Raw genomic sequence first — 56689 nt, 5'->3', positions numbered from 1 at the left:
TGGCCCCACTCCTTGTCGCCCTCGAGCGCCTTGAGCGCCGAGACCTTGACGACCGGAAGGTCGTCGCCCGGGAACTCGTACTCGGAGAGGAGCTCACGGACCTCGAGCTCGACGAGCTCCAGGATCTCCTCGTCGTCCACCATGTCGGCCTTGTTCAGGGCGACGACGATGTAGGGAACGCCGACCTGGCGGGCCAGGAGCACGTGCTCCTTGGTCTGCGGCATCGGGCCGTCGGTGGCGGCAACCACGAGGATCGCGCCGTCCATCTGCGCGGCACCCGTGATCATGTTCTTGATGTAGTCCGCGTGACCGGGGCAGTCGACGTGGGCGTAGTGACGCGACTCGGTCTGGTACTCAACGTGAGCGATCGAGATCGTGATACCACGCTGGCGCTCTTCGGGAGCCTTGTCGATCTGGTCGAAGGCCGAGGCCTCGTTCAGGTCGGGGTACGCGTCGTGCAGCACCTTGGTAATGGCGGCCGTGAGGGTCGTCTTACCGTGGTCGATGTGACCGATGGTGCCGATGTTGACGTGCGGCTTAGTCCGCTCGAACTTTGCCTTCGCCACTGGGGTCCTCCTGAGTGGTTCTGTACGCCTTGCTTCATCGGCGCCAGGTGATCTTTGCTGGAATGCCGGTGCCGGGGGCATTCGCCGCAGTGCTTGCGCGCTGCGACGAATGCCCGGCCGGGCTCCGGTGACAAGCCTAAAGCGTTGACTCGGAAGAGTTACTCGCCCTTGGCCTTCGCGATGATCTCCTCGGCGACGTTCCGCGGAACCTCGGCGTAGGAGTCGAACTGCATCGAGTAGCTTGCGCGACCCGAGGTCTTGCTGCGGAGGTCTCCGACGTAGCCGAACATCTCCGAGAGGGGCACGAGGCCCTTCACGACGCGAGCGCCGCTGCGCTCCTCCATGGCCTGAATCTGGCCACGGCGGGAGTTGAGGTCGCCGATGACATCGCCCATGTAGTCCTCGGGCGTGGTGACCTCGACGGCCATCATCGGCTCGAGGAGCACGGGGGACGCCTTGCGGGCACCCTCCTTGAACGCCTGCGAACCGGCGATCTTGAAGGCGAGCTCCGAGGAGTCGACCTCGTGGTAACCACCGTCGAGAAGGGTGACGCGGACGCCGACCATCTCGTAACCGGCCAGGATGCCGAACTGCATGGCTTCCTGGGCACCCGCGTCCACCGAGGGAATGTACTCACGGGGGATGCGGCCACCGGTGACCTTGTTGACGAACTCGTAGGAGGCGTCGCCACCCTCGATGGGCTCGAGGGCGATCTGCACCTTCGCGAACTGGCCGGTACCACCAGTCTGCTTCTTGTGCGTGTAGTCGATGCGCTCGACGGTCTTGCGGATCGTCTCGCGGTACGCGACCTGGGGCTTGCCGACGTTCGCCTCGACGCGGAACTCGCGCTTCATGCGGTCGACGAGCACCTCGAGGTGAAGCTCGCCCATACCACCGATGATGGTCTGGCCGGTCTCCTCGTCGGAGTGCACCTGGAAGGAGGGGTCCTCCTCCGAGAGACGCTGGATGGCTACACCCAGCTTCTCCTGGTCACCCTTGGACTTGGGCTCGATGGCGACCTGAATGACCGGCGCCGGGAAGTCCATGGACTCCAGGATGACCGGGTTCTTGTCGTCACACAGCGTCTCACCGGTGGTGGTCTGCTTCAGGCCCATGACGGCGACGATGTCACCGGCGCCCACCGAGGGGATCTCCTCACGCTTGTTCGCGTGCATACGGTAGATCTTCCCGATGCGCTCCTTCTTGCCCTTGACCGAGTTCAGCACCGCGGTGCCGGCCTCGAGGCGACCGGAGTAGATCCGGACGAAGGTGAGCTTGCCCAGGTGCGGGTCGCTCGCGATCTTGAACGCCAGGCCGGAGAACGGCTCGTCGTCCGAAGGCTTCCGCTTGATGACCTGCTCCGGGTCCTTCACGTCGTGGCCTTCGATGGCCTCGACGTCCAGGGGGGAAGGCAGGTAGCGGACGACCGCGTCGAGCAGGGGCTGGACGCCCTTGTTCTTGAACGCGGTGCCACAGAACACCGGGGTCACGGTGACGGAGTCGGCCGTGCCCTTCGACGCGAGGGTGATCCGACGGATCGCCTCGTGCAGCTGCTCCTCGGTGGGCTCGACGCCCTCCAGGTACAGCTCCATCATCGCGTCGTCGTTCTCCGAGACGGCCTCGAGCAGCTTGCCGCGCCACTCCTCGGCTGCCTCGACGTGCGTGTCGGGGATGTCGACGGTGTCGTACATCTCGCCCTTGGCGGCCTCTTCCGACCAGACAAAGGCCTTCATCGACACGAGGTCGACGACGCCCTTGAAGTCGGCTTCGGCGCCGATGGGAAGCTGCATGACCAGCGGGACAGCACCGAGGCGCTCGATGATCATGTCGACGCAGCGGTGGAACTCGGCACCCGTGCGGTCGAGCTTGTTGACGAAGCAGATACGCGGCACGCCGTAGCGGTCCGCCTGACGCCAGACAGTCTCGGACTGGGGCTCGACGCCCGCCACACCGTCGAACACGGTGACGGCACCGTCGAGGACGCGGAGCGAACGCTCCACCTCGACGGTGAAGTCGACGTGACCCGGGGTGTCAATGATGTTGATCGTGTGATCAACCTCATTGAGCGGCCAGTGACAGGTCGTCGCGGCCGACGTGATCGTGATGCCGCGCTCCTGCTCCTGCTCCATCCAGTCCATCGTGGCTGCGCCGTCGTGGACTTCACCGATCTTGTACGAAACGCCGGTGTAGAAGAGGATCCGCTCGGTGGTGGTCGTCTTGCCCGCGTCGATGTGGGCCATGATCCCAATGTTGCGGACCTTGGCCAGGTCAAGCGAAGTGGTGGCCATAAGGCTCAATCTTCTCTCGGTCTCGATGGGGTAAGCGACTACCAGCGGTAGTGCGCGAAGGCCTTGTTCGACTCGGCCATCTTGTGGGTGTCCTCGCGCTTCTTGACAGCTGCGCCAAGACCGTTGGAGGCGTCGAGCAGCTCGTTCATGAGCCGCTCGGTCATCGTCTTCTCGCGACGGGCGCGGGAGTAACCCACGATCCAGCGCAGCGAGAGGGTGGCGGCACGACCGGGCTTGACCTCGATCGGCACCTGGTAGGTGGCGCCACCGACACGGCGGGACTTGACCTCGAGCGAGGGCTTGACGTTCTCAAGCGCGCGCTTCAGCGTGATGACCGGGTCAGCGCCGGTCTTCTCGCGGAGGCCTTCCATGGCGCCGTACACGATCCGCTCGGCGGTGGAACGCTTGCCGTCGAGGAGGATCTTGTTGATCAGCGAGGTGACAAGAGGAGAGCTGTAGACCGGGTCGATGATGACCGGGCGCTTCGGGGCGGGGCCCTTACGAGGCATTCTTACTTCTCCTTCTTGGCGCCGTAGCGGCTTCGGGCCTGCTTGCGGTTCTTGACACCCTGGGTGTCGAGCGAGCCGCGGATGATCTTGTAGCGAACACCCGGCAGGTCCTTCACACGGCCACCACGCACGAGCACGATGGAGTGCTCCTGCAGGTTGTGTCCCTCACCCGGGATGTAGGCCGTGACCTCGATACCGGAGGTCAGACGCACACGCGCGACCTTACGGAGCGCCGAGTTCGGCTTCTTCGGGGTGGTCGTGAACACACGCGTGCAGACGCCGCGACGCTGGGGCGAACCCTCGAGCGCGGGCGTCTTGTTCTTCTCGACCTTGTCCTGCCGGCCCTTCCGGACCAGCTGCTGGATCGTAGGCACTACTTCTCCGGTTTCTGTGTGCCGTTCGTTGAAACTAACCTGGAACACACCGACCCACGCGGTCGGGTGTGTCGAATACTGCAAGCTCCTGCCCTGAGGCAGAAGGAGCGCAGATTGCGGTGGCCACTTACGGACTCGCCATGCGGTTGAGGACACGCACCCGAGCCCAGGCACACCCCAGGCACAAGGCTTGAGCGTACCTACCTCACGGAGCTGGGTCAAAACAAATGCCCTGGAGCACGGCCCGTGCGGGCCCGAGCGACACCACGCCGGGATACCACGGGCCAAAACCGGCTTTCTCCCGGCAGGCGGTGCTCACTGCCAGTAGCTTGACCTGCCCGCTGCGTCGACGAGCGGGCAGGCGGAGCGGCCACCGCGACAGCGGAACGGGCTCTCGCGCCGGGGCGAAACAGTGAGCGCGTGATGCGCAGGGGGGCACGATGACCATGCTCGAACCGCCGGGGGGCCACGGGCTGGACGACCGCGTCCCCTTTCTCGCCAGGCTGGAGCGGGCGGACCGCGCCGCGCTCCTCGCCCTGGGCGGCGCTCTCCGCTTCGGGACGAGGTCGGCGCTCATCCACCAGCAGGAGCCGTCCTCCCACGTCCTGCTGATCACCGAGGGCTGGACCAAGGTCACCGCCTCCGCGGCCAACGGCTACGAGGCACTCCTCGCCCTACGCGGCCCCGGCGACATCGTCGGGGAGTCATCGGCCCTGACCGGCCGCGCGCGATCGGCCACCGTCACCGCGCTGGAGCCGGTGAAGGCCGTGGCCGTGGAGCACGACCTCTTCAGGGAGTACCTCGCCCGGTCCCCCGCCGCGGCCTTCACCCTGCTCGGGCTGACGTCCGACCGCACCAGGGCGGCCGACCGCCGCCGGCTGGAATTCGCCTCGCTGACCGTCCGGGAGCGGTTCGCCGTACTGCTGCTCGACCTGGCCCGCACCCACGGCGTCCGCACCCCGGAGGGCATCATGCTGACCGTGCCGCTGAGCAAGCAGGAGCTGGCCGGGTCCGTCGGGGCTTCCCGGGAGATGGTGCAGCGGCTGCTCAGGGACCTGCGGGCCCGGCAGGTGGTGTCGACCGGCCGGCGGACCCTGCTGATCCTGCGGCCGGACGTACTGCGCCGGATAGCCCGGGCCCAGGACCCGGAGGGGTGACCCGAGGGCTCTGCGCCGCCCAGGACCCCGAGGGCTCACCCGGGCTCTGCGTCCGGCCCCGCTCCTGACCGTATGTACACACGGTCACACTTTTAGTGGGTCATCTGCCCTCACCGGTCCTGGGCCGGCGGGCACAGGCTGCTGCCACTCGCAGATCACCGAGAGGCAGCCATGACCGACCCCGTGAGCCGCACCATCCTGCTGTTCGACATCGAGCGCTTCAGCGATCGTGACGACATCGAGCAGAACTACCTGCGGCGCATGCTGTACGACATCGCCGACCGCACGCTCACCGCGGCCGGGATCGGGGAGGACCGGCGGGTCCGCGCCGACCGGGGCGACGCGGTCATGGAGCTGATCGACGCGAACGCCTCGGTGGCCGCGCTGCTGCGGGCTCTGCTGACCGAGACCCCCGTACAACTGCACGGGGTCAACCGGATGGCGTCGAGCAGCGCCCAGATCCGGCTGCGGGCCGTACTCGCCACGGGATACGTCGCCGTCGACGAGCGGGACGGCTGGGTGGGCTCCGACCTGAACCACGCCTGCCGGCTGCTGGACGCCGACGTGCTGCGGGCCGCGCTGCGGGAGCGAACGGGCGATCTGGCGCTGTGCGTGTCCGAGGACGTGCACCACGGGATCGTCCGGCACGGCCATCCCGGCATCGTGCCGGAAGAGTTCCGTCCCGTCACCGTGAACGGCAAGAACGGCCCGATGAAGGCCTGGCTGCACGACACGGTGCAAGGGGTGGGAAAGGCCGCGACGGCGTACGGGGACGCCGCGGCCGACAGGGCGGAGGCGGCGCACGGGGGCGGCGCCTCCGCCGCGGGGGGAGCGGCGCGCGGGGGCGCCGCCGGCGGGTCGCCGGAGGGGACGGACGGGGGCTCCTCCGGCGACCCGGCGTCCGGGACTGCGGGCGGCGCCGTGTTCCACTTCCACGGCGGAGCGCCCTCCTTCGGCGGTGGTCTGGCCGGGCGGGACCTGCACGGGGTGAGCGGCGGACACGTCACAGGAGACGTCGTGCTCGGCGGTGCCGGCGACGGCCGGCCCGCGGAACCCACCGACGCGGACGGCCCCTCGGACGGCGGTGCCCTCCGATGAGCCAGGATCCGCCCGTGCCGTCCGGCCCTGGGGCCGACGGCGCCGCCGACACCTCCGGGGCAGCGTCCGCCGGCGCTCCCGAGGCTCCCGAGGCACCGAAGGCCGGGGACGACGCGCCCTCCCGTACCGACGCCCCGGAGGAGGAACCGGAACAGCCGCAGGACGCCTGGAGCGCGCGCCGTGACCTCTACGCGCACAGTCCGGGCATCATGGTCGGCGCCTCGGCCCGCTTCGAGGGCGGGCTGAGCGGTCGCGACCAGCACGGCGTCAGCGGCGGGCACGTCGTCGGCGACGTGATCATGGGCAGCAAGACCGAGATCTACCAGCTCGGGGTGTCCAGCGACTCGCACACCTCCGGCCCCGTCCCGCAGGACAGCCTGGACCGGACGGCGTCCCTCTTCGTGCCCGGCGGGGACGGATCGCTGTTCACCGGACTCGTGGAGCGGCTGCGGACGGTACGCGTCCTGGTGCTTTCCGGCCAGCACTTCACCGGCCGTCGCACGGCCGCCCTGATGCTCCTGAACCGGCTGGGCGCCACCCCCGTACGCTCCCTCGACCGCGACACCACCCCCGCCGCGCTGGCCGGTCTGCTCGACGGAGCCCGCGGCCATGTGCTTTGCGACCTCGCGCTCCGGCGTGACCTGCCCCTGCGCGACACGCACCTGCTGGCCCTGCGGGAGAGGCTCGTCGAGCAGGACGCCTACCTGGTGATCACCGTCGATCCGGCCGCGGCACTGGAGGACGTCCCCGTCGCGCACTGGCAGCCGCCGCAGTCGCGTGCCGTCCTGGAGGCCCATCTGGCGGCCCGGCCGGACGGCCCCGCCGGTCCCGGAGCGGATGCCGGGGCACTGCTGGAGCACCGTTCCGTCAAGGAGTTCCTCGACCGCGGCCACCAGTTGCGGGAGGTGGCCGCGTTCGCCCGGCTGCTGGCCCGCGTCGCGAGCGGCCGGGCCGCGGGGCACGAGCTGGAGCACTTCTCGCTCGCGGCTCTGGAGAGCCAGGTCGAGGAGTGGCTCGGCGATCCGTCGGCCTCCCTCCTGGACAAGGCCTTCCTCGTCGCGCTCGCCGCGTTCAACGAGGCGCCGTACGCCCTGACCGCCGAACTGAGCGACGTGCTGTTCGCGCTGCTCCAGAAGACCGAAGACCCCTCGAAGCCGCCCCTCGTACCCGTCTTCGGCAACGCGGCGGGCGGGCGGCTGAACCGGGCGCGCGCCGAGCGGTACGAGGAGAACGAGGTGACCGAGTGGGGTCCGGTCGCCCAGCGCAAGGCCCGGTACCGCGACGATCGCGCCGCCCTCGTCCTGCTGCGCGAGGTGTGGACCGGCCACCCGTCAGCCCGGCCGGCCCTGGTGGCCTGGCTGGACCGGCTCGCCGACGACGGACGCCCCCTCGTGCGCACCCGTGCCGCCTCGACCGCGGCCGTGCTCGCCGCGGCGGACCTGCCGTCGGCGATGGCTCTCGTCATCACCCGCTGGGCCACGTCGCGCCGTTACCGGCAGCGACTCGTCGCGGTCAACGCACTCACTCTGGCCCACTTCCTCGGAGCTCCCAACATCCTGCGGATTCTTGGCAGTTGGTGCACAGGCGACGATCGCCGGGAGCGCTGGACGGCGATCCGCGCCTATGCCCTGATCGGCCCCGCCCACCCGGCGGAAGCTCTGCACGCCCTGCGCTCCGCCGCCCGTACGTACTTCGCGGCGGGCGACGGACGCGGCGGCGACACCGACCGGCTCGCCGAGGAGATCGAAGAACTCTCCGCGTCCGTCGCCCTGTTGCTGCTCTCCCCGGCCGGCGGGCAGGTGCTGGCGGAGATGGGGAGCTGGCTGGGCGACGAACCCGCCCTGCGCGATCTCGCCCTGCGTTCCTTCCTGTACGCCTGCGCGCATCCCCAGGACGACGATCCGACCGGGTCCCCGGCCCCGCTGCTCGAGTGGTACGCCCAGGCAGCCGCCGTGCGCGCCCCGCAGGCCCGGGACCTCACGGATCTGTGGACGGCCGCCCTGCGCGACCGCCACCACACGGACGACGCCCTCGCGGTCCTGCGTACGTGGACATGGTCCGCGGACCACGCCCCCCGCACCGAGGCGGCCCTGGCCGCCCTGCTGTCCGGCCTCGTCGAGACCGACACCGACCGCAGACGACTCGCCCACCTGCTGCGCACGATGCCCGCCGAGGACGGCGGTACGACGCCGCCGGTCGCGGGCCGGCTGCTGGCCGTCGTCGATCACGGCTGAACCAGCCGCACCCGTCAAGGAGAAGAGTTCCGATGGCCGACTTCCGCCGTCCGCCCGAGTGGCAGCAGAACGCCGACCGCCACACACAGCTGACCGATCCGGTGCTGACCGTGCGGCAGCTGACGCGCTTCGAGTACGTGACCCGCAAGCCGGTCACCCAGGTCGATCACGCGCTGGTGTTCGTCACGTCGAGGGGTGAGTACGACACCTTCCTGCCGCCCCACCGCCCCGTACGCGCGGACATGGCGACCCGGCGCTACACAGCCGTCTACGAGGTGGACATGGGGATCCATCCGGTGCGCACCGAACTGGCCCTGCCCAGCGACAACGACGCGTTCGAGTTCGGGGTGGCGGTCGACCTGTCCTGGCAGGTGCTGGAGCCGGACGTGTTCGTCAGGAGCGGGCACCGCAACGTCCCCGAACTCCTGCTGGGCGAGTTGCAGCAGGCCGCGCGGCCGGTCACCCGGGCGTTCCCCGTCCATCGCAGCGCCGACGCCGAACAGGCGGTGCTGCGGGCGGTGGAGGCGCAGGGGCAGCTGGGGGCGGCGGCAGGGCTCCAGGTCACCTGGACCGTGCGGGTACGCCGGGACGACGACAACATCGCGCACGAAAAGCGCAAGCAGGCCATCGAGTACCAGAGCGTGGAGCAGGTACTCGTCGCCCAGCGCGGCATGGACATCGATCTGGAGGTCGACCGCCGCTCCCGGCAGCAGGACCAGCTCCTGGCGGGGAGGGCCTTCGAGCACCAGCGGCAGCAGCACGAACTGGCCATGCAGCAGCAGGCTCTCCAGCACCAGCACGCACTGCTCGCGGGCCGCCAGGACCTGGAACTCCAGGCCCTGCAGGCACAGAAGATCAACTTCTACGCCTACCACCTGCAGCACGGTGGGGTGCACGCCTGGGCGCTCCACCTCTCCGAACACCCGGAGGACTCCCGGCTGGTGATGCAGTCCATGCGCGACGACCAGCTGCGGCTGATCCAGCAGCAGAAGGAGCTGGTCTCGGAGCTGCTCGGGGGCAAGCACGCGGAGGCGTTCGAGCTCGACGGGCCGAAGGAGCTCGCGCTCAGGACGGTCACCGAGATCCTCGCGCAGCGGCTGCCCGGAGTGGCCGACACGGTGCCGAGCCCGGTCCCGCCGGCAGCGCTCGCACCGGCGGACGCCGTACCCGCGGCGCCCGTTCCCCCCGTGCCGCCGTCGCTGCCCGGGATCCTTCCCGGGCAGCCCGTCGCCGCACCACCGGCGGCCGGATTCCACCCCTCGGCCGACGGTGCCGTGAACCACGGGGCACCGCCGTTCGACGGGTACGTGCCGCCTCCGGCCTACGGGCCCTCGGCTTACGGGCCCCCGGTCACCGCCCCGCCCGGGCCTGCCGTGCCACCGCCGTACGGCTTCCCGCCCCCGCAGCCTCCCCTCGCACCCGCCGTGCCGACCGTCGTCCCACCCCCGATGCCCGCCATGCCGACCGTCGTCCCACCCTCGATGCCCGCGATGCCCTTCGCCGGCCCGCAGCAGGACACCGCGCCGCCGCGGAGCGCGGCACCCTCACAGGCCACCGGCCCGTGGCAGGGCTCGGCGCCGTCGCAGGGCGCCGCTGCCGAGCCCCAGGACGAACCCGCCGCCGAGGATCCGGAAGGCGGACCGTCGTGACCGCCAACCCGGCCCCCGCGCCCTCGGAAGTGGCCTCCCTGGAGGCTGCCGGGCGGCTGCTCACCGACGCCCGCGGCGAGATCGCGCGCGCCGACAGCAAGGCCGCGGTGCTCGCCGGGGCGCTCGGCGTCACGGTGGGGGTCCTCAGCGGGTTCCTCTCGGCCCGGCGCTGGCGCCCGTGGGACCTGAGCGGATTCGGCAGCGTGCTGTGGTGGGCCGGGGCCTGCTGCGTGGCGCTGGCCCTGCTGTCCCTCCTCATGGCGATCCTGCCGCGGTACCGGCCGAGCACCTGGGCACCGGGGCAGCCGCTCACCTACTTCGCGGACACCCGGCGGGCCTCCTCGCAGGGCCTGCTCGCACAGGCACTTGCCGACACGGCCCGCTCCCCGGCCGACGCCCTGCTCGTCTCGCTGGCGGAGACCAGCCGCATCGTCGCGGACAAGCACCGCTGGATACGGATCGGTCTGGCCGCCTTCTTCCTCAGCACCTTCTTCTTCCCGGTCGCGGGACTCCTGGGCTGAGCCGCCACAGGACCCGCGCCCGCCCGCACACCCCGAGGAGCCAGACCGATGACCCACCCGCCCGGCCACGACGCCCCACCGCCCGAGTACTCCGGCCCTCCGCCCGCGTACCCCGGCACCATGGCAGACGCCGCACCCGCGTACCCCGGACCAACCGCGGACGCCGCACCCGCGTACCCCAGCCCAACCACAGAGGCACCCGCGTACCCCGGCAGACCCACCGACACCCCACCGGCGTACCCCGGCACGACGGGGGGAGCCGCACCCTCGTACCCCAGCACATCCACCGACGGCGCACCCCCGTACCCCCACAGCCCGCTCCCTCCCCCGGCCTACCCCGAGGCGCTCGGCCCCGCACCGGCCCCGGCCCCGGTGCAGCCGGGGCGCCATCCTCACGAGATGGACTTCGAGCAGCGGCGCGTCCATCTGACCGCCCGCCAGCGGGGCGTGGACGCCACCGCACTGAGCCGGCTCCTCGTCCAGGTGCCCGCGTTCCTCTGCAGCCTCGCCGTGGTGACCGGCTTCGCGTCGGCGTTCTTCGGGTCGGCCGCCTGGCTTCCCGTCACCCTCTGGGTGCTCAGCGGCGCCCTGGTCTTCCACCGGCCCACCGAAGGCTTCCTCGCCCGGAGACTGCTGCGGCTGCGCGTTCCGACCCCTGCCGAACGGGCCCGGCTGGAACCGGTGTGGCGCGAGGTCACGGCACGTGCGGGCGTCGACCATCACCAGTACGAGCTGTGGATCGAGGAGAACGACGGCATCAACGCGTACGCCGCGGCCGGCCACATCGTCGGCGTCACCACCTTCTCCCTGAACCACCTGCCCAACGGCCAGCTGGCCGCCGCGCTCGCGCACGAACTCGGCCACCACACGGGCGGCCACGCCTGGGCCTCCCTGCTGGGCCACTGGTACGCGCAGCCGGCCGAGCTGACCTGGCGGGCGATACGTGCGATGTCACGCCTCGCACTGCGTGTGGCACGCGTCATCTCGCTGCCGGCGACGGGAATCCTGGTCCTGCTGTTCGGCTGCGGGCTGCTGGCCTTCGTCGCGGCGGCCTGGATGGTCGTCCTGCCGATGGCGGTCGCTCCGTACCTGCTGGCCCTGGTCAACAGGAGGTCCGAGCTCCGGGCCGACGCACACGCCGCGGGCCTGGGCTTCGCCCACCCCCTGGCCGGGGTCCTGCACACCATGCGGGCGCACGAGGAGGCTTCCTACCCGGCTGCCGGCCCCCAGGCCCGTACGGGCGGGCTCGCCAAGCTGCTGTCCTCGCACCCCGACTACGCGGACCGGCTGCAACACCTCCAGCCGTACCTGGAGGACCGTCCGTCCAGGTGACACAGGAACCGGACACGCCGAAGGGCGGCCACCCCGTACGAAACGGGGTGACCGCCCTTCGGTCGTATCAAGCGACTCGCTTACTGGTTGTACGGACCGTAGTCGTAGTCCTCCAGCGGAACGGCCTGGCCGGAGCCCGTGCCGAACGGCGAGTAGTCGATGTCGTCGTAGCCGACGGCCGAGTACATCGCGGCCTTGGCTTCCTCGGTCGGCTCGACCCGGATGTTGCGGTAGCGGGACAGACCCGTACCGGCCGGGATGAGCTTACCGATGATGACGTTCTCCTTGAGGCCGATCAGGGAGTCCGACTTGGCGTTGATCGCCGCGTCGGTCAGGACCCTGGTCGTCTCCTGGAAGGACGCCGCCGACAGCCACGACTCGGTGGCGAGCGAGGCCTTGGTGATACCCATCAGCTGCGGACGACCGGAGGCGGGGTGACCGCCCTCGGTGACCACACGACGGTTCTCGACCTCGAACTTCGACCGCTCGACGAGCTCGCCCGGCAGCAGCTCCGCGTCGCCGGACTCGATGATCGTCACTCGGCGCAGCATCTGCCGGATGATGATCTCGATGTGCTTGTCGTGGATCGACACGCCCTGCGAGTTGTAGACCTTCTGGACTTCGCCGACCAGGTGGACCTGGACCGCGCGCTGACCGAGGATCCGCAGCACGTCGTGCGGGTTCGTGGCACCGACGGTGAGCTTCTGGCCCACCTCGACCGCGTCGCCCTCGCCGACCAGCAGACGGGCACGCTTGGAGATCGGGAACGGCGTCTCCTCGCTGCCGTCGTCCGGCGTGACGACGAGCTTCTTGGTCTTCTCGGTCTCCTCGATCCGGACACGGCCCTTGGCCTCCGAGATCGGGGCGACACCCTTGGGTGTACGTGCCTCGAAGAGCTCGACGACTCGGGGCAGACCCTGCGTGATGTCGTCACCGGCCACACCACCGGTGTGGAAGGTACGCATCGTCAGCTGGGTACCGGGCTCACCGATGGACTGGGCGGCGATGATGCCGACCGCCTCACCGATGTCGACCAGCTTGCCGGTGGCGAGCGAGCGTCCGTAGCAGAAGGCACAGGTGCCGACCGCGGACTCACAGGTCAGGACCGAGCGGGTCTTGACCTCCTCGACTCCGGCGCCCACCAGGGCGTCGATCAGGACGTCACCGAGGTCGACGTTGGCAGGCGCGATGACCTTGCCGTCGACGACGACGTCCTCGGCCAGCATGCGGGCGTAGACCGAGGTCTCGACGTCCTCCGTCTTGCGGAGCACACCGTCCGCACCCTTGACGGCGATCTTCAGCTTGAGGCCGCGGTCGGTGCCGCAGTCCTCCTCGCGGATGATCACGTCCTGCGAGACGTCCACCAGACGACGGGTCAGGTAACCCGAGTCGGCGGTACGCAGGGCGGTGTCCGCCAGACCCTTACGGGCACCGTGCGTGGAGATGAAGTACTCCAGAACGGTGAGGCCCTCACGGAAGGAGGCCTTGATCGGACGCGGGATGGTCTCGTTCTTCGCGTTCGACACCAGACCACGCATACCCGCGATCTGACGCATCTGCATCATGTTTCCTCGGGCACCCGAGTCGACCATCATGAAGATGGGGTTCGTCTTCGGGAAGTTCGCGTTCATCGCCTCGGCAACCTCGTTGGTCGCCTTGGTCCAGATCGCGATGAGCTCCTGCGTGCGCTCGTCCTTGGTGATCAGACCGCGCTCGTACTGCTTCTGGACCTTCTCGTCCTGCTCCTCGTAGCCCTTGACGATGGCCTTCTTGGCCTCGGGGACGACGATGTCGGCAACAGAGACGGTGACCCCGGAACGGGTCGCCCAGTGGAAGCCGGCGGCCTTCAGGTTGTCGAGCGTCGCCGCCACGATGACCTTGGGGTAACGCTCGGCCAGGTCGTTGACGATCTCGGAGAGCTGCTTCTTGCCCACCGAGTAGTCGACGAACGGGTAGTCCTCGGGCAGCAGCTCGTTGAAGAGCGCGCGGCCCAGGCTCGTACGCAGCCGGAAGGTGTCACCCGGCTGGTACTCGGGCTCGCCCTCCTCGGCGACCGGCGGCACCCAGCCGCGCGGAGGCATGGTGCCCACCGGGAAGCGGATGTCCACCTGTGCCTGGAGCGAGAGCTCGCGGGCGTCGAAGGCCATGATCGCTTCAGCCGTCGAGCCGAACGCCCGGCCCTGACCGATGACCTTGCGCTCCTCCTCGTCCGTGGTGAGGAAGAAGAGGCCGAGCACCATGTCCTGGGTGGGCATGGTGACGGGACGGCCGTCGGCCGGCTTCAGGATGTTGTTCGAGGACAGCATCAGGATGCGGGCCTCGGCCTGCGCCTCCGCGGAGAGCGGAAGGTGCACGGCCATCTGGTCACCGTCGAAGTCCGCGTTGAACGCGGTGCAGACGAGCGGGTGGATCTGGATGGCCTTGCCCTCGACCAGCTGGGGCTCGAAGGCCTGGATGCCGAGGCGGTGCAGGGTGGGTGCACGGTTCAGCAGCACCGGGTGCTCGGCGATGACCTCTTCGAGGACGTCGTACACGACCGTGCGGCCACGCTCGACCATGCGCTTGGCCGACTTGATGTTCTGCGCGTGGTTCAGGTCCACCAGGCGCTTCATCACGAACGGCTTGAAGAGCTCCAGCGCCATCGCCTTCGGCAGACCGCACTGGTGCAGCTTGAGCTGCGGACCGACGACGATCACGGAACGCGCGGAGTAGTCCACACGCTTGCCGAGGAGGTTCTGACGGAAACGGCCCTGCTTGCCCTTCAGCATGTCGCTGAGGGACTTCAGGGGACGGTTACCGGGACCGGTGACCGGGCGACCGCGGCGGCCGTTGTCGAACAGTGCGTCGACGGCCTCCTGCAGCATCCGCTTCTCGTTGTTCACGATGATCTCGGGGGCACCGAGGTCAAGGAGACGCTTGAGGCGGTTGTTGCGGTTGATCACACGGCGGTACAGGTCGTTCAGGTCGGAGGTCGCGAAGCGGCCACCGTCCAGCTGCACCATCGGACGCAGGTCCGGCGGGATGACCGGCACGCAGTCGAGCACCATGCCCTTGGGCTTGTTGCTGGTCTGCAGGAACGCGGAGACGACCTTGAGGCGCTTGAGCGCACGGGTCTTCTTCTGGCCCTTGCCGGTACGGATGATCTCGCGGAGGCGCTCGGCCTCCTCGTCGAGGTCGAAGGACTCCAGGCGCTTCTGCAGGGCAGCAGCACCCATGCAGCCGTCGAAGTACGTGCCGAAACGGTCACGCAGCTCGCGGTAGAGCAGCTCGTCACCCTCGAGGTCCTGGACCTTGAGGTTCTTGAAGCGGCTCCACACCTCGTCGAGACGGTCGATCTCGCGCTGCGCACGGTCGCGCAGCTGCTTCATCTCACGCTCGGCACCTTCGCGCACCTTGCGGCGCACGTCGGCCTTGGCACCCTCGGCCTCGAGCTCGGCCAGGTCGGTCTCGAGCTTCTTGGCACGGTTCTCGAGGTCCGAGTCGCGACGGTTCTCGACCTGCTGGCGCTCGACGGAGACATGCGCCTCCAGCGACGGGAGGTCGCGCGTGCGGCGCTCCTCGTCGACGAACGTGATCATGTACGCGGCGAAGTAGATGACCTTCTCGAGGTCCTTCGGCGCGAGGTCCAGCAGGTAGCCCAGGCGCGACGGGACGCCCTTGAAGTACCAGATGTGGGTGACGGGAGCGGCAAGCTCGATGTGGCCCATGCGCTCACGGCGCACCTTGGCGCGCGTGACCTCGACGCCACAACGCTCACAGATGATGCCCTTGAAGCGGACACGCTTGTACTTGCCGCAGTAGCACTCCCAGTCCCGGGTCGGACCGAAGATCTTCTCGCAGAAGAGTCCGTCCTTTTCGGGCTTGAGCGTGCGGTAGTTGATGGTCTCCGGCTTCTTCACTTCGCCGTGGGACCAGGTCCGGATGTCGTCCGCGGTGGCAAGGCCGATCCGCAGCTCGTCGAAGAAGTTGACGTCGAGCACTTGTCGTCAATCCCTCTTTCGGGGGTTCGAGCCCCCTCGCCTGAGCGAGAAATCGGGGCACTTCAGCAATGGTCTGAACGGGTCCGGGGAGAGCCGGCCGGATCACTGGGATCCGGCCGGCCAACCCGTCAGACCTCTTCGACGCTGCTCGGCTCGCGCCGGGACAGGTCGATACCGAGCTCCTCCGCCGCGCGGAAGACGTCCTCGTCCGTGTCACGCATCTCGATGGACATACCGTCCGAGGACAGCACCTCCACGTTGAGGCAGAGCGACTGCATTTCCTTGATGAGCACCTTGAAGGACTCGGGAATGCCGGGCTCGGGGATGTTCTCGCCCTTGACGATCGCCTCGTAGACCTTCACGCGGCCGGTCACGTCGTCGGACTTGATCGTCAGCAGTTCCTGGAGGGCGTATGCGGCGCCGTAAGCCTCAAGGGCCCACACCTCCATCTCACCGAATCGCTGCCCACCGAACTGTGCCTTACCACCCAGCGGCTGCTGCGTGATCATGGAGTACGGTCCGGTCGAACGGGCGTGGAGCTTGTCGTCGACCAGGTGGTGCAGCTTGAGGATGTACATGTAGCCGACCGAGACCGGCTCGGGGAACGGCTCACCGGAGCGGCCGTCGAACAGGTTGGCCTTGCCCGAGGGCTGAACCAGCCGGTTGCCGTCGCGGTTCGGGATCGTGGCCTCGAAGAGGCCGGTGATCTCGTCCTCGCGGGCGCCGTCGAAGACCGGGGTCGCGACGTTGGTGCCGGGGGCGACCTGGTCGGCGCCGATGGACTGCAGGCGCTTGGCCCACTCGTCACCGAGGCCGGAGACGTCCCAGCCGCGGCTGGCGAGCCAGCCGAGGTGGATCTCCAGTACCTGTCCCGGGTTCATTCGGGACGGGACACCCAGCGGGTTGAGGATGATGTCGACCGGGGTGCCGTCCTCCAGGAACGGCATGTCCTCGATCGGCAGGATCTTCGAGATGACGCCCTTGTTGCCGTGACGGCCGGCGAGCTTGTCACCATCAGTGATCTTGCGCTTCTGCGCGACGTAGACGCGGACCAGCTGGTTCACGCCCGGCGGCAGCTCGTCGCCCTCTTCGCGGTCGAAGACGCGGACGCCGATGATCTTGCCGATCTCGCCGTGCGGGACCTTCAGCGAGGTGTCGCGCACCTCGCGCGCCTTCTCACCGAAGATCGCGCGGAGCAGACGCTCCTCCGGCGTCAGCTCGGTCTCGCCCTTGGGCGTGACCTTGCCGACGAGGATGTCACCGGCCGTGACCTCGGCACCGATACGGATGATGCCGCGCTCGTCGAGGTCCGCGAGGACCTCTTCGGAGACGTTCGGGATGTCCCGGGTGATCTCCTCCGGGCCGAGCTTGGTGTCACGGGCGTCGACCTCGTGCTCCTCGATGTGGATCGAGGAGAGGACGTCGTCCTGCACCAGACGCTGCGACAGGATGATCGCGTCTTCGTAGTTGTGACCCTCCCACGGCATGAACGCCACGAGGAGGTTCTTGCCGAGCGCCATCTCGCCCATCTCGGTGGCGGGACCGTCGGCCAGGACCTGGCCTTCGACCACGCGGGCGCCCTCTTCGACGACAACCTTCTGGTTGACCGAGGTGCCCTGGTTCGAGCGGGAGAACTTGGCGATGCGGTACGTGGTGTACGTGCCGTCGTCGTTGGTGACGGTGACGTAGTCCGCGGAAACCTCCTGGACCACACCGTCCTTCTCCGCCTTGATGACGTCACCGGCGTCGACCGCGCAGCGGTACTCCATGCCGGTGCCGACGAGCGGAGCCTCGGACGTGATCAGCGGCACGGCCTGACGCATCATGTTCGCGCCCATGAGGGCACGGTTGGCGTCGTCGTGCTCGAGGAACGGGATCATGGCGGTCGCGACCGACACCATCTGGCGCGGCGAGACATCCATGTAGTCGACGTCGTCGCCGGGGATGTAGTCGACCTCTCCGCCACGACGGCGGACCAGGACGCGCGGCTCGGTGAACCGCATGTCCTCGGACAGCGTCGCGTTCGCCTGGGCGATCACGAAGCGGTCTTCCTCGTCGGCGGTCAGGTAGTCGACGTCGTCGGTGACGACACCCTCGACGACCTTGCGGTACGGCGTCTCGACGAAACCGAACGCGTTGACGCGTCCGTACGAGGCGAGCGAACCGATCAGACCGATGTTCGGGCCTTCAGGGGTCTCGATCGGGCACATGCGTCCGTAGTGGGACGGGTGCACGTCTCGGACCTCGAAGCCGGCCCGCTCACGGGACAGACCACCCGGGCCAAGAGCCGACAGGCGGCGCTTGTGGGTGAGACCCGACAGCGGGTTGTTCTGGTCCATGAACTGCGACAGCTGGCTGGTGCCGAAGAACTCCTTGATGGAGGCGACGACCGGCCGGATGTTGATAAGGGTCTGCGGCGTGATCGCTTCGACGTCCTGGGTCGTCATGCGCTCACGCACGACGCGCTCCATACGAGCCAGACCCGTACGGACCTGGTTCTGGATGAGCTCGCCGACGTTGCGCAGACGACGGTTGCCGAAGTGGTCGATGTCGTCGGTCTCGACGACGATCTGGGTACCGCTCTCGCCGACCGTCTCGGTCTCCCCGGCGTGCAGCTTCACCAGGTACTTGATGGTCGCGATGATGTCGTCGCTGGTGAGGACACCGGCGTCGAGCGGCTCGTCGGCGCCGAGCTTCTTGTTCACCTTGTAGCGGCCGACCTTCGCGAGGTCGTAGCGCTTCGGGTTGAAGTAGAGGTTCTCGAGCAGCGTCTGAGCGGCCTCACGCGTGGGCGGCTCGCCCGGGCGCAGCTTGCGGTAGATGTCGAGCAGCGCGTCGTCCTGGCCCTGGGTGTGGTCCTTCTCCAGGGTGGCGCGCATCGACTCGTACTCGCCGAACTCCTCGAGGATCTGCTCGGTGGTCCAGCCGAGAGCCTTCAGAAGGACGGTGACGGACTGCTTGCGCTTGCGGTCGATGCGGACACCGACCATGTCGCGCTTGTCGATCTCCATCTCCAGCCAGGCACCCCGGGAAGGGATGATCTTGGCGGAGAAGATGTCCTTGTCGGACGTCTTGTCGATGGAGGAGTCGAAGTAGACACCCGGCGAGCGGACCAGCTGCGACACGACGACACGCTCGGTGCCGTTGATGACGAAGGTGCCCTTGTTGGTCATGAGCGGGAAGTCGCCCATGAAGACCGTCTGGGACTTGATCTCGCCGGTCTCGTTGTTGGTGAACTCGGCCGTGACGAAGAGCGGCGCGGCGAACGTGAAGTCGCGCTCCTTGCACTCGTCGATGGAGTTCTTCGGGGGCTCGAAGCGGTGGTCGCGGAACGTGAGCGACATCGACCCGGAGAAGTCCTCGATCGGCGAAATCTCCTCGAAGATCTCCTCCAGGCCGGACTTGGTGGGGACGTCTTGTCCGCTGTCCAGAGCAGCCTCGACGCGAGCCTTCCAGGCGGCGTTGCCGAGGAGCCAGTCAAAGCTCTCGGTCTGCAGCGCGAGGAGGTTCGGAACCTCGAGGGGCTCCCTGATCTTTGCAAAAGAGATGCGCAGCGGGGCGGTGCTGGCACCGTTGTTCGTATTCGAGGTCGAGGCGTTGCGCGAGGCGGCCAAGAGGGGGTCCTTCCGAGGGCTCGGACTCACTACGCGCGTACCGGCCCCAAGCCGCACACAGAGACAGAAATCCCAAGATCAGGGAAGAGTCGGTCATCGGTGCTAGGCGTGGGCATGCCCCTGGTGACGGGCAGGAGGCAGCTAACAGGCAGCGCAAAGGGTCAGTGTAGCCAAGCGGCACACTGATGTCCAGTCGGGGTTCTCAGAGACCCACGTTGCTCTCAACAGCTGTTCTCAACACCTATGAATAGCCCTCGCGCGGTGTGCGCTCTTCTTTACTGCCCTCTTCGTTCTCGATCCATGCCTCGGATGAGGATCGAGATGACGACGCGTCCTGAGAATTGCGCGCCGCGTGCGGTTCGTCAAGGCCCCCGAGCACCGGACGGACATTCTGCGATCTTCACCTGGGGCCCCAGGACGCCCGTTGACGCCCCCTGGGAGACGCACGGCGAAGATCACCCTACTCGCCGCCGACGGAAGATCAAGGCAGCGTCAGGGGGTACGCCAAAGGGCGACCACCCGATTGGGTGATCGCCCTTTGCGATGTGACATCCCTGCCTCGCGGCAGAGACGGTCCTGAGGAGTCAGATGACTCGCAGGGTCACTTGACCTCGACGGAGGCGCCGGCGCCCTTGAGGGACTCGGCAGCCTTCTCGGCGGCCTCCTTGGCGACCTTCTCGAGGACGGGCTTCGGGGCGCCGTCCACGAGGTCCTTGGCCTCCTTGAGGCCCAGGGAGGTCAGCTCACGCACGACCTTGATGACCTGGATCTTCTTCTCGCCGGCACCGGTGAGGATGACGTCGAACTCGTCCTGCTCCTCGACGGCCTCGGCAGCGCCGCCACCCTGGGCGGGGCCGGCAACGGCGACGGCCGCGGCGGCGGTGACGTCGAACTTCTCCTCGAACGCCTTAACGAACTCGGAGAGCTCGATGAGGGTGAGCTCCTCGAACTGAGCGAGCAGGTCTTCCTGGCTGAGCTTCGCCATGATGGCGTCCTTCCACTAATTCGGCAGGTGCCGGATGTATATGTAGGCGGGCGTACGGGCCCGCTTCGAGCCGTGGACGCGGAGTGTTACTCCGCCACCTCGGCGTCGGCGGGAGCCGGCGTACCGGCACCGCCCTGCTCGGCCCTCTTGGCGCGAAGCGCTTCCGCGGTGCGGACGAACTTCGACGGCAGTGCCTGGAAGAGCTGCGCAGCCTGAGTCTGCTTGCCCTTCATGGCGCCGGCCAGCTTGGCGAGCAGAACCTCGCGGGACTCGAGGTCCGCGAGCTTCTTGATCTCATCGGCGGACAGCGCCTTACCGTCAAGGACACCGCCCTTGATGATGAGGTTGGGGTTGTCCTTGGCGAAGTCACGAAGACCCTTCGCCGACTCCACCGGGTCACCGGTGATGAAGGCAACCGCCGTCGGACCTGCGAACAGGTCGTCCAGCGTGTCGATCCCGGCCTCGTTGGCCGCAATCTTGGTCAGCGTGTTCTTCACCACGGCGTACTGGGCGTTCTCACCGAGAGAACGACGCAGCTCCTTGAGCTGCGCCACGGTGAGACCCCGGTACTCGGTCAGCACAGCGGCGTTCGAGCTGCGGAACTGGTCCGTCAGCTCGGCTACCGCGGCAGCCTTGTCGGGCCTTGCCATGAGCGTCGGCCTCCTTCCGGGTGATGAGGACCGCTCAGAAGGGGCCGGGAAAGACGAAACGCCCCGGCGCAGGCGCCAGGGCGTAGCTCGACCGAATGAATCCGGGAGCTTTCCACAGTCACCTGCGCAGGTCGTCCGTTCTCGACGGATCCTTCGGTCACCGTCCCTCTTGCGAGAGCGCGGCAACGACCAGCGGTCTTTGGCTTCCTGAGGAGCGTACGCGACCGGATCGCGATCAGGCAAATCGGGTCAACGAGGTGAACCCCACGGGCACGGGCGGGTCAGGTGGTCGCGCCCTGTCCGAGCTCCTCCAGCATCTCCATCAGGTCGAAAGTCGCGCTCGCAGGCGGTGCGGTGACGGCGACGTCGGTGCCGTAGTCCGCATACTCGGCCACGATCGTGATCTCCCCCTGAGGGGTGTCCATACCGACGTCCATGCGCATCGGGTAGCCGTCCTCGTTGACCCAGACCTCGGTGTCGTAACCCTTGATCCCGGACTTCTCCACATTGGCCAGCAGAGATTTCCGGTCTTCGTCCGTGAGGACGTCGAGCGACTCGTTCGCGGCCAGCATCTCCTTGACCGAGAGCGAGCCCTTGTAGTGCTGCGTCTCGACGGCGCCGATCTTCTCGGCACCGACGTGCTTGAGGTTCGGGGACTCCAGGAGAAGGGCCAGCTGCTGGGCAGGGTCCTGGTTCATGCCCTCCATGCCGCGGGTCAACTGCTTCTGCGCGGCAGCATCACCGGACGCCTCCGCGATGGCGGCGAAGTCCATCTTCATCCAGCGCTTGCCGTCCATCCCGGCAGCGGCCTCTGAACCCATGTCCATGTACATGACGTCGTCCAGCATGACCATACGTATCTGCTCGGGTGCGTCCGGAGAGATCTGGAACGCCTCACCCTTCATGGTCATGTCCATCACCGCGGGGCCCCACCCCATCGTGCCGGACATCTCCATGGAGCCGCCGTCGGTGGCGACGGGCATCTCCATCGTCATGTGGACCTTGGCCGACTTGGCGGCCGCGGTCTTCTTGTACGCGGCCGTCAGCATCTGGGTCACCGCCGCCCCCGACCGGACCTCGGTCTCCGCCTTCGGCGCGTCCGCCGCCGGCTTCTTCTCCTCGCCCTGACACCCGGCGACACCTGCGATCACAGCCGCGACCGTCACCGCGACGCCCGCGCGCCTCCATGCCGACATACCCATGCCCCACCCCTTGCGTGTTGACGAATCCTTGGACCGTAACTCACACCACCGACAGTCGGCGCATGAAAAAAACCGTCCCTCGCCGCTCCGGAGAGCGGTGAGGGACGGTTTTCAGTCACGCGGTCCGCGACCAGCCGTCAGCTTCAGACGGCGGCCGGGTCCTCCTCGACGAGGAGGTTGCGCACGCGGTTGGAGTCCAGCGGGATGCCGGGGCCCATCGTCGTGCTCAGGGTCGCCTTCTTGATGAAGCGGCCCTTGGCGGCGGACGGCTTCAGGCGGAGGATCTCCTCGAGAGCCGCACCGTAGTTCTCGACCAGCTTCGTGTCATCGAAAGAGGTCTTTCCGATGATGAAGTGCAGGTTCGAGTGCTTGTCGACGCGGAACTCGATCTTGCCGCCCTTGATGTCGTTGACAGCCTTGACGACATCGGGGGTGACGGTGCCGGTCTTCGGGTTCGGCATCAGACCACGCGGACCGAGCACGCGGCCCAGGCGGCCGACCTTGCCCATGAGGTCCGGGGTCGCGACGACTGCGTCGAAGTCCAGACGGCCCTTCGCTACCTCGTCGATGAGCTCGTCGGCGCCGACGATGTCGGCGCCCGCGGCTTCCGCGGCCGCAGCACGGTCACCGGTCGCGAAGACCAGGACCCGGGCGGTCTTGCCGGTGCCGTGCGGGAGGTTCACGGTGCCACGGACCATCTGGTCGGCCTTGCGCGGGTCTACACCCAGGGCAAAGGCGACCTCGACGGTGCTGTCGAACTTCGTGGAGGCGGTGTCCTTGGCGATACGGACGGCCTCGAGCGGGGCGTACTGGCGCTCCCGGTCGATCTTCGCGTCCGCAGCGCGGAGGTTCTTGCTGCGCTTCACTTCTACTCCTGTGGTTATCAGAGTGTGGAGTCGTGGTGCGGACCAGCGCTTGGTCCTACCACTGAGGGCTTACGGGGCTGAATCAGCCTTCGACCGTGATGCCCATGGAACGGGCGGTGCCAGCGATGATCTTCGACGCGGCGTCGAGGTCGTTGGCGTTCAGGTCGGGGAGCTTCGTCGTGGCGATCTCGCGGACCTGGGCAGCCGTCAGCTTGGCAACCTTGGTCTTGTGCGGCTCGCCGGAGCCCTTCTCCACGCCCGCAGCCTTGAGGATCAGCTTGGCGGCCGGCGGAGTCTTCGTGATGAAGGTGAAGGAGCGGTCGTCGTAGACCGTGATCTCCACCGGCACGACCATGCCACGCTGCGACTCGGTCGCGGCGTTGTAGGCCTTGCAGAACTCCATGATGTTGACGCCGTGCTGGCCCAGTGCGGGGCCGACCGGCGGGGCCGGGTTGGCCGCACCGGCGTTGATCTGGAGCTTGATAAGCCCCGTGACCTTCTTCTTCTTGGGAGGCATTGCTCTCTCCGGGTCCTAGTGAGAGTGTTTCGCCGCCATTCCGGTCATCCGGATGGAGGCATACCGCACAACGATAACGGGTATAGCTGCGCGACCAAAAACCGAGCAGGTCAGACCGGCTGCGAAGCCGGTCTGACCTGCTCGGTAGGCATGTGTCCGGAAGCTGCGGAAACCGCTAGTTCTTCTGGATCTGGTCGAAGCTGAGCTCGACCGGGGTTTCGCGACCGAAGATCTCGACGAGGCCCTTGACCTTCTTCGAGTCGGCGTTGATCTCGTTGATCGTCGCCTGCAGCGTCGCGAACGGGCCGTCGGTGACGGTGACCGAGTCGCCGACCTCGAAGTCCAGCACCTGGACCTCGACCTTGCGGGCCGGAACCGGCTTGCCCTCGGCCTCTGCGGCCTCGCGGGCGGCCTTCTCCTCGGCCTCCGGGGCGAGCATCTTGACGATCTCGTCCAGGGTCAGCGGGTACGGGTCGTAGGCGTTGCCGACGAATCCGGTCACGCCGGGCGTGTTGCGGACGACGCCCCAGGACTCGTTCGTCAGGTCCATGCGCACCAGGACGTATCCCGGGAGCTTGTTCTGACGGACGTTCTTGCGCTCACCGTTCTTGATCTGGACGATCTCTTCCTCGGGCACTTCGGCCGAGTAGATGAAGTCCTCGACGTTGAGCGAGACGGCGCGCTGCTCCAGGTTGGCCTTCACGCGCTTCTCGTAGCCGGCGTACGTGTGGATGACGTACCACTCGCCGGGGAGAGCGCGCAGCTCTTCGCGCAGGGCGGCGACGGGGTCGACGGGGGCGGCCGGCTCGGCCTCTTCCTCCGCGTCCTCGTCGGACTCGGCGGCGTCCTCGTCAGCGGCGGCGTCCGTGTCGTCAGCGGCCTCGTCGGACTCGGCGGCCTCCTCGGCCTCCGCGTCCTCGTCGGACTCGACGTGCACGGCGTCCTGCTCGGCGGGCTCGCCCGCGGCGTCGTCAGCAGCTTCGACCTGGTCCGGGGCCACGGCGTCCGCCGCCTCGACGATGTCGAGCTCGTCCTCGGCGGACTCGACGGCGCTCGCCGTGGGCTCGGCGTCGTCGTTCAGGTTCGGGTCAGACACGATGGCTGCTTCTTCCTGGATACAAATGGGTGGAACATGCGAAAGGGGCGCCTGTGAGGCGCCCTCCGCGGGATCAGCCGAAGACGTACTTGATGACCCGCGCGAAACCGAAGTCAATCACGGTAACGAGGCCGATCATGACGACCACGAACACGATCACCACGGCCGTGTAGGTCGTCAGCTGGCTGCGAGTGGGCCAGACGACCTTGCGCAGCTCGGCAACGATCTGGCGGTAGAACAGCGCGAGCCGGCCCAGAGGGCCCTTCTTGCCGCGCTTGCCGCCCTTCCGGGTCTTCTTCTTCGACTCGGGGGCCTCATCATCGGCATCAGGCATGTCGATGGAGCCCACGGCGTCCGTCACGCTACTCACCTGATTCCGGGTCGTGGCCGTGCCGCGCCCGGTGGAGCCGCACGGCGATGCATTGAAGTACGTACATGCGCACACATCCTGGCGAAGGAGTGTGTAGCAGGGCCGGAGGGACTTGAACCCCCAACCGCTGGTTTTGGAGACCAGTGCTCTACCAATTGAGCTACGACCCTTTGTGGTTTCCACCAACCTACCGCATCCTCCCCGGTGGGCCGGGTGCAAAAACGGTGCGGCTGATGAAGGCCAACGACAGGTGAGTGTACGTGCTCAGGGGCGTCGCGTCGAACAGACAACTACCGACCGGTCCTGTCCGGATGCTGTCCGACTCCTGTCCGGTCCCTGAAACCCCTGTGCCGACGGCATTTCCGGTCTGCGAGCATGGGGGCATGAGCGCTGCAACTTCTCCGTCCGAGCGCCGGGTTTCGGCCCGCATCGGTGCGATCTCCGAGTCCGCCACCCTCGCCGTCGACGCCAAGGCCAAGGCCCTCAAGGCCGCTGGGCGTCCGGTGATCGGCTTCGGCGCCGGTGAGCCCGACTTCCCGACCCCCGGCTACATCGTCGACGCCGCGATCGAGGCCTGCTCCAACCCGAAGTACCACCGCTACACCCCGGCGGGCGGGCTCCCCGAGCTCAAGGCCGCCATCGCAGAGAAGACGCTGCGCGACTCCGGCTACGAGGTCGAGCCGTCCCAGGTCCTGGTGACCAACGGTGGCAAGCAGGCCATCTACGAGGCCTTCGCCGCGATCCTGGACCCGGGCGACGAGGTCATCGTGCCCGCCCCGTACTGGACGACCTACCCCGAGTCCATCCGTCTGGCGGGAGGCGTCCCCGTCGAGGTCGTGGCCGACGAGACCACCGGCTACCGGGTCTCCGTGGAGCAGCTCGAAGCGGCCCGCACCGAGCGCACGAAGGTCGTCCTGTTCGTCTCGCCGTCCAACCCGACGGGCGCCGTATACGACAGGGCCGACACCGAGGCGATCGGCCGCTGGGCCGTCGAGCACGGCCTGTGGGTGCTGACCGACGAGATCTACGAGCACCTGGTCTACGGCGACGCGGAGTTCACCTCGCTCCCCGCGCTCGTGCCCGAACTGCGCGACAAGTGCATCGTGGTCAACGGAGTCGCCAAGACCTACGCGATGACCGGCTGGCGGGTGGGCTGGATCGTCGGCCCGAAGGACGTCGTCAAGGCCGCGACCAACCTTCAGTCGCACGCCACGTCCAACGTCAGCAACGTCGCCCAGGTCGCCGCGCTGGCCGCGGTCTCCGGCCCGCTGGACGCGGTCGCCGAGATGCGGACCGCCTTCGACCGGCGCCGCCGGACGATCGTGCGCATGCTCAACGAGATCGACGGTGTGCTCTGCCCCGAGCCCGAGGGCGCGTTCTACGCGTACCCGTCGGTGAAGGGGCTGATCGGCAAGGAGATCCGGGGCAGGCGTCCGGCCGACTCGGCCGAGCTCGCCGCCCTCATCCTGGACGAGGCCGAGGTCGCCGTCGTACCGGGTGAGGCCTTCGGTACCCCGGGCTACCTGCGCCTGTCGTACGCGCTGGGCGACGACGACCTCGTCGAGGGCGTCTCGCGGCTCCAGAAGCTGCTGGGCGAGGCCCGCGACTGACCCGTGCACCCCTGAACGAAGACGTGGCCCCCGGTTCCGACCGGGGGCCACTTCTTTGTTCGAGCGGTAACTCAGGAGGGAATCCGGCTACCGCGACACCCCCCATGTGCGGCAAGATCCTTCAATGGAGCGTGACGTAAGGCTGTTGCCCAAGGCCCATCTGCACCTGCACTTCACCGGGTCGATGCGGCCGACGACCCTGCTCGAACTCGCGGACAAGTACGGGGTGCACCTCCCCGAGGCGCTCACCAGCGGCGAACCGCCCCGGCTGCGGGCGACCGACGAGCGCGGCTGGTTCCGCTTCCAGCGCCTGTACGACATCGCCCGGTCCTGCCTGCGCTCCCCCGAGGACATCCAGCGCCTCGTGCGCGAGGCAGCCATGGAGGACGTGGCGGACGGCTGCGGGTGGCTGGAGATCCAGGTCGACCCCACCTCGTACGCCCCACTGCTCGGCGGGCTCATCCCGGCCATCGAGATCATCCTGGACGCCGTGGACAGGGCGGCCCGCGATACCGGGCTCGGGATCCGGGTCGTGATCGCGGCGAACCGGATGAAGCACCCGCTGGACGCCCGGACGCTGGCCCGCCTCGCCGTGCGGTACGCGGACCGGGGCGTCGTCGGCTTCGGGCTCTCCAACGACGAGCGCCGCGGCATGGCTCGCGACTTCGACCGCGCGTTCGCCATCGCCCGTGAGGGCGGCCTCCTCGCTGCCCCGCACGGCGGCGAGCTCTCCGGGCCCTCCAGCGTCCGGGACTGCCTGGACGACCTCGACGCGTCCCGGATCGGGCACGGCGTGCGGGCGGCCGAGGATCCCCGGCTGCTGCGCAAGCTCGCGGAGCGCGGGGTGACCTGCGAGGTCTGCCCGGCCTCCAACGTGGCGCTGGGTGTCTACGAGAAGCCCGCGGACGTTCCCCTGCGCACTCTGTTCGACGCGGGGGTCCCGATGGCGCTCGGCGCGGACGACCCGCTGCTGTTCGGTTCGCGGCTGGCTGCCCAGTACGACCTCGTACGGCGCCACCACGCCTTCACCGACGAGGAGCTGGCCGAGCTGGCGCGGCAGTCCGTACGCGGGTCGGCGGCACCGGTCGACGTCCGGGAGAAGCTGCTGGCCGGAGTCGACGCGTGGCTCGTCAGCTGATTCCGGCGAGCAGGGTGCGGGCGATCGAGGCGGCGAACTCGTCCAGTGGCTGCGGGGGCCTGCCCTCGGGTGCCATCTCGTAGGCGAAGGCGCGCTGGGCGCAGGCGCCCAGCAGCAGGGACGCGGCGGCGTACGTGTCGGCGTCCGTCCGGATGCGGCCGGCCCGCTGTTCGGCGCGCAGGTAGGCGTCGAGTCCCTGGATCGGCTTGTGCGGTCCGGTGCCCATCTCGCGCATCGCCGCCCGGTGGCGGCGCTGGAGCTGCGGCTCCGCGTAGAGCGACGCGGCCATCGGGAAGGTCTGCTGGTAGAAGAGCGCGGCCCGGCGGGCGATCTCGGTGAGGTTCTGCTCGATGTCACCCTCCCCCGGCGCCAGATGACTCAGGAGCGCCCCGAGCCCGGGCAGCCGTTCGCTGAGCACGGTCACGAAGAGCTCTTCCTTGCTGGCGAAGTACTTGTACAGCGCCGCTTCGGAGCAGTCGGCCGCCTTCGCGATCTCCTTCGTCGTCGTCCGCGCGAGACCCAGGTCGAGCATGAGCTCATGGGCCGCGTCGACGATTCGGACGCGGGCCGGTTTCTGCTCCATGCGTGCTCCCGACAGCCTTGACGAGTGGGTGAGTGTCCACTCACTCTAGAGGTGAGTGAACACTCACCCACTCGGAGAGGGCGTGCACGATGAGGCTCACAGTGTTCGGTGCGACAGGAGCCGTCGGCCAGGAGATCGTGCAGCAGGCGCTCGGAGCGGGGCACGAGGTGACGGCGGTGGTCCGCGATCCCGCCCGGCTCCCGGAGGGGACCGCCCGGCCCGGTCTGCACGCGGTGGTGCGGCTCGGCGACGAGGAGGCCGTGCGCGCGGCGGTGGCGGGGCGGGACGCGGTGCTGTCCGGGCTCGGGTCGCGGGGGCGGAAGTCGGGCGACGTCGCGGAGCGGCTCACCGGGCAGGTCCTGCGCGCGATGGAGGCCACGGAGGTGCGCCGGCTCCTGGTGGTGAGCGCGGCCCCGGTCGGGCCGGAGGCGACGGACGAACCCCTGGCGGACCGTCTGATGCGCAAGGCGATCGGCGCGGTCCTCAAGGAGCTGTACGCGGATCTGACGCGGATGGAGGCCGCGCTGGCCCGCAGCGCCACGGACTGGACGTCCGTGCGGCCTCCGAAGCTGACGAACGGCGTCCGGACGGGTGTGTACCGGACGGTCGTCGGCGGCACTCCGCGCAGCGGCCGGTCCATCTCACGGGCCGATGTGGCGCATGCGATGCTCACCCTGATCAACGACCCGACGGCCGTGAAGCAGGGTGTGGGCGTCGCCTACTGAGGGCCCGGTCACGGGCTCCCCGGACTCCTGCCGCAAGCCGGCCCGGCCGGGCGGCCCCGGCTACAGGCTGACGCCGACCGTCACCGGTTCGTTGACGAGCGTGACGCCGAAGGCCTCGTGGACCCCGGCGACGACCTCGCGGGCCAGGGCCAGCAGGTCCTCGGTCGTCGCGCCGCCGCGGTTGGTGAGGGCGAGCGTGTGCTTGGTGGAGATACGGGCCGGGCCCGTGCCGTAGCCCTTGGCGAAGCCCGCCTTGTCGATGAGCCAGGCGGCGGAGGTCTTCACGCGGCCCTCGCCCGCGGGGAAGGCCGGAGGCGTGACGTCCGCACCCAGTCGCTCCTCGGCGCGGGCGAGGAAGGCGGCGTATTGCGCCTCGTCGAGGATCGGGTTGGTGAAGAATGACCCTGCCGACCAGGTGTCGTGGTCCTCCGGGTCGAGGACCATGCCCTTGCCCGCCCTCAGCTTCAGGACCGTTTCGCGGGCGGCCGCGGCGGGAACGCGATCACCCTGTTCGACGCCCATGGCACGGGCTGTCTCGGGGTAGCGCAGGGGCGCGGACTGTCCGCCCGCCTCCTCCAGCTCGAACCGGACACGGAGCACGACGAAGCGGTCGGGCTCGGCCTTGAAGCGGCTGTGCCGGTACGAGAAGGCGCATGCGGCGTTCGGGACGGTGACCGTCTCCTGGGTGGACCGGTCGTAGGCGACGACCTCGGTGATGACCGAGGACACCTCCTGCCCGTAGGCGCCGACGTTCTGGATCGGCGTCGCCCCGGCGGACCCGGGGATCCCGGCGAGGCACTCGATGCCTGCCAGGCCGGCCTCGACCGTGCGGGCCACGGCGTCGGTCCAGACCTCGCCGGCCGCCAGTTCCAGCTTCGTACCCGAAAGCTCGAAGCCCTTGGTCGCGATGCGCAGGGCGGTTCCGTCGAATCCCTTGTCGCCGATGACCAGGTTGGAGCCGCCGCCGATGACCAGGAGCGGGGTGCCGCTCCCGTCGGCCTCGCGCACGGCGGCGACCACCTCGGCGTCGGTGGTGGCCGTCAGAAGGCGGCTGGCGGGGCCGCCGAGCCGGAAGGTGGTCAGGGGGGCGAGGGGGGCATCGTGGAGTTCCTGCACGGGGACAAGAGTACGGTCCGCGGTCCCACCGCTCGGGCGGGGCCACGGACCGTACGCACAGGGCCGCAGGTCGGGCTGCGACGGGAGTCCGGCGCGCGCCGGACCCGTACCTCAGGCCAGCCGGACCACGGCGCGGGACATGCCCAGCACCTTCTTGCCGTCGCTCATCGCGGTGAGGTCCACCCGCACCAGGTTGTCGTCCAGCTTCGCGCCGACCTTGCCGCTGACCTCGACGGACGCACCCGTGTCGTCGTTCGGTACGACGACCGGCTTGGTGAACCGCACCCCGTACTCGACGACCGCGCCCGGGTCACCGGTCCAGTCCGTGACCACCCGGACCGCTTCGGCCATGGTGAACATGCCGTGCGCGATCACATCCGGGAGCCCGACCTCGCGCGCGAACTTCTCGTTCCAGTGGATCGGGTTGAAGTCACCCGACGCGCCCGCGTACTGCACGAGCATCGCCCGGGTCACCGGAAACGACTGCGCCGGCAGCTCCGTACCGACCTCGACCGCCTCGTACGCAATCCTCGCCGTCATCACGCCTCCTCGGCGGCACGCGCCACCAGCTTCGTCCACGCGGTCACGACGTGCTCACCGCTCTCGTCGTGCACCTCGCCGCGGATGTCCACGATGTCGTTGCCCGCCATCGACTTGACCGCCTCGATCGTCGAGGTGACCGTCAGCCGGTCCCCCGCCCGCACTGGGCGCACGTACGCGAACTTCTGGTCGCCGTGCACCACACGGCTGTAGTCCAGGCCGAGCTGCGGATCCTGGACCACCTGCCCGGCGGCCTTGAACGTGATCGAGAAGACGAACGTGGGCGGAGCGATCACATCCGAATGACCGAGGGCCTTTGCGGCCTCGGGATCCACGTACGCAGGATTGGTGTCACCCACCGCCTCTGCGAACTCCCGGATCTTCTCCCGGCCGACCTCGTACGCCGGGGTGGGCGGATAGGTCCGCCCCACGAAGGACTGGTCGAGCGCCATGAGCTCGCTACCTCCTGATGAAAGTCGAATTGGGCGAAGTGCAACCCATACAACGACACGAGGCCGCCCCCAATGGGGACGGCCTCGTGTACGAGCCTGTTTTCAGCGCGTTTCGCGGTGCGCAGTGTGCGAGTTGCAGCGCGGGCAGTGCTTCTTCATCTCAAGACGGTCCGGGTTGTTACGCCGGTTCTTCTTGGTGATGTAGTTCCGCTCCTTGCACTCCACGCAGGCCAGCGTGATCTTCGGGCGGACGTCGGTGGCAGCCACGTGAGTGCTCCTTGGACGGACGATGGACGGATGAACGCAAAAAAGAGTAGCCGATCGAAGGACCGACCCCACAATCGGCTACCGTTAGTAGCGGTGACCGGACTTGAACCGGTGACACAGCGATTATGAGCCGCTTGCTCTACCGACTGAGCTACACCGCTTTGATGACGAGTCCCCCCGCCGAAGCGGGGTTACCCGATCACCAGAGCCCCAATGCGGAATCGAACCGCAGACCTTCTCCTTACCATGGAGACGCTCTACCGACTGAGCTATTGGGGCGAGCGAGGAAGACATTACACGGTCCCTCGCCGATCGCCCAAATCCGTTTCGTCCGCCCTCCGCCGGACCGTGATCGGCCCCCTGGCCACCCCTTTGCCGGACCCCCTGATCAGGCCCTTGATCAGGGCCTGATCAGGGCCTGACGAGGGTTGACCGGCAACGGTCCGGGGGCTGCGTCACCGCCTCGCACCGGCCTGCGGCCCGCGTGAACCCACCCGCCCCGCGCGCGCCGCCGAGCCACAGCGGTACGACTATTCGGCTCCTCCTCGAAGCGCACCGCGCACCCCCATAGGCTCGGCCCACTCTGCGTGATCTTGTCTCCCCCTGGAGTGCGATGCCCCACAGTGAGCCGCACCGGCCGGACAGCGACGCGGCGGGCCCCGGAGCCACCCCCGGCGCAGCCGCGCTGCTCCTCAGCGGCGCCCGGCTCACCGACGGGCGCACAGTGGACGTGAGGATCCGTGGGCGCCACATCGAAGCCGTGTCCGCGGCAGGCACCCTCACCGCCCACGGAACGCGCCTGGACCTGCGCGGCTACCTCCTGCTCCCCGCCCCGGCCGAACCCCACGCACACAGCGACACGGCACTCACCGCCGACAGCCCCGGCCACCCACCGCACCCCGTCGAGGACATCCGGCGCCGCACCACCGAAGCCGCCCTGATCCAGCTCAGCCAGGGCGCCACCGCCCTGCGCAGCCACGTACGCATCGGGGACGGACACGGTCTCGCGCCCCTCGAAGCCGTCCTCCGAGCCCGCCGCTCCCTGCGGGGACTCACCGAGATCGTCGCCGTCGCCGTACCCGGGCTCCTCACGGGCACCGCGGGCGCCGACAACCTCGCCGTGCTCCGCGACGCCATGGACATGGGCGCAGGCGTCATCGGTGGCCGCCCAGGCCTGGACCCCGACCCGGACGGCTACACCGAAACGGTCCTGGACCTCGCCTCCGCACACGACCGACCCGTCGACCTCCACACCGACGCCGACGACCCCGACCGGCTGGCCCGCCTCGCCGCCATGGCCCAGGGACTGCGCCCGGGCGTCACCATCGGCCCCTGCGCGGCCCTCTCCCGGCTCCCCGTCGAAGCCGCGGCCCGCACCGCCGACCGGCTCGCCGCGACCGGCGTGACGGTGGTCTGCCTCCCCCAGGGCACCTGCTCGGGCGCCGCACACCGTGGAACCCCTCCTGTACCCCTGCTGCGCTCCGCCGGGGTACGTGTCGCCGCGGGCAGCGGGGCCCTGCGGGACGCCACGAACCCCGTCGGCCGCGGTGACCCCCTGGAGGCCGCCTATCTCCTCGCCTCGCAGAACGGCCTGAGCGCCGAGCACGCGTACGACGCCGTCTCCACCGCCGCCCGGGCGGCCATGGGCCTGCCGGGCGTGCGGATCGAAGCCGGCTACCCGGCCGAACTGCTCGCCGTACGCGGAGAACGGCTCTCCGGGGTGCTCTCCCTCGCGTACAGCCGGATCGTGGTGCACCGAGGGCGCGTTGTCGCGCGGACCAGCGCGGTCCGCGAGTACTGCGACTCCGAGACCACCCCCCTCGGCCTCCCTCGCCAGGGGCGCATCGATTCCGGCCCCGGCGGCGGACCTTGAGCGCGAACGCGCGCTCCGGCGTACGGTCGTGAGCATGCGCATTGTCATTGCAGGCGGACACGGTCAGATCGCGCTGCGGCTGGAGCGGCTGCTCGCTGCGCGCGGGGACGAAGCGGTGGGCGTCATCCGCAATCCGAAACAGATCGACGACCTCCGGGCCGCAGGGGCCGAACCCGTGGTCCTCGACCTCGAATCGGCCTCCGTCGAAGAGACCGCGGAGGTCCTGCGCGGGGCGGACGCGGTGGTCTTCGCCGCCGGTGCCGGCCCGAACAGCGGCAGCGAACGCAAGGACTCGGTGGACCGCGGTGCGGCGGTGCTCTTCGCGGACGCCGCGGAACGGGCGGGAGTACGCCGCTACGTCGTCGTCTCCTCCATGGGCGCCGACCCCGACCACCCCGGCAACGAGGTGTTCGACGTCTACCTGCGCGCCAAGGGCGCCGCGGACGCCGACGTACGTTCCAGGGCCGCACTCGACTGGACGATCCTGCGCCCCGGCATGCTGACGAACGACGCGGGTACCGGACAGGTGCTGCTCACCGCCTCGACGGGCCGCGGCCCGGTCCCGCGTGACGATGTGGCAGCGGCTCTGCTGGAGCTGCTGGACACGCCCGCGACCGCGGGGCTGACCCTGGAACTGATCTCCGGGGGCGTGCCGTTGACGGTCGCGGTGAAGGACATCGCCGGGAACTGATCGCCGGTCCCGTCCCGCATCGTCCGGCCGCGTCACGGCACGTGCACCCGTGTCGGCCGGGGCATCACCGGTCGCGGCCGCGTCCTGCGACGTAGCGCCCGGGTGGAACACCCAGGTGACGTCCGAAGTGCCGGTTCAGGTGTGCCTGGTCATGGAATCCGACGGCCGCGGAGACGTCCGCGAGCCGTTGTCCGGCAAGCAGCAGCCGCCGCGCCCGCTCCACCCGCCGCCCGGTGAGGTAGGTGTGCGGCGGCAGCCCGTACGCCTGCCGGAAGCAGCGGATCAGGTGGGTGGGGTGGGCGTGCAGGAGCACGGCCGCCTCATCGAGGGTCACCCCCGTACGGAGGCGGGAGTCCAGGAGTTCGCGCAGGGCGGCGGCGAGCCGCCCCGCCTCACGGCCGGGCGTCCCTGCCCGTGGTGATGCCCCGAGGTGGGACAGAAGGCGTTCGCGGACGAAGGCCAGCCGGGACTCGGCCTCGAACACGTCACCTGCGGCATCAAGTGCATTGTGCAAGCGGTGGAGGCGCCGGTGCAGCGCCGCGTCCGCATGGACCGGGACATCCACCGCGGCCCCGGCGAGACCGATGGGCAGCACCTGGGCATCGAGGTACAGCACCCGCTTGCGAAACCCCGAGGCGTTGACCGTCCTGCCGTCGTGGGGCACTCCGGGCGGCAGCAGGATGACGGAACCGGACCCGGCGGCGCCGTGCCGCCTGCGATCGACGGCGAAGTCCACGCAGCCTTCGTCGAGGATCATCAGGTCCCACGTGTCGTGGGTGTGCACCGGGTAGGCGTGGTCGGTGAAGCTGGCGTGGAAGACCTCGGTGATCCCGGCGACCGCAGGACGCCAGGCACTGATCCGGGTCTCGGCCCGCCGGCTCGCCGTGGCGCTGCTCATGCCAGGAACGTACAAGACCGGCCGCATCCCGCAGGGCACGCTCGTGGCATGACCGACACGAACCGGCCGACCGGGGCCATCAACCTGGCGCACAAACTCTCACTGTTCAGCGACCTGTGGACACAGAAGAAGATCGCTGACCTGAACGACTACGAGGTCAAACTCGCCAAACTGAAAGGGGAGTTCGTCTGGCACAGCCACGAGGAGACCGACGAGATGTTCCTCGTCGTCGGCGGGCGCCTCACCATCCGGCTCAGGGAGACCGACGACGTCGTGCTGGGGCCGGGCGATCTGTTCGTGGTGCCGCGCGGGGTCGAGCACTGCCCGGTGGCCGAGGAGGAGACAGCCATCCTGTTGATCGAACCGGCAGGGGTTCTGAACACCGGTGACGCGGGCGGGCCGCTGACCAAGCCGGCCGAAACCCTGGATTGACGTCCTCTCCCCTCGCGAACGAGGCCGCCCTGCTCGTGAACGAGGCCGCCCTGTCGCCTCATCACTCCATCAGTTCCCGGATCGCGCGCTCGGACCAGTGGCCTGCTGCCCCTCGCGACGAGGCGACGTAGGCAGCCACCGTTGCCGTGTCCCAGGCGCCCGCTTCCAGCAGACCGGAGACGAGGAAGCGCACATAGTCGCGGGACGGTGGCACCGGGGCCACGTCGTCGGCGCTCCACGGGGCCGTGAAGGTCAGTACCGGAAGGCCCTCCAGCCGGCCCGCGCAGATCAACGTCTCGTACCTCCCGCTCCCGATCCTGGCCACGCCTGCGGTGAGCACCTCGCTGAGGTCCAGGTCCTCCCCCGGTTCCCTGTACATCTCCTGGGCGGCGATGTCCGCGAACTGCGACGCGGAGACGAGGTGGGCGCGGGCGTGGAGTCGCCCTTCGCCTTCCGGGTCGTAGAAGGCCCGTCCGCCACCCCAGACCTGCGACTCGGTAGCGAAGTAGAGGGCTCCCGCCAGCTCCACGGGAACGGATCGACTGGGCAGCCGGCGGTCTCGACACCCCGGATACGCCCTGCCGGCCCCGGGAGGCCGACCGCCCTCGATGTAGCAGGCGAGCCGGTCCAGATGCATGTTGGAGCCGTAGGAGGCGTACCAGACGCGTTGCGGCGCGGACTCCCCCACGGCCGCCGGCTCGATCCGATGCGCGCCGACCACAGTGCCTCCCTCCGGCACACCCCGTTGTCACATTGGCACACGTGCAGAAGCCCCGCCCGACCTGTGGTCGAGCAGATCGGACGGGCGCGCGAACAGCGACCGTCGCGAGTCTGTACCGATGACCGGGACGTGAGACCGGAATAGAGTGGTAAAGACCGTAGAAGCGACATTCGGGAGGCCGTTGTGAAGGCTCTCCGCTTTGTAGTCCAACCGGACGAGGGCAAGTCGATCCGGCTCGGGGGCATCGGGGTCGACTTCAGGATTTCGGCCGAGGAGACCGGCAACCAGTTCTCGATCATCGAGCATCCGATCGATCCGGGCCGTCTCGTACCGCCGCATCTGCACAGCCGTGAGGACGAGTTCTCCTACGTCCTGCAGGGGCGGGTCGGTGCACGGGTGGGCGGCCAGGAGGCCACGGCAGGTCCGGGCTCGTACATCCTCAAGCCGCGCGGGATCCTGCACACCTTCTGGAACGCCGGACCGGAACCGGCCAGGATCCTGGAAATCCTCTCACCCGCAGGCTTTGAGCAGTTCTTCGCCGAGATGGGCACGATCGCCGATACCGCGGCCGGTCCCGCAGAGTTCCTCCAACTACGCGCCGAGCTGGGCAAACGGTACGGGCTCGAGTTCTCGGACGAGTGGGTCGCCGAACTGACCGACAGGTACCGGCTCAAACTGGTCGGCGAGTAACCGCTGCGTGCTCGGTCGGCCAGGAGCCGGAAATGCGTCGCCCGCCTCATGCCGACGGAAGACAATGCCGGGCATGGGGACAGACATTCACGGCTTCATCGAGTGCCGCTGGGATCGCTGGCTGGACGAGGACGATCGCGCGTGGAACCAGGTCATCGACCTCTCGCACCTCTACAACGGGCGCGACTATGTTGCCTTCGGGTCGCTGTTCGGTGTCCGCGACACCACCTCGTTCCGCCCACTTGCCGATGACCGAGGCCTCCCTCATGACGTATCGAAAGAGGTCCTCGCCGACTTCGAGCCCTGGAGTGATGAGCTGCACAGCGAGTCCTGGATCTCCTGGGCGGAGCTGACAGCCGCCGACTGGGACGAGGTCGCGCACGAGGTCGACGGCTGCGTTCACGAGTACCGCCGGAACCCTGACGGGAGCTGGAAGATGCACGGACGCAACTCCGGCCTCACCCGCTTCGCCGAACTCTCCGGCCTCACCGAGGCCCGGCAGCTGTACTCCGCGGGCAGCGTCTACCCCGAGAACACCGAGTGGCCGGACGGCGACCGGCTCTTCCGCATCGGCCGCCTACGGCGGAAGGACGCCGTGCCCGACAGCGAATGGGGTGCCGTCTGGTCGGTCATGCGGACGCTGGCGAGTCTGCACGGCGACGAGGGGGTCCGCCTGGTCGTCTGGTTCGACAACTGACTGCATCCTGTGTCGGCTCCGGACAGGTGCACGTCAGCGAACCGTCGACGTCAGCGAGGGCGGTATCTGACCCCTCCCACCTGCCGTTGCTCCTCACCCGGGCCCCTGGAGGGCTGACACAGGAAACGTCCGGCGGATTCAGCCTCACTCCGGTCGAGTACCAGGTGCGCAGAAGACGCAACGGCGGGCAGACGGCCGGTCGACGCGGCCCACTTGCCTTGCCCACATGCAGAAACCCCGCCCGACCTGGTGTTTAAGCAGGTCGGACGGGGTTTCCCGTCCTGTGGCGGCGCCAGGGTTCGAACCTGGGTAGGCTGAGCCGGCAGATTTACAGTCTGCTCCCTTTGGCCACTCGGGCACACCGCCTGGAACGACGCGTCGGAGCCCGTCTCGGGGCTCCTTGGCGACGACGTAAACGATACCCGATGACCAGGGGTGCTCCGCCACCTGATTGATCAGTGCTCGCGGCGTGCGGGGGTGGCTAGGCTTTGTGCCGTACCCACCGCATACGACGCAAGGAGCCACACGTCATGGCCGACTCCAGTTTCGACATCGTCTCGAAGGTCGAGCGGCAGGAGGTCGACAACGCCCTCAATCAGGCCGCCAAGGAGATCTCCCAGCGTTACGACTTCAAGGGCACGGGTGCCTCGATCTCGTGGTCCGGCGAGAAGATCCTGATGGAGGCGAACGGCGAGGAGCGGGTCAAGGCGATCCTCGACATCTTCCAGTCCAAGCTGATCAAGCGCGGAATCTCGCTGAAGTCGCTGGACGCGGGAGAGCCTCAGCTCTCCGGCAAGGAGTACAAGATCTTCGCCACCATCGAGGAAGGCATCTCCCAGGAGAACGCCAAGAAGGTGGCGAAGATCATCCGCGATGAGGGTCCGAAGGGCGTCAAGGCGCTCGTCCAGGGCGACGAGCTGCGGGTCAGCTCGAAGAGCCGGGACGACCTGCAGACCGTGCAGGCGCTGATCAAGGGCAAGGACCTCGACTTCGCGGTGCAGTTCGCCAACTACCGGTAGGCGGTTCGCGGCTGTGTGCCGCGGTTCACGTGCGGGGCGGGTCGTGCCGGTCGGTGCGGGTCGCCCCGCCGTCGTATGTGATGTCCGAATACCGCCGGTCGTGGAGCGGCGCGGGTCGCAGACTCGTGGGTACGGGATGTGATCGGGCCGCTTCCGCGGTCCGCCGGGCAGGGAGTGTGACGAGACATGGCAACGGTGTACGCGAGGGTCGGCAGCCCGTTGGGTGAGCTGCTGCTGGTCGGCGAGGAGCGGGCCGGTACGGCGGACGGTGTGGCGCTGGTGTCGCTGTCCCTGCCCGGCCAGAAAGGTGCCGCGGTCGTGGAGGACGGATGGCGGCATGCGCCGGAGCTGTTCGGTGGTGCCGCCGGGCAGTTGGCGGCCTACTTCGAGGGGCGGCTGACCCGGTTCGACATTCCGTACGCGGACGGTGCCGGTACGGAGTTCCAGCGGCGGGTGTGGAAGGCCCTGGATGCCATTCCGTACGGGGTGACGGTGTCGTACGGGCAGATCGCGGAGCAGGTGGGGTCCGCGGGGGCCGGGGTGCGGGCCGTCGGGACGGCCATCGGGCGCAATCCGCTGCTGGTCGTGCGGCCGTGTCACCGGGTGATCGGTGCGGACGGGGCCTTGCGGGGCTATGCGGGCGGTGTGGAGCGCAAGGAACAGCTGCTGGGGCTGGAGGGTGCCCTGGCGGTGGGGCGCTGAGGGCGGCGGGCCGGGTGGTGCCGGACGGTGTTCCGCCGTCGCAGGACGGACTGTTCCCGAGGCCGCGCAGGGAGGTAGCTCCGGGGGCGGTGCATGTTCCGGGGTGGTTGTCGCCCGAGCGGCAGCGGGAGTTGGTGGCGGCGTGCCGGGAGTGGGCGCGGGGGCCCGTGCCGTTGCGGCGCACGGTGCTGCCTGGTGGTGGCGTGATGTCGGTGCGGACGGTGTGCCTGGGGTGGCACTGGCAGCCGTACCGGTACGCGCGTACGGCGGACGACGTGAACGGGGCGCGGGTCGCGGCGTTCCCGCGGTGGCTGGTGGAGTTGGGGCGGGCGGCCGTGGCGGAGGCGTACGGGGATGCGGGGCGGGCCCTGGCGTACGCGCCGGATGCGGCGTTGGTCAATTTCTATGACGGCGCGGCAAGCATGGGGATGCATCAGGACAGGGAGGAGCGGTCCGACGCTCCTGTGGTGTCGCTGAGTCTCGGCGATTCGTGTGTGTTCCGCTTCGGGAACACGGAGGACCGGGGGCGTCCCTATACGGATGTGGAGCTGGTCTCGGGTGACCTGTTCGTGTTCGGTGGCCCGTCGCGCTACGCGTTCCACGGGGTGCCGCGGGTGTTCGAGCGGTCGGCCGGTCCCGCGTCGGGGATGCGGGCCGGCCGGCTCAATCTGACGTTGCGCGAGACCGGGTTGGGCGAGCGGCAGGCGACGTAGCTCAGCGGCGGTCGCGCGAGTTGCCGAACAGCAGCCGGTAGGCGATGAGCAGCACGAGGGACCCGGCGACGGCGGCGATCCATGTCGCGGTGTCGTAGAAGTCCGTGCTGATGGGGCGGTCCAGGAAGCGGGAGGAGAGCCAGCCGCCGAGGAACGCACCCACGATCCCTATGAGGGTGGTGCCGATGATGCCGCCGGGGTCCCGGCCGGGGAGCAGGAGCTTGGCTATGGCGCCGGCCAGGAGCCCGAGGATGATCCAACTGATGATGCTCATGTTCGCGAACCTACCCGTCACATCGTCGTACAAGCCAGGACGGATGTGGGGTGGGTGCGGTTGCGGCTCGGGGCGTCGGGCTACCTCGAGGCGAAGGGCTGGTCGGTACGGACGATCTCCTTGCCGAAGGGCATCAGGGACACCGGGATGAGCTTGAAGTTCGCGATGCCCAGGGGAATGCCGATGAGCGTGATGCACAGGGCGATGCCGGTGAAGATGTGGCCGAGCGCGAGCCACCAGCCGGCCAGAACGACCCAGAGGACGTTCCCGATCATCGAGCCGCCTCCGGCGTCGTGGCGGTCGACGACGGTGTAGCCGAAGGGCCAGAGGGCGTAGATGCCGATGCGGAACGCGGCCAGGCCGAAGGGGATGCCGATGATCGTGATGCAGAGCAGGAGTCCTGCGGCGATGTAGCCGAGGAACATCCAGAAGCCGCACAGGACCAGCCATATGACGTTCAGGATTGTGTTCACGGTCGATAACCTGCCATCTGCTCGAGTCGGGCGATGCGTTCCGCCATGGGCGGGTGGGTGGAGAACATCTTGGACGTGCCCTGGCCGGGTCGGAACGGGTTCGCGATCATCATGTGACTCGCCGTTTCGATCCTGGGTTCGGGCGGCAGCGGAAGCTGTTTGGTGCCGGCGTCGAGCTTGCGCAGGGCGCTGGCGAGGGCCAGTGGGTCGCCGGTGAGCTGGGCTCCGGAGGCGTCCGCCTCGTATTCACGGGAGCGGCTCACGGCGAGCTGGATGACGGTGGCGGCGAGCGGGCCGAGGATCATGATCAGGAGCATGCCGACGATGCCGGGGCCTTCGTCGTCGTTGGACCGGCCCACGGGGATCAGCCACGCGAAGTTGACCAGGAACATGACGACGGAGGCCAGGGCGCCCGCGACCGACGAGATGAGGATGTCGCGGTTGTAGACGTGGCTGAGTTCGTGGCCGAGGACGCCGCGCAGCTCGCGTTCGTCGAGGATCTGGAGGATGCCCTCGGTGCAGCAGACCGCGGCGTTGCGCGGGTTGCGGCCGGTGGCGAAGGCGTTGGGTGCCTGGGTCGGGGAGATGTAGAGCCGGGGCATGGGCTGCCGGGCGGCGGTCGAGAGCTCACGGACCGTGCGGTACAGCTGCGGTGCTTCGAACTCGCTGACGGGCCGGGCACGCATCGCCCGCAGCGCCAGCTTGTCGCTGTTCCAGTACGCGTAGGCGTTGGTGGCGAGCGCGACGAGGAGCGCCACGATCAGACCGATGCGTCCGAAGAGGCTGCCGATGACGATGATGAGTGCGGACAGGCCCCCGAGGAGTACGGCGGTCTTCAGCCCGTTGTGCCGGCGGTGCACGGTACGCCCTCCAAGTGGTGCAGCAGGGGAACCCTTGCTCGGTGGTGCTCCACTCCCCAGTGGAGCCTCCCGTACTGGTCAACGCGAGGCGAGGAAAGCTAGTTCCCTTGTGCGTGGGGCCACAGGCACAGGCCGAAGGGGCGGATCCTGGTGGATCCGCCCCTGGGCCGTACGGGTGGTGGCGGCCCGGCGGGTTGCCGAAGTGCTGCCACTGTGCTTCCGCTGCTGCCCTGCCTTGCGGAGGGCTCGGCGCGGGTCAGCGCTGTGCGGGGAGGCCGGCGAGTGCGCGTGCCTCGGAGTCCGGCTCGACGTCGCTCGTGCAGTGGGCGCAGCGGCTCGCGACGGCGGGGATCTCGGTGAAGCAGCGGGGACAGTCGCGGAGGGCGGCCTTGATGTCGGCTTTCGCTTCCACCGCCTTGGCCGTGAAGCGGTTCTGGACCTTGGCCATGGGGACGACGACGAGGAAGTAGAGGACTGCGGCGGTGATGAGGAAGGCGATGGCGGCGCTGATGAAGAGGCCGTAGGGGAACTCCGTGCCTTCGACGGTGAACACCGCCTTGCTGAAGTCACCGGTTCCGCGGGTGAAGAGCCCGATGAGCGGCAAGATGAAAGCGTTGCTGAAGCCCGTGACCACGGCGGTGAACGCGGCTCCGACGGCGAGGCCGATGGCCATGGAGATGACGTTCCCGCGCAGGATGAAGTCCTTGAACCCGTTCAGCACCGCTTTGGCTCCTCTTTGCTCTTTTCGTGGCGTTTGCAGCCAAGACCATGCCCTGTCCGGGGCTCCCCGGGCAAACCGATCTTGCGTGGGTCAGAAGAGGCTGACCGCGGCAAAGCGGAGGACGAGCTGGGGTGCCCCCGAGAGGGCGATGCCGGTCACTGCGGTGAGGGCGATCGCGAGCGTGAGGGGGGTGGGGACGGGATGGGCGCGGGGGGTGGCGGCCTGCTCGTCACCGGGTGCTGTCTCCGGTGCGCGGAAGAGTGCCGCGGTCCACTGGAGGTAGTAGTAGAGCGCGATCACGACGTTGACGGCCATGACGACGGCGAGCCAGCCCAGCCCGGCGTCCACGGCCGAGGAGAAGACGGTGACCTTGGCGAAGAGGCCGATGATCCCCGGGGGCAGGCCGGCCAGGCAGAGGAGGAAGAACCCCATGGCGAGCGCGGCGAGGGGCCGGGTGGCGTAGAGGCCGCGGTAGTCGCTGAGGCGGTTGCCGGGATGGGTGCGGGCGACGAGAGCGGCGACGGCGAATGCGCCGAGGTTCACGACGGCGTACATGAGGGCGTACGCGACGGTGGAGCCGATCTGTTCGTCGCTGGAGTACGCGGCGGCGGCGATCGGGACGAGCAGGTAGCCCGCCTGTCCGACGGACGACCAGGCGAGGAGGCGCACGGCGCTGCGGGCCCGGGTCGCGGTCTGCCGGAGTGCGGCGACGTTGCCGACGGTCATCGTGAGGGCGGCGAGCACGGCGAGGGCGGGTCCCCACACGTCGGCGTAGGACGGGAAGCCGATCACGGTGACGAGGATGAGGCCGGAGAAGCCGACCGCCTTGCCGACGACCGAGAGGTACGCGGCGATCGGGAGGGGGGCTCCGACGTAGGTGTCGGGTACCCAGAAGTGGAAGGGTGCGGCAGCCGTCTTGAAGGCGAAGCCCACGAGGGTGAGGACGACGCCCGCTTTGGCGAGGGTGTCGAACTGGCCGGGTACGTCGTCGAGGCGGTCGGCGATCTCCGTGAGGTGCAGGCTGCCGGTGGTCGCGTAGACGAAGCTGACGCCGAGAAGCATCACGGCGGTGGCGACGACGGAGGACAGGAAGAACTTCAGCGCGGCTTCGGAGGAGCGCCGGTCGCCGTGCTTGATGCCGACGAGGGCGAAAGCGGGGAGCGAGGCGACTTCGAGGGCGACGACGAGGGTGGCGAGGTCGCGCGCCGCGGGCAGGAGCGCGGCGCCCGCCGCGGAGGACAGCAGCAGGAACCAGAACTCGCCTGCCGGCAGCTTGCGGGTGTCGCCGATCGAGAGCAGCGCGGTGAGCAGGGCGCCGCCGAGTACGAGGGCCTGGATGACGAGGGCGAAGTGGTCGGCGGTGTAGCTGCAGGCCTGGGTTCCGCCGGTGAGGCAGAAGGTGGAGCGATCTCCGGCGCGGAGCGGGATGAGGAGGGCGAGCGCGGCCACGAGTCCGGCGACGGCGCCGTAGCCGAGGAGCGGCTTGCGTCGCTCGCTGACGAAGAGGTCGGCGACGAGGACGGCGAGGGCCACCGCGGCGGCGATGACGGGCGGTGCGATCGCGAGCCAGTCGACGGACTGGACGAGGCTTGCCGCCCCGGTTGCGCTGTCGGCTGCCACGGTCACGACTTGCCTCCTGCGAGGAGCTTCTGCACGGCCGGGTCGGTGAGGCCGAGGAGGACGGCGGGCCAGAGTCCGGCAAGGACGGTGAGGGCGGCGAGCGGGGTCCAGGCGGCGAATTCGTAGCTCTGGATGTCGGCCACCGGGCGCTGCTCCTCGCGGTCCTCACCCGTTTCGGGCGTCCCGCCCATGCAGACGCGGCGTACGACGATGAGCATGTACGCGGCCGTCAGCAGGGTGCCGAAGGCGCCGATGGACATGAAGGTGAGGAAGGCGGGGCGGCTGAGGCCCTCGGCGGGGTCGAAGGCGCCGAAGAGGGTGAGCATCTCGCCCCAGAATCCGGCGAGGCCGGGGAGGCCGAGCGAGGCGATCGCCGCGAAGGCGAGAAGGCCGCCGAGACGGGGGGCCCGGCCGTAGAGAGCGGCTCCGGTGGCTCCCGCGAGCGTGTCGAGGTCCGCTGTGCCGTACCGGTCCTTGACGGCACCGACGAGGAAGAACAGCAGGCCGGTGATCAGGCCGTGGGCGATGTTCGCGAAGAGCGCGCCGTTGACGCCGGTGGGGGTCATGGTCGCGATGCCGAGGAGTACGAAGCCCATGTGGCCCACGGAGGAGTAGGCGATGAGCCGCTTGAGGTCGCCCTTGGCGCCGGGGCGGGCGAGGGCGAGGCAGGCGAGGGATCCGTAAATGATTCCGACGACGGCGAACGCGGCGAGGTAGGGCGCGAAGGTCTGCATCCCGTCGGGCGTGATGGGGAGCAGGATCCGGACGAAGCCGTACGTTCCCATCTTCAGCATGACGCCGGCGAGGAGTACGGATCCGACGGTCGGCGCCGCGGTGTGGGCGTCGGGGAGCCAGCTGTGCAGCGGCCACATCGGGGTCTTCACCGCGAGGCCGACACCGATCGCGAGTACGGCGATGACCTGCACGGACGCGGTGAGGCCGCGGCCGTTGTCAGAGGCGAGTGCCACCATGTCGAAGGTGCCGCTCTTCAGTCCGATGAGGAGCAGCCCCAGCAGCATGAGTACGGAGCCGAGCAGCGTGTAGAGGATGAACTTCCAGGCGGCGGGCTGCTTCCGGTCGCCGCCCCAGCGGGCGATGAGGAAGTACATCGGGATGAGGACCATCTCGAAGGCCAGGAAGAACAGCAGCAGGTCGAGGACGGCGAAGGTCGCGAGGGTGCCGGACTCGAGGACGAGGACGAGAGCGACGAAAGCCTTCGGGGAGGGGCCCGCGGGGAGCTTGAAGTAGCTGTAGAGCGCGCAGAGGAAGGTCAGCAGCGCGGTCAGTACGAGGAGGGGGAGCGAGATGCCGTCGGTGCCGAGGTGGATCCGGACGTCGAGTGCCGGGATCCAGCTGATGTCCGTGGTGGCCTGCATCTTCGACGGATGGTCATGGTCGAAGCCCGCGGCCAGGACGAGTGCGGCGACGAGGACGGCGCCGGTCACCGTCACGCCGTGGCGGAGCACGGCCTGGTCGGGGTTCCTGCCCTTGAGCCCGGGCGGGGCGGGCAGGAGCGCGGCGACGGCGCCGACGAGCGGGCCGACGACGATGAACGCCAGAAGGAACTGCATCACGGATGCGCTGATATCGATCACGGTTCACGCCCCGGCGTTGACGTTGGCAAAGACGACGGCGGCGATCGCCAGGACAAGGGATCCGGCGAGCAGCGCGCCGAGGTAGGTCTGCACGTTGCCGGTCTGGGCGCGGCGGACCACGGTGCCGAGCCCGCGGGCGAGGCTGCCCGAAGCGCGCACGTACGTGTCGACGACCTCGCGGTCCAGGAAGCGGACGAGGCGGGCGGCTTCCTGGACGGGGCGGACAAAGAGCCTCGAGTACAGGGCGTCGAGGTGGAAGCCGGTGACAGCGTGCCGGTGGAGTGGGCCGAGCAGGAGGCGGCCGGGGTCCGAGGGGTCGGGGGCGTCCGCGATGGTGCCGTAGGCGGCGGTGTGCGAGGTCATCGCCTCGACCTCCACCAGGGCGGGTTCCGCGTCGGGGTGGGCGGCGACCGCGCCGACCGGGGGACGGTCGGCCATCGCCGTGGTGTGGCGCCAGGCCCCGTAGGTGACGAGGCCGCCGACGAGGCCGACCCCGGTGGAGAGCACGGCGGTCACGAGGGACGGGGTGAGGCTGTGTCCGTCGAACCAGTCGGCGATGACGCCCACGGTGAGGCCGAAGGCGATCGTGGGGACGGCGAGGACCCAGAGCACGGAGGTCATCGCGACGGGCTGCTTGCCGTGGTCGGGGACCTCGGTGCCGCGTCCGCGGAAGGCGAGGAGCCACAGGCGGGTGGCGTAGGCGGCGGTAAGGACGGCGGCGAGGAGCCCGGCGACGAGGATCGTCCAGCCTGCGGCAGCGGGCGCCACGTCACGGTCGCCGAGGGCGGTGTGCTCGGCGGCGACGAGTACGGCTTCCTTGGAGAAGAAGCCGGCGAACGGGGGGATGGCGGCGAGCGCGAGGAGGGCGACGGTCATCGTCCAGTAGGCGTCGGGGATGCGCTTGGTCAGGCCCCCCATGCGGGACATGGCCGCCAGTGAGTTGGTTCCCGCGGCGTGGATGACGACGCCTGCGGCGAGGAAGAGGACCGCTTTGAACGCACCGTGCGAAATGAGGTGGAAGACGGCGGCACCCCGGTCGCCGACGGCCAGGGCCCCGGACATGTAGCCGAGCTGCCCGATGGTCGAGTAGGCGAGAACGCGTTTGATGTCGTCCTGGGCCAGAGCGGCGAGCCCGGAGCCGATCATCGTGACGGCGGCCATCACGGCGAGGACGACGAGGGCGGCGCCGGATTCGGCGAAGACGGGGAGGAGCCGGGCCACGAAGTAGATACCGGCGGCGACCATCGTCGCGGCGTGGATGAGCGCGGAGACCGGAGTGGGGCCGGCCATCGCGTCGGGCAGCCAGGTGTGCAGGGGGAACTGCGCGGACTTGCCCGCGACGCCCGCGAGGAGCAGCAGGGCGATGAGGGTGGGGTGGTCGAGTCCGCCGTTGGCGACGGCGCCGAGGATGCCGGTGATGCGGAAGGTGCCGGTGTCCGCGGCGAGTGCGAACAGGCCGATGAGGAAGGGGACGTCGCCGAGCTTGGTGACGAGGAAGGCCTTGAGGGAGGCGGCGCGGGCTTCGGGCGTCTCCCAGTAGTGGCCGACCAGGAAGTACGAGCAGATGCCCATGATCTCCCAGCCGACCAGGAGCACCATCAGGTCGCCGGAGTAGACGACGAGCAGCATCGCGGAGGTGAAGAGGGAGACGAGGGCCGCGTAGGAGGGGTAGCGGGCATCGTCGCGCAGATAGGCCGTCGAGTAGATCTGCACACAGGTGGCGACGAGGGCGACGAGGACGGCCACGAGGACGGCGAAGCCGTCGAGGTACAGGGCGAGGTCGATGGGGACCGAGCCCGTGGGGGTGAGTTCGGTCGCGGCGGTGATGGCCGGGCCGCCGCCCTGGCGTACGGCGACGGCGACGGCGATGACGCCTGCGGCGAGCGTCGGCAGTACGGCGAGGGGCCGTGCGAAGCCGGTCCTGCCGAGGAGGAGCCCGGCGGCAGCACCCAGGAACGGGAGGAGGGGGACGAGGACGGCGAGGGTCGTGGTGGTCACGCGGTGGCCTCTGCCTTCTTTGCCTTCCCTGCCGGAGCAGTGGCCGGGGTTGCGGTGCCGTGGGCGGCGTCGTCGGTGTCCTCGTCGCCCGGGAGTGTCTCGGCCTCGTCGGTCTCCGCGGTGTCGCGGAGGCGGTCGACGTCCGAGCTGCCCCGGTTGCGGTAGACGGCCAGCACGATCGCCAGGCCGATACCGATCTCGGCTGCGGCGATGGCGATGGTGAAGAGGGTGAGGGCCTGGCCGGAGTGGAGCGCGTCCCGGAGCCAGACGTCGAAGGCGACCAGGTTGAGGTTGACGGCGTTGAGCATCAGCTCGACGGACATCAGTACGAGGATCGCGTTGCGGCGGGCGAGGACTCCGTAGAGCCCGGTGCAGAAGAGGAGGACGGCGAGCACGGCGGGATAGGCGAGGTGCATCAGCTCTTGTCCTCTCGGTCCTTGCGGGACAGGACGATCGCGCCGACGAGGGCGGCGAGCAGGAGGACGGAGAGCGCTTCGAAGGGCAGCACCCAGTGCCGGAAGAGGAACTCGCCGGACGCCTTCGTGGAGCCCTGGGCCGGTCCGTCCAGGTCGATCCACGTCGTACGGAAGGCGTCCACGACGACCCAGACGAGGGCTGCTGCCGAGGCCACGGCCACACCGAGGGCGACCCATCGGTTGCCCGAGTCGGCATCCGGGGAGTGGCCGATGGGGGCCCGGGTGAGCATCAGCCCGAACAGGAGGAGGACGACGATGGAGCCGACGTAGATCAGAACCTGCACCCAGGCGATGAACTCGGCCGTGAGCAGGAGGTACTCGACGGCCAGACCGCCGAGCGCCACGACGAGCCAGAGGGCGGCGTGCACGAGCTGCTTGGTGGTGACGGTGATGAGCGCCGCGCCGAAGGTGGCGAGTCCTACGAGGAGGAACGCGATCTCGACGCCGGTCGGGGAGAGGAAGCCGGGGTGACCGGCGGCCGCTGCGAGGGTCACGCCTGTCCCCCCTGCTCGACGTCCGGTGCCGCGTTCTGTTCCGCGTCCGGCTGCGCGTCCTGTCCCGTGGCCCGGTCGGCGACGGCCTGTTCCGCTTCCTGGGCTGCCTGGAGCTTCTCCGCCGTCTTGCGGGCGGCCGCGATCTCCTTCGGCTCCTCTGCTCCCGGGTCGAGCGCGGGCGGCTCGGGCACGGTCCACATCCATTCGCGGAGCTTGTCGCGCTCGTGGGTGAGTTCGTGGATGTCCGTCTCGGCGTACTCGAACTCCGGAGACCAGAAGAGTGCGTCGAAAGGACACACCTCGATGCAGATACCGCAGTACATGCAGAGGGCGAAGTCGATCGCGAACCGGTCGAGGACGTTACGGCTGCGCTCGCGGCCACCGGGGGCGGCAGCGGGCACGGTCTCCTTGTGGGAGTCGATGTAGATGCACCAGTCGGGGCACTCGCGTGCGCAGAGCATGCAGACGGTGCAGTTCTCCTCGAACAGCCCGATCACGCCGCGGGTACGGGGCGGCAGTTCCGGCTGGACGTCCGGGTACTGGGCGGTGACCGTGCGCTTCGTCATGGTCCGCAGGGTGACGGCGAGACCCTTGGCCAGGCCTGAGCCGGGGATCGGAGGCACTAGTTGATCGCCACCTTCACGATGCCGGTGAGCGCGATCTGCGCGAGAGCGAGGGGGATGAGCGTGGTCCAGGCGAGCTTCTGCAGCTGGTCCTCGCGCAGACGGGGATAGGTGACGCGGAGCCAGATGACGACGAAGGCGAGGACTGCCACCTTGAGCAGGGTCCAGAGCCAGCCGAGCCCGTCGGCACCGAGCGGACCGTGCCAGCCGCCGAGGAAGAGGACGGTCGTCAGACCGCACAGGACGACGATTCCGGCGTACTCGGCGAGCAGGAACAGGGCGAAGCGCAGGCCCGTGTACTCGGTGTAGGCACCGAAGATGATCTCGGAGTCGGCGACCGGCATGTCGAACGGCGGACGCTGGAGTTCGGCGAGTCCGGCCACGAAGAAGACCAGGGCCCCGACGATCTGCCAGGGCAGCCACCACCACTCGAAGGCGTTCAGGATGCCGGGGAGCGAGACGGTGCCGGCAGCCATGGCCACCGAGGCGGCGGCGAGCAGCATCGGCAGTTCGTACGCGAGGAGCTGCGCGGCGGTGCGGAGGCCGCCGAGGAGCGAGAACTTGTTGGCCGAGGCCCAGCCCGCCATGAGTGAGCCGAGTACGCCGATGCCCATGACGGCGAGCACGAAGAAGATGCCCGCGTCGACGACCTGGCCGACCGCGCCCTCGCTGGGCCCGATCGGGATGGCGACGAGCACGAGGAGGTACGGGAGGAGGGCTACGGCGGGGGCGAGCTGGAAGACGCGGCGGTCGGCCTCGGCCGGGACCACGTCCTCCTTCTGCGCGAACTTCACGCCGTCCGCGACGAGCTGGGCCCAGCCGTGGAACCCGCCCGCGTACATCGGGCCGAGCCGGCCCTGCATATGGGCCATCACCTTGTGCTCGGCCTGTCCCACGACGAGCGGGACGACCATGAACACGGCGAAGACGATGACGAGCCGGAGGGCGACGTCGAGTACGTCGTTCACGCGGTATCGCCTCCGGCGGGACGGTCTGTTCTGGGGTCTGACTGGGGGTCGGGGCCTCGCTCGGCCTCGGGACCCGGCTCGGGCTCAGGGCTCGACCCAGCCTCGGGGCTCGATCCAGGCTCGGGGCTCGACTCGGGCTCGGAGCCAGCGCCGGATTCGCCCTGCGGCGCGGGAGCGGGTGCCGAAGGCGGCTCGGGCCGCTCACCGGATTCCCCCTCCGCCTCGAGCGCTGAGGCTCCGGGCTCGGGCTGGGGCTCGGGCTCGGTGACTCCGGCCTCGGGCTCGGCCGCCTCGGGCTCGGCCGCCTCGGCCCCGGTGGTCCCGGCCCCCGCGGCCTGGTCCGGCGCAGCCTCCGGAGCGGGGCCGGCGTCCGGCGCAGTAGCGCCGGGTTCGGGTGAGTCCGTCGCGCCGCCGGAGGGGACGTCGTCGAAGGCGGGGCGTGCGTGGTGCCAGGGTGCGTCCGTGCTGCGGACAGCACGGGGCGCACGGGTACTCGTCGGCTCGGTGCCCGCGGGGCCGGCGTCAGCCGGTGCGGGTGCCGCGCCCGCCTCGGTGGCCTGCGGCGGTGCCGGGGCCTGCGCGGCATCGGAAGGCGGTGCGGCCTCCCCACCCGCGGCCGCCGGAGGCGAGGGCTCGGTGGTCGGCGCGGCAGGCTCCGCGGACTGGCTCGCCGAGCCCTGGGAGACGCTGCGGCTCCGACGCGACGCCGCAGCCTGCGGGGTCGCCGTGGCATCCGGCGCTGTGGCACCCGCCGTGGCGTCCGGCGCCGTGGCATCCGGCGCCGCAGGGCGCTGCGCCGCCGAGCCTTCGCTCGCGGTGCGGGCCCGGCGTACAGGACGGTCGCCCGCCGCCCGGGCGCCCCTGGCCGGACGGGCCGGGGCAGGCGGGAGTTGGCCCTTGAGCGGGCCCCACTCGTTGGGGTCGGGGACGCCCGGCGGCAGCATCGTGCGCCGCTTGGGTCCGCCGTGTTCGGACTCGCCCGGCTCCTTCGCGCCCGGCCAGGCCTTGGCGACCCGGGCGGCCAGGACGAAGTCCTTCCGCAGCGGGTGGCCTTCGAAGCCCTCGGGCAGCAGCAGCGGAACCAGATGCGGGTGGTCCTCGAAGCGGACGCCGAACATCTCGTACGTCTCGCGCTCGTGCCAGGCCGCGCCCGCGTACACGTCGATCGCGCTGGGCAGCGCGGGGGCCTCGTGCGGGACGGTCGTACGGACCAGCAGGCGCCGGACCCGACCGCTGCTCGGAGCGGCGACGTGGGCGCAGACGAGGAAGCCGGTGCCCGGCTCGTCGACCGCGCTCAGCCAGTCGAAGTAGCCGCAGCCCAGTTCGTCGCGGGCCGTTTCGAGGGCGGCGATCCAGGAGGAGGCGGGAACGTCGACGGTCAGCAGGTCGTACGCGTACGCAGCCGTGGCGTCCTCGCCGAAGATGTCGGTGACGGCGTCCGGCAGCCGGTCGTACGTGTCCGCGGCGGTCACTTCTGCTCCTCCCCCGGTGTCTTCGGGGCGGCGACGAGACCGCTGCGCAGCGCGGCGGTCGAGGGGCGGGCGGTGTCCTCGGTGGCGTACCGCTCGGCGAGCGACTCGCGGGCGATCTTCTCCTGGAGCTTGAGAATGCCCTGGAGGAGGGCTTCGGGCCGGGGCGGGCAGCCGGGTACGTACACGTCGACGGGGATGATCTGGTCGACGCCCTTCGTCACGGAGTACGAATCCCAGTAGGGGCCGCCGCAGTTGGAGCAGGCGCCGAAGGAGATGACGTACTTCGGTTCGGGCATCTGCTCGTAGAGCCGCTTCACCGCCGGGGCCATCTTGTCCGTCACGGTGCCGGACACGATCATGAGGTCGGCCTGCCGCGGGCCGGGGGCGAACGGGATCACGCCGAGCCTGATGAAGTCGTGGCGTGCCATGGAGGCGGCGATGAACTCGATGGCGCAGCAGGCGAGTCCGAAGTTGAAGACCCAGAGGCTGTAGCGGCGGCCCCAGTTGAGGACCACCTTCATCGGTTCGGGCGCGAGCCGGGACAGCACACCGAGCCTCTTCGGCTCGGGCAGCAGCGTCGGATCGGGCAACGGAACGGGAGGTTCTGGGTTCGGCCGGCTCGTCACGCCCATTCGAGGACGCCCTTCTTCCATGCGTAGAGCAGTCCTACGGCCAGGAAACCGAGGAAGATGAACATTTCCACCAGCGTCGTCGCACCGTATCCGGGTGCCGCGAACACCGTTGCCCACGGGAACAGGAAGATGGAGTCGACGGCGAAGATCACGTACAGGAAGGCGTAGACGTAGTAGCGGACCTGGGTGTGGGCCCAGCCCTCCCCCACGGGGTCCACGCCGCACTCGTAGGTGAGAAGTTTCTCCGGCGTCGGGACCACGGGCCTCAGCAGTCGGCCGGCCCCGAAGGCGACGGCGACGAACAGCACGCCGACCAGGGCGAGCAGTCCGACCACTGAGTAGCTCTGGAAGTAGTCCGACGCGAGAACGGTCGGTCCCGGCACGTCCGCCACGTCCGCCCCTCGCTCCCTCAGCTGTCCGACGTCTGTACGCACGGGAGTCTAGGCCCTGTTAAAGAGAGGGTAAGCAGCCGCGTCGGACAAGTGGTGGGGTTATCCCTACTTCGTCCCACCCACGAACCCCATGGCGTGCGCGGGTTCCGCCCGGCAGGCTGGGCGTATGACCATGAGCCCCTCCCTGCCGGACAACGACCGGCCGCCGCCCGCGCGCTTCGCCTTCGACCGGCAGACGTGGAAGGAGATCGCGTATCTCCTGGCCAACCTTCCGATGGCCGTTGCCGGATTCGTCTACACCGTGTTCCTGATCGGTGTGGGCGTGGGGCTTTCCGTCACCGTGGTCGGTCTGCCGTTGCTCGCCCTCGGGCTGCAGGGGGCGCGCGGGCTCGGCCGGGCGGAGCGGGGCCGTGCGCGGGGGATGCTCGGGGTGCGGATCGACGAGCCGAGTCCGATGGCGCGCAGTCGCGGCGAGCAGGGTTTCTTCTCCTGGCTGTGGTCGGGGCTGAAGGACCCGGTGGGCTGGCGGGCGTTGCTGTTCTCGTTCATGCGGCTGCCGTGGGGTGTGGCGACGTTCGCCGTGGCGCTGGTGAGTCTGTTCGTGCTCTGGCCGGTGCTTCCCTTCATCGCACGGGGGCTGACGAACGCGGACCGGGCGATGGTGCGGGGGCTCCTCTCCCCCTCCGACGAGCTGGAGGCCCGGATCGCCGAGCTGGAGTCGGACCGCGGGGTGGTCGTGGACACGGCCGCCGCGGACCTGCGCCGCATCGAACGCGACCTCCACGACGGCGCCCAGGCCCGCCTCGTCGCCCTCGCCATGGACCTCGGCCTCGCCAAGGAGAAACTGACCGCCGACCCCGAAGCAGCCGCCCGCATGGTCGACGAGGCCCACGGCGAGGTGAAGGTCGCCCTCCAGGAACTCCGCGACCTCGCCCGCGGCATCCACCCCGCCGTCCTCACCGACCGCGGCCTGGACGCGGCCCTCTCCGCCATCGCCTCCCGCTGCACCGTCCCCGTGAACGTCTCGGTGGAGCTGCCCGGCCGGCCTGCGGAGGCCATCGAGGGCATCGCGTACTTCACGGTGTCCGAGCTCCTCCAGAACGTCAGCAAGCACAGCCGCGCCCGGTCGGCGTCCGTCGAGGTGTGGCGCTCGCAGGAGCGGCTGCTGATCCAGGTGACGGACGACGGGGTCGGCGGTGCGCGGCTGGACGGCGGCACCGGCATGGCCGGGCTCGCGGAGCGGCTGGGCGCGGTCGACGGGCTGTTCGTGCTGGACTCTCCGGAGGGCGGGCCCACGACGGTCACTGCGGAGCTGCCCTGGCGCGACCGTGCTGACGCCGCGCCGAAGACCGTCTGACGGTGTTCCGCGAGTGTGAGGGGTGGGGAAAACCCCCGGCCGGATACGGAGACCGTCCTCATGGTGCGGATCCCCTCGGCGCAGCAGTCTTGAGATGACAGCCGTTGTACCGGCACGCGGGAAGCTCCCGCCCAGAAGAAACGGACGGACGCCACTGATGGCCACGGCATACGGACCGGCCACACGGGACCACGACCGGCCCGGTGCCGGATCGGGCGGCCACCCCCCGGAGAAGCACTTCTTCCCGGCGGCGCTGCGCGCGCCCTTCGAGGCGCGGACGTGGCGCGAGCTGGCCTATCTGGTACTGAGCCTGCCGATCAGCGTGGTGCTGTTCAGTTTCGCGATCACGATGACGTCGCTCGGCCTGGGCATGCTGATCACGTTCCTCGGCATTCCGATTCTCGCCGCGGCCCTGGTCATGTGCCGCGGCTTCGGCGCGATGGAGCGTGTCCGGGCCCGCCGGTTGCTGAAGCTGGAGGTGGCCGATCCCGCGCCGGTACGGGGGAGGACGGGCGGCCTGATGTCCTGGGTCGGCGCGGTACTGAAGAGCGGGGTGTCCTGGCGGCATCTGCTCTACGCGCTGCTGCACTTCCCGTGGGCCCTGTTCGCCTTCATCGTCTCGGTGACGTTCTGGACGTACGGGTGGGCCATGTTCACCTATCCGCTGTGGCGCTGGGTCTTCCCGGCGTACGCGGGCGTCGACGGCATCCAGCTGTACGGCGACAGCACCCATCGGGTCTACCTCGACTCCGCCTTCGAGATGGCGGTCACCAGCGGTCTCGGTCTGGTCCTCGTCCTCGTCACGCCGTGGATCATCCGTGGGCTGGCGTCCGTGGACCGGGTGATGGTCGGCGGTCTGCTCGGCCCTTCGCGGCTGGCGTCCCGGGTCTCGGAGCTGGAGTCGGACCGCGGGGTGGTCGTGGACACGGCCGCCGCGGACCTGCGCCGCATCGAACGCGACCTCCACGACGGCGCCCAGGCCCGCCTCGTCGCCCTCGCCATGGACCTCGGCCTCGCCAAGGAGAAACTGACCGCCGACCCCGAAGCAGCCGCCCGCATGGTCGACGAGGCCCACGGCGAGGTGAAGGTCGCCCTCCAGGAACTCCGCGACCTCGCCCGCGGCATCCACCCCGCCGTCCTCACCGACCGCGGCCTGGACGCGGCCCTCTCCGCCATCGCCTCCCGCTGCACCGTCCCCGTGAACGTCTCGGTGGACCTGGAGTCGCGGCCCGCCCAGGCCATCGAGGGCATCGCGTACTTCACGGTGTCCGAGCTCCTCCAGAACGTCAGCAAGCATGCGCGGGCCACCCGTGCGGGGGTCGATGTGTGGCGCGCCGCGGACCGGCTGATGCTCCAGGTGACGGACAACGGGCGCGGCGGGGCCGATCTCACGTCGGGGAGCGGTCTGGCGGGTCTGACCGAGCGGCTGGACGCGGTCGACGGCATCCTCGTCGTGGACTCCCCCGCCGGCGGCCCGACGACGGTCACGGCCGAGCTGCCCTGGCGGGGCTGAGAGTTTCCCGCGACGCACCGAGCCCCTCCACGCAGCGCCCCGGCCGCCTCGAAGGCGACCCGGGGCGCTGTGCTGGGCGTGCGGCGGACGAAAGCTGCTTGTACGGCCCGTCGGGGCGCCGATCCTGGGATGCTTGCGGTCGCGGGCACGGCGCGTACGGCGGCGTACACACGGATCACCATCAAACGTTGGACATGGACAGTGGGGGACACAGCGTCGTGGAGGAACGAGTGCGGGTTGTCATCGCCGAGGACTCGGTACTGCTTCGGGAGGGACTCACCCGGCTTCTGACCGATCTCGGGCACGACGTCGTCGCGGGGGTGGGGGATGCCGAGGCGCTGATCAAGACCGTGAGCGATCTCGCCGCGCTGGATGCGCTGCCCGATGTGGTGGTCGCCGATGTGCGGATGCCGCCGACCCACACCGACGAGGGGGTGCGGGCCGCGGTGCGGCTGCGCAAGGAGTACCCGGACATCGGGGTGCTGGTCCTCTCGCAGTACGTCGAGGAGCAGTACGCCACCGAGCTGCTGGCCGGCAGCAGCCGGGGGGTGGGTTACCTGCTGAAGGACCGGGTCGCCGAGGTCAGGGAGTTCGTGGACGCCGTGGTGCGGGTGGCCCAGGGCGGGACCGCGCTGGACCCCGAGGTGGTGGCGCAGCTGCTGGGCCGGAGCCGTAAGCAGGACGTGCTGGCGGGGCTCACTCCGCGCGAGCGGGAGGTCCTCGGCCTGATGGCGGAGGGGCGGACGAATTCGGCGGTGGCCAAACAGCTGGTGGTCAGCGACGGTGCCGTGGAGAAGCACGTCAGCAACATCTTCCAGAAACTGGGGCTGTCACCCAGTGATGGAGATCACCGGCGCGTTCTGGCTGTTCTCACCTATCTCAAGTCGTAGTGATCCGACGATGTAGTGGCAGTGGAGCGAAATCCCAGGCCTGGAACGAAAGGATGAGTGCCGAGAGCGTTCATCCGATGGCTGGGGGGTCCGAGAAATATGGCAAAGCGTGACGAATCCGTTTCCCGAAAACGCGTCCACCATATGATCGGTCCAAGGAAGGCGACCCTTACAGAAGTAGGGTGGGGCCTGGACCGCCGGCGGGCCGGCCGGTCCCGAGCCGCCGCCCCGAGGGAGGTCCAGTTCAGTGACCAGCCAGGTCAGTAGCCCAGCCGGAAAGACCGATGAGGCCAATGAGGCTGTCGTCGGGGAGCAACGCGCCCCCCAGTCAGATCGACCGGGCGCCGCTGAGAAGGAAATTCGCCGTCTGGACCGGGTGATCATTCGCTTCGCGGGTGACTCGGGTGATGGTATGCAGTTGACGGGTGACCGGTTCACGTCGGAGACGGCGTCGTT

At 69.2% G+C, this 56689-nt stretch carries 54 protein-coding genes, 4 tRNA genes and 1 pseudogene (1 of these 59 cut by a window edge); 21 read left to right on the top strand and 38 right to left on the bottom strand.

Annotation, left to right across the window (positions count from 1 at the left end; translation table 11 throughout):
- From tuf to rpsL, 4 genes are all read right to left on the bottom strand, one after another.
- Nucleotides 1–566: the beginning of an elongation factor Tu gene (tuf, locus tag ABZS61_RS27470; RefSeq protein WP_356426709.1), read on the bottom strand. The gene continues 628 nt to the left of window position 1, outside the view; the window shows 566 of its 1194 coding nt (coding positions 1–566); it begins with the start codon at nt 564–566; its stop codon lies beyond the left edge, outside the window.
- 158 nt (nt 567–724) lie between these two features.
- Nucleotides 725–2854, bottom strand: a complete 2130-nt coding sequence (fusA, locus tag ABZS61_RS27465; RefSeq protein ID WP_356426706.1) for an elongation factor G — start codon at nt 2852–2854, stop codon at nt 725–727.
- Between the two features lie 38 nt (nt 2855–2892).
- The gene (gene rpsG / locus ABZS61_RS27460; protein ID WP_014154599.1) at nt 2893–3363 is read right to left on the bottom strand and encodes a 30S ribosomal protein S7; all 471 of its coding nucleotides are present in this window, start codon (nt 3361–3363) and stop codon (nt 2893–2895) included.
- Between the two features lie 2 nt (nt 3364–3365).
- Nucleotides 3366–3737, bottom strand: a complete 372-nt coding sequence (gene rpsL, locus ABZS61_RS27455) for a 30S ribosomal protein S12 (RefSeq protein ID WP_003948652.1) — start codon at nt 3735–3737, stop codon at nt 3366–3368.
- A gap of 440 nt (nt 3738–4177) precedes the next feature.
- Here rpsL and ABZS61_RS27450 point away from each other — a divergent pair, with 440 nt between their 5' ends.
- From ABZS61_RS27450 to ABZS61_RS27425, 6 genes are all read left to right on the top strand, one after another.
- Nucleotides 4178–4894, top strand: a complete 717-nt coding sequence (locus tag ABZS61_RS27450; protein ID WP_356426703.1) for a Crp/Fnr family transcriptional regulator — start codon at nt 4178–4180, stop codon at nt 4892–4894.
- 171 nt (nt 4895–5065) lie between these two features.
- Nucleotides 5066–5992: a hypothetical protein gene (locus tag ABZS61_RS27445; RefSeq protein WP_356426700.1), complete on the top strand. Its 927-nt coding sequence runs from the start codon at nt 5066–5068 to the stop codon at nt 5990–5992.
- 14 nt (nt 5993–6006) lie between these two features.
- Nucleotides 6007–8226, top strand: coding sequence for a hypothetical protein (locus ABZS61_RS27440; RefSeq protein WP_356426697.1), 2220 nt, complete (start codon nt 6007–6009; stop codon nt 8224–8226).
- A gap of 32 nt (nt 8227–8258) precedes the next feature.
- A complete protein-coding gene (locus ABZS61_RS27435; RefSeq protein WP_356426694.1) occupies nt 8259–9875 on the top strand; it encodes a hypothetical protein in 1617 nt (538 codons plus the stop codon).
- Nucleotides 9872–10396, top strand: a complete 525-nt coding sequence (locus ABZS61_RS27430; protein WP_356426691.1) for a Pycsar system effector family protein — start codon at nt 9872–9874, stop codon at nt 10394–10396. The genes ABZS61_RS27435 and ABZS61_RS27430 overlap by 4 nt, the downstream gene beginning before the upstream one ends.
- Before the next feature lie 399 nt (nt 10397–10795).
- Nucleotides 10796–11728, top strand: coding sequence for a M48 family metalloprotease (locus ABZS61_RS27425; RefSeq protein ID WP_356426688.1), 933 nt, complete (start codon nt 10796–10798; stop codon nt 11726–11728).
- Nucleotides 11729–11808: 80 nt separating this feature from the next.
- Here the strand turns inward: ABZS61_RS27425 and ABZS61_RS27420 are convergent, their stop codons facing one another.
- The 10 genes from ABZS61_RS27420 to ABZS61_RS27375 all read right to left on the bottom strand — a co-directional run bounded on the left by ABZS61_RS27420 (nt 11809) and on the right by ABZS61_RS27375 (nt 25178).
- Nucleotides 11809–15708 (bottom strand): DNA-directed RNA polymerase subunit beta', encoded by a 3900-nt coding sequence (locus ABZS61_RS27420; RefSeq protein ID WP_351176403.1) that lies wholly within the window; start codon nt 15706–15708, stop codon nt 11809–11811.
- Nucleotides 15709–15836: 128 nt separating this feature from the next.
- Nucleotides 15837–19322: a DNA-directed RNA polymerase subunit beta gene (gene rpoB, locus ABZS61_RS27415; protein ID WP_356426685.1), complete on the bottom strand. Its 3486-nt coding sequence runs from the start codon at nt 19320–19322 to the stop codon at nt 15837–15839.
- 601 nt (nt 19323–19923) lie between these two features.
- Entirely contained in the window at nt 19924–20307 is a 384-nt protein-coding gene (rplL, locus tag ABZS61_RS27410; protein WP_356426682.1) for a 50S ribosomal protein L7/L12, read from the bottom strand.
- Between the two features lie 86 nt (nt 20308–20393).
- Nucleotides 20394–20957, bottom strand: a complete 564-nt coding sequence (gene rplJ / locus ABZS61_RS27405) for a 50S ribosomal protein L10 (protein WP_356426679.1) — start codon at nt 20955–20957, stop codon at nt 20394–20396.
- Nucleotides 20958–21238: 281 nt separating this feature from the next.
- Nucleotides 21239–22159 carry a hypothetical protein gene (locus ABZS61_RS27400; protein WP_356426676.1) on the bottom strand — a complete coding sequence of 307 codons (921 nt, stop codon included), beginning with the start codon at nt 22157–22159 and terminating at the stop codon, nt 21239–21241.
- Between the two features lie 143 nt (nt 22160–22302).
- On the bottom strand, nt 22303–23025 hold the full coding sequence (gene rplA / locus ABZS61_RS27395) for a 50S ribosomal protein L1 (protein WP_356426673.1): 723 nt from the start codon (nt 23023–23025) through the stop codon (nt 22303–22305).
- 82 nt (nt 23026–23107) lie between these two features.
- A complete protein-coding gene (gene rplK / locus ABZS61_RS27390) occupies nt 23108–23542 on the bottom strand; it encodes a 50S ribosomal protein L11 (RefSeq protein WP_329208309.1) in 435 nt (144 codons plus the stop codon).
- Between the two features lie 175 nt (nt 23543–23717).
- Nucleotides 23718–24638 (bottom strand): transcription termination/antitermination protein NusG, encoded by a 921-nt coding sequence (gene nusG / locus ABZS61_RS27385; RefSeq protein WP_356426669.1) that lies wholly within the window; start codon nt 24636–24638, stop codon nt 23718–23720.
- A gap of 73 nt (nt 24639–24711) precedes the next feature.
- Nucleotides 24712–24999: a preprotein translocase subunit SecE gene (gene secE, locus ABZS61_RS27380; RefSeq protein WP_329208312.1), complete on the bottom strand. Its 288-nt coding sequence runs from the start codon at nt 24997–24999 to the stop codon at nt 24712–24714.
- Nucleotides 25000–25105: 106 nt separating this feature from the next.
- A tRNA-Trp gene (locus tag ABZS61_RS27375) sits at nt 25106–25178 on the bottom strand.
- Between the two features lie 213 nt (nt 25179–25391).
- On the opposite strand from ABZS61_RS27375, the gene ABZS61_RS27370 reads away from it, so the two are divergent.
- Both ABZS61_RS27370 and ABZS61_RS27365 read left to right on the top strand, forming a co-directional pair.
- On the top strand, nt 25392–26618 hold the full coding sequence (locus ABZS61_RS27370; protein ID WP_356426665.1) for a pyridoxal phosphate-dependent aminotransferase: 1227 nt from the start codon (nt 25392–25394) through the stop codon (nt 26616–26618).
- Between the two features lie 124 nt (nt 26619–26742).
- Nucleotides 26743–27756, top strand: coding sequence for an adenosine deaminase (locus ABZS61_RS27365; protein WP_356426662.1), 1014 nt, complete (start codon nt 26743–26745; stop codon nt 27754–27756).
- On the opposite strand, the gene ABZS61_RS27360 is transcribed toward ABZS61_RS27365, so the two are convergent.
- A complete protein-coding gene (locus ABZS61_RS27360; protein ID WP_356426659.1) occupies nt 27749–28339 on the bottom strand; it encodes a helix-turn-helix domain-containing protein in 591 nt (196 codons plus the stop codon). The genes ABZS61_RS27365 and ABZS61_RS27360 overlap by 8 nt on opposite strands.
- An 89-nt stretch (nt 28340–28428) precedes the next feature.
- Here ABZS61_RS27360 and ABZS61_RS27355 point away from each other — a divergent pair, with 89 nt between their 5' ends.
- Complete coding sequence (locus ABZS61_RS27355) at nt 28429–29064, top strand: NAD(P)H-binding protein (RefSeq protein WP_356426656.1); 636 nt, start codon at nt 28429–28431, stop codon at nt 29062–29064.
- Between the two features lie 60 nt (nt 29065–29124).
- Here the strand turns inward: ABZS61_RS27355 and ABZS61_RS27350 are convergent, their stop codons facing one another.
- The 6 genes from ABZS61_RS27350 to ABZS61_RS27325 form a co-directional block, all read right to left on the bottom strand.
- Nucleotides 29125–30180: a UDP-N-acetylmuramate dehydrogenase gene (locus ABZS61_RS27350; RefSeq protein WP_356426653.1), complete on the bottom strand. Its 1056-nt coding sequence runs from the start codon at nt 30178–30180 to the stop codon at nt 29125–29127.
- Nucleotides 30181–30291: 111 nt separating this feature from the next.
- Nucleotides 30292–30720: a MaoC family dehydratase gene (locus ABZS61_RS27345; RefSeq protein WP_351175753.1), complete on the bottom strand. Its 429-nt coding sequence runs from the start codon at nt 30718–30720 to the stop codon at nt 30292–30294.
- A complete protein-coding gene (locus tag ABZS61_RS27340) occupies nt 30720–31172 on the bottom strand; it encodes a MaoC family dehydratase N-terminal domain-containing protein (protein ID WP_329208321.1) in 453 nt (150 codons plus the stop codon). The genes ABZS61_RS27345 and ABZS61_RS27340 overlap by 1 nt, the downstream gene beginning before the upstream one ends.
- A 102-nt stretch (nt 31173–31274) precedes the next feature.
- Nucleotides 31275–31439: a 50S ribosomal protein L33 gene (gene rpmG, locus ABZS61_RS27335; protein WP_003956487.1), complete on the bottom strand. Its 165-nt coding sequence runs from the start codon at nt 31437–31439 to the stop codon at nt 31275–31277.
- A gap of 88 nt (nt 31440–31527) precedes the next feature.
- Nucleotides 31528–31600: transfer RNA gene (locus ABZS61_RS27330), tRNA-Met, on the bottom strand.
- A gap of 45 nt (nt 31601–31645) precedes the next feature.
- Nucleotides 31646–31718, bottom strand: a tRNA-Thr gene (locus tag ABZS61_RS27325).
- A 334-nt stretch (nt 31719–32052) separates the two neighbouring features.
- On the opposite strand from ABZS61_RS27325, the gene ABZS61_RS27320 reads away from it, so the two are divergent.
- Both ABZS61_RS27320 and ABZS61_RS27315 read left to right on the top strand, forming a co-directional pair.
- Nucleotides 32053–33312: a hydrolase gene (locus ABZS61_RS27320; RefSeq protein ID WP_356426649.1), complete on the top strand. Its 1260-nt coding sequence runs from the start codon at nt 32053–32055 to the stop codon at nt 33310–33312.
- Nucleotides 33313–33346: 34 nt separating this feature from the next.
- Nucleotides 33347–34003 carry an SDR family oxidoreductase gene (locus tag ABZS61_RS27315; protein ID WP_356426646.1) on the top strand — a complete coding sequence of 219 codons (657 nt, stop codon included), beginning with the start codon at nt 33347–33349 and terminating at the stop codon, nt 34001–34003.
- A gap of 64 nt (nt 34004–34067) precedes the next feature.
- Here the strand turns inward: ABZS61_RS27315 and ABZS61_RS27310 are convergent, their stop codons facing one another.
- The gene (locus ABZS61_RS27310) at nt 34068–34901 is read right to left on the bottom strand and encodes an AraC family transcriptional regulator (protein ID WP_356426643.1); all 834 of its coding nucleotides are present in this window, start codon (nt 34899–34901) and stop codon (nt 34068–34070) included.
- 48 nt (nt 34902–34949) lie between these two features.
- Here ABZS61_RS27310 and ABZS61_RS27305 point away from each other — a divergent pair, with 48 nt between their 5' ends.
- Nucleotides 34950–35333, top strand: coding sequence for a cupin domain-containing protein (locus ABZS61_RS27305; protein WP_356426640.1), 384 nt, complete (start codon nt 34950–34952; stop codon nt 35331–35333).
- A gap of 61 nt (nt 35334–35394) precedes the next feature.
- On the opposite strand, the gene ABZS61_RS27300 is transcribed toward ABZS61_RS27305, so the two are convergent.
- Nucleotides 35395–35970, bottom strand: coding sequence for a histone deacetylase (locus ABZS61_RS27300; RefSeq protein WP_356426993.1), 576 nt, complete (start codon nt 35968–35970; stop codon nt 35395–35397).
- Nucleotides 35971–36237: 267 nt separating this feature from the next.
- On the opposite strand from ABZS61_RS27300, the gene ABZS61_RS27295 reads away from it, so the two are divergent.
- Both ABZS61_RS27295 and ABZS61_RS27290 read left to right on the top strand, forming a co-directional pair.
- On the top strand, nt 36238–36744 hold the full coding sequence (locus ABZS61_RS27295) for a cupin domain-containing protein (protein WP_356426638.1): 507 nt from the start codon (nt 36238–36240) through the stop codon (nt 36742–36744).
- A gap of 73 nt (nt 36745–36817) precedes the next feature.
- Entirely contained in the window at nt 36818–37441 is a 624-nt protein-coding gene (locus ABZS61_RS27290) for a hypothetical protein (RefSeq protein ID WP_356426635.1), read from the top strand.
- 284 nt (nt 37442–37725) lie between these two features.
- Here the strand turns inward: ABZS61_RS27290 and ABZS61_RS27285 are convergent.
- Nucleotides 37726–37807, bottom strand: a tRNA-Tyr gene (locus ABZS61_RS27285).
- A gap of 164 nt (nt 37808–37971) precedes the next feature.
- Here ABZS61_RS27285 and ABZS61_RS27280 point away from each other — a divergent pair.
- The 3 genes from ABZS61_RS27280 to ABZS61_RS27270 all read left to right on the top strand — a co-directional run bounded on the left by ABZS61_RS27280 (nt 37972) and on the right by ABZS61_RS27270 (nt 39875).
- Nucleotides 37972–38460, top strand: coding sequence for a YajQ family cyclic di-GMP-binding protein (locus ABZS61_RS27280; RefSeq protein WP_056796691.1), 489 nt, complete (start codon nt 37972–37974; stop codon nt 38458–38460).
- A gap of 186 nt (nt 38461–38646) precedes the next feature.
- A complete protein-coding gene (locus ABZS61_RS27275; protein ID WP_356426631.1) occupies nt 38647–39162 on the top strand; it encodes a methylated-DNA--[protein]-cysteine S-methyltransferase in 516 nt (171 codons plus the stop codon).
- Between the two features lie 14 nt (nt 39163–39176).
- A complete protein-coding gene (locus ABZS61_RS27270) occupies nt 39177–39875 on the top strand; it encodes an alpha-ketoglutarate-dependent dioxygenase AlkB (protein WP_356426628.1) in 699 nt (232 codons plus the stop codon).
- A gap of 1 nt (nt 39876) precedes the next feature.
- On the opposite strand, the gene ABZS61_RS27265 is transcribed toward ABZS61_RS27270, so the two are convergent.
- From ABZS61_RS27265 to ABZS61_RS27200, 14 genes are all read right to left on the bottom strand, one after another.
- Nucleotides 39877–40149 carry a GlsB/YeaQ/YmgE family stress response membrane protein gene (locus tag ABZS61_RS27265; protein WP_351175765.1) on the bottom strand — a complete coding sequence of 91 codons (273 nt, stop codon included), beginning with the start codon at nt 40147–40149 and terminating at the stop codon, nt 39877–39879.
- Nucleotides 40150–40229: 80 nt separating this feature from the next.
- Nucleotides 40230–40622: a YccF domain-containing protein gene (locus tag ABZS61_RS27260; protein WP_356426623.1), complete on the bottom strand. Its 393-nt coding sequence runs from the start codon at nt 40620–40622 to the stop codon at nt 40230–40232.
- Complete coding sequence (htpX, locus tag ABZS61_RS27255) at nt 40619–41482, bottom strand: zinc metalloprotease HtpX (protein ID WP_356426620.1); 864 nt, start codon at nt 41480–41482, stop codon at nt 40619–40621. Before htpX ends, ABZS61_RS27260 begins: the two co-directional genes overlap by 4 nt.
- 256 nt (nt 41483–41738) lie before the next feature.
- Nucleotides 41739–42203, bottom strand: a complete 465-nt coding sequence (gene mscL, locus ABZS61_RS27250) for a large conductance mechanosensitive channel protein MscL (RefSeq protein WP_356426616.1) — start codon at nt 42201–42203, stop codon at nt 41739–41741.
- Nucleotides 42204–42293: 90 nt separating this feature from the next.
- Entirely contained in the window at nt 42294–43829 is a 1536-nt protein-coding gene (locus tag ABZS61_RS27245; RefSeq protein ID WP_356426613.1) for an NADH-quinone oxidoreductase subunit N, read from the bottom strand.
- The gene (locus tag ABZS61_RS27240; RefSeq protein ID WP_356426990.1) at nt 43826–45394 is read right to left on the bottom strand and encodes an NADH-quinone oxidoreductase subunit M; all 1569 of its coding nucleotides are present in this window, start codon (nt 45392–45394) and stop codon (nt 43826–43828) included. The genes ABZS61_RS27245 and ABZS61_RS27240 overlap by 4 nt, the downstream gene beginning before the upstream one ends.
- A 27-nt stretch (nt 45395–45421) precedes the next feature.
- Nucleotides 45422–47416 carry an NADH-quinone oxidoreductase subunit L gene (locus ABZS61_RS27235; RefSeq protein ID WP_356426610.1) on the bottom strand — a complete coding sequence of 665 codons (1995 nt, stop codon included), beginning with the start codon at nt 47414–47416 and terminating at the stop codon, nt 45422–45424.
- A complete protein-coding gene (gene nuoK, locus ABZS61_RS27230; RefSeq protein WP_356426607.1) occupies nt 47413–47832 on the bottom strand; it encodes an NADH-quinone oxidoreductase subunit NuoK in 420 nt (139 codons plus the stop codon). The genes ABZS61_RS27235 and nuoK overlap by 4 nt, the downstream gene beginning before the upstream one ends.
- On the bottom strand, nt 47832–48386 hold the full coding sequence (locus tag ABZS61_RS27225) for an NADH-quinone oxidoreductase subunit J (protein WP_356426603.1): 555 nt from the start codon (nt 48384–48386) through the stop codon (nt 47832–47834). The genes nuoK and ABZS61_RS27225 overlap by 1 nt, the downstream gene beginning before the upstream one ends.
- A complete protein-coding gene (locus ABZS61_RS27220) occupies nt 48383–49009 on the bottom strand; it encodes an NADH-quinone oxidoreductase subunit I (protein WP_356426600.1) in 627 nt (208 codons plus the stop codon). Before ABZS61_RS27220 ends, ABZS61_RS27225 begins: the two co-directional genes overlap by 4 nt.
- Entirely contained in the window at nt 49009–49977 is a 969-nt protein-coding gene (locus ABZS61_RS27215) for a complex I subunit 1 family protein (protein ID WP_356426595.1), read from the bottom strand. The genes ABZS61_RS27220 and ABZS61_RS27215 overlap by 1 nt, the downstream gene beginning before the upstream one ends.
- Nucleotides 49974–51449, bottom strand: coding sequence for an NADH-quinone oxidoreductase subunit C (locus tag ABZS61_RS27210; RefSeq protein ID WP_356426592.1), 1476 nt, complete (start codon nt 51447–51449; stop codon nt 49974–49976). Before ABZS61_RS27210 ends, ABZS61_RS27215 begins: the two co-directional genes overlap by 4 nt.
- Entirely contained in the window at nt 51446–52081 is a 636-nt protein-coding gene (locus ABZS61_RS27205; RefSeq protein ID WP_351175785.1) for an NADH-quinone oxidoreductase subunit B family protein, read from the bottom strand. The genes ABZS61_RS27210 and ABZS61_RS27205 overlap by 4 nt, the downstream gene beginning before the upstream one ends.
- Nucleotides 52072–52473 (bottom strand): NADH-quinone oxidoreductase subunit A, encoded by a 402-nt coding sequence (locus tag ABZS61_RS27200; protein ID WP_053930253.1) that lies wholly within the window; start codon nt 52471–52473, stop codon nt 52072–52074. Before ABZS61_RS27200 ends, ABZS61_RS27205 begins: the two co-directional genes overlap by 10 nt.
- Before the next feature lie 166 nt (nt 52474–52639).
- Between ABZS61_RS27200 and ABZS61_RS27195 the strand changes: the two genes are divergently transcribed.
- The 4 genes and pseudogenes from ABZS61_RS27195 to ABZS61_RS27180 all read left to right on the top strand — a co-directional run.
- A complete protein-coding gene (locus ABZS61_RS27195; protein ID WP_356426588.1) occupies nt 52640–53830 on the top strand; it encodes a sensor domain-containing protein in 1191 nt (396 codons plus the stop codon).
- A gap of 157 nt (nt 53831–53987) precedes the next feature.
- Nucleotides 53988–55343, top strand: a complete 1356-nt coding sequence (locus tag ABZS61_RS27190) for a sensor domain-containing protein (protein WP_356426585.1) — start codon at nt 53988–53990, stop codon at nt 55341–55343.
- Nucleotides 55344–55573: 230 nt separating this feature from the next.
- The gene (locus ABZS61_RS27185; RefSeq protein ID WP_356426986.1) at nt 55574–56233 is read left to right on the top strand and encodes a response regulator transcription factor; all 660 of its coding nucleotides are present in this window, start codon (nt 55574–55576) and stop codon (nt 56231–56233) included.
- Between the two features lie 247 nt (nt 56234–56480).
- A pseudogene (locus ABZS61_RS27180) lies at nt 56481–56689 on the top strand (2-oxoglutarate ferredoxin oxidoreductase subunit alpha); the annotation flags it as partial.

The sequence above is a fragment of the Streptomyces sp. NPDC005566 genome (assembly GCF_040605575.1).
Taxonomy (GTDB): domain Bacteria; phylum Actinomycetota; class Actinomycetes; order Streptomycetales; family Streptomycetaceae; genus Streptomyces.
This window is presented reverse-complemented; position numbering and strand designations above follow the sequence as displayed.

Coding starts and splice junctions, on each gene's coding strand:
- fusA (WP_356426706.1), bottom strand. CDS start 2,854: ATGGCCACCACTTCGCTTGACCTGGCCAAGGTCCGCAACATTGGGATC.
- rpsG (WP_014154599.1), bottom strand. CDS start 3,363: ATGCCTCGTAAGGGCCCCGCCCCGAAGCGCCCGGTCATCATCGACCCG.
- ABZS61_RS27450 (WP_356426703.1), top strand. CDS start 4,178: ATGACCATGCTCGAACCGCCGGGGGGCCACGGGCTGGACGACCGCGTC.
- ABZS61_RS27445 (WP_356426700.1), top strand. CDS start 5,066: ATGACCGACCCCGTGAGCCGCACCATCCTGCTGTTCGACATCGAGCGC.
- ABZS61_RS27435 (WP_356426694.1), top strand. CDS start 8,259: ATGGCCGACTTCCGCCGTCCGCCCGAGTGGCAGCAGAACGCCGACCGC.
- ABZS61_RS27425 (WP_356426688.1), top strand. CDS start 10,796: ATGGACTTCGAGCAGCGGCGCGTCCATCTGACCGCCCGCCAGCGGGGC.
- rplL (WP_356426682.1), bottom strand. CDS start 20,307: ATGGCGAAGCTCAGCCAGGAAGACCTGCTCGCTCAGTTCGAGGAGCTC.
- rplJ (WP_356426679.1), bottom strand. CDS start 20,957: ATGGCAAGGCCCGACAAGGCTGCCGCGGTAGCCGAGCTGACGGACCAG.
- ABZS61_RS27400 (WP_356426676.1), bottom strand. CDS start 22,159: ATGGGTATGTCGGCATGGAGGCGCGCGGGCGTCGCGGTGACGGTCGCG.
- rplK (WP_329208309.1), bottom strand. CDS start 23,542: ATGCCTCCCAAGAAGAAGAAGGTCACGGGGCTTATCAAGCTCCAGATC.
- ABZS61_RS27370 (WP_356426665.1), top strand. CDS start 25,392: ATGAGCGCTGCAACTTCTCCGTCCGAGCGCCGGGTTTCGGCCCGCATC.
- ABZS61_RS27365 (WP_356426662.1), top strand. CDS start 26,743: ATGGAGCGTGACGTAAGGCTGTTGCCCAAGGCCCATCTGCACCTGCAC.
- ABZS61_RS27360 (WP_356426659.1), bottom strand. CDS start 28,339: ATGGAGCAGAAACCGGCCCGCGTCCGAATCGTCGACGCGGCCCATGAG.
- ABZS61_RS27355 (WP_356426656.1), top strand. CDS start 28,429: ATGAGGCTCACAGTGTTCGGTGCGACAGGAGCCGTCGGCCAGGAGATC.
- ABZS61_RS27345 (WP_351175753.1), bottom strand. CDS start 30,720: ATGACGGCGAGGATTGCGTACGAGGCGGTCGAGGTCGGTACGGAGCTG.
- ABZS61_RS27340 (WP_329208321.1), bottom strand. CDS start 31,172: ATGGCGCTCGACCAGTCCTTCGTGGGGCGGACCTATCCGCCCACCCCG.
- ABZS61_RS27320 (WP_356426649.1), top strand. CDS start 32,053: ATGCCCCACAGTGAGCCGCACCGGCCGGACAGCGACGCGGCGGGCCCC.
- ABZS61_RS27315 (WP_356426646.1), top strand. CDS start 33,347: ATGCGCATTGTCATTGCAGGCGGACACGGTCAGATCGCGCTGCGGCTG.
- ABZS61_RS27310 (WP_356426643.1), bottom strand. CDS start 34,901: ATGAGCAGCGCCACGGCGAGCCGGCGGGCCGAGACCCGGATCAGTGCC.
- ABZS61_RS27305 (WP_356426640.1), top strand. CDS start 34,950: ATGACCGACACGAACCGGCCGACCGGGGCCATCAACCTGGCGCACAAA.
- ABZS61_RS27300 (WP_356426993.1), bottom strand. CDS start 35,970: ATGCATCTGGACCGGCTCGCCTGCTACATCGAGGGCGGTCGGCCTCCC.
- ABZS61_RS27290 (WP_356426635.1), top strand. CDS start 36,818: ATGGGGACAGACATTCACGGCTTCATCGAGTGCCGCTGGGATCGCTGG.
- ABZS61_RS27280 (WP_056796691.1), top strand. CDS start 37,972: ATGGCCGACTCCAGTTTCGACATCGTCTCGAAGGTCGAGCGGCAGGAG.
- ABZS61_RS27275 (WP_356426631.1), top strand. CDS start 38,647: ATGGCAACGGTGTACGCGAGGGTCGGCAGCCCGTTGGGTGAGCTGCTG.
- ABZS61_RS27265 (WP_351175765.1), bottom strand. CDS start 40,149: ATGAGCATCATCAGTTGGATCATCCTCGGGCTCCTGGCCGGCGCCATA.
- ABZS61_RS27240 (WP_356426990.1), bottom strand. CDS start 45,394: ATGCAGTTCCTTCTGGCGTTCATCGTCGTCGGCCCGCTCGTCGGCGCC.
- nuoK (WP_356426607.1), bottom strand. CDS start 47,832: ATGCACCTCGCCTATCCCGCCGTGCTCGCCGTCCTCCTCTTCTGCACC.
- ABZS61_RS27205 (WP_351175785.1), bottom strand. CDS start 52,081: ATGGGCGTGACGAGCCGGCCGAACCCAGAACCTCCCGTTCCGTTGCCC.
- ABZS61_RS27195 (WP_356426588.1), top strand. CDS start 52,640: ATGACCATGAGCCCCTCCCTGCCGGACAACGACCGGCCGCCGCCCGCG.
- ABZS61_RS27190 (WP_356426585.1), top strand. CDS start 53,988: ATGGCCACGGCATACGGACCGGCCACACGGGACCACGACCGGCCCGGT.